The 56,341-nt window shown below is 63.5% G+C and carries 55 protein-coding genes (2 of these 55 only partly in view); 32 read left to right on the top strand and 23 right to left on the bottom strand.

All coding sequences use genetic code 11. From position 1 onward, the window contains the following. Window positions 1–519, top strand: partial view of an IclR family transcriptional regulator gene (locus NKH93_RS01870; RefSeq protein WP_352817945.1) — the 3' portion only. 228 nt of this gene lie to the left of the window's left edge; only the last 519 of its 747 coding nucleotides appear in the window; its start codon lies beyond the left edge, outside the window; the stop codon is at window positions 517–519. Window positions 520–812: 293 nt separating this feature from the next. Here NKH93_RS01870 and NKH93_RS01865 read toward each other — a convergent pair whose 3' ends face one another. Beyond that, the gene (locus tag NKH93_RS01865) at window positions 813–1,730 is read right to left on the bottom strand and encodes a LysR family transcriptional regulator (protein WP_352817948.1); all 918 of its coding nucleotides are present in this window, start codon (window positions 1,728–1,730) and stop codon (window positions 813–815) included. Between the two features lie 501 nt (window positions 1,731–2,231). On the opposite strand from NKH93_RS01865, the gene NKH93_RS01860 reads away from it, so the two are divergent. Together NKH93_RS01860 and NKH93_RS01855 are read left to right on the top strand one after the other, a co-directional pair. Continuing rightward, window positions 2,232–3,131 (top strand): MBL fold metallo-hydrolase, encoded by a 900-nt coding sequence (locus NKH93_RS01860; RefSeq protein WP_352539269.1) that lies wholly within the window; start codon window positions 2,232–2,234, stop codon window positions 3,129–3,131. Between the two features lie 457 nt (window positions 3,132–3,588). Continuing rightward, window positions 3,589–4,536 carry a helix-turn-helix domain-containing protein gene (locus NKH93_RS01855; protein ID WP_352767497.1) on the top strand — a complete coding sequence of 316 codons (948 nt, stop codon included), beginning with the start codon at window positions 3,589–3,591 and terminating at the stop codon, window positions 4,534–4,536. A gap of 148 nt (window positions 4,537–4,684) precedes the next feature. On the opposite strand, the gene NKH93_RS01850 is transcribed toward NKH93_RS01855, so the two are convergent. The 10 genes from NKH93_RS01850 to NKH93_RS01805 form a co-directional block, all read right to left on the bottom strand. After that, window positions 4,685–5,671 carry a branched-chain amino acid ABC transporter permease gene (locus NKH93_RS01850; protein WP_352469659.1) on the bottom strand — a complete coding sequence of 329 codons (987 nt, stop codon included), beginning with the start codon at window positions 5,669–5,671 and terminating at the stop codon, window positions 4,685–4,687. 5 nt (window positions 5,672–5,676) lie between these two features. Then, window positions 5,677–6,573 (bottom strand): branched-chain amino acid ABC transporter permease, encoded by an 897-nt coding sequence (locus NKH93_RS01845; RefSeq protein ID WP_352469658.1) that lies wholly within the window; start codon window positions 6,571–6,573, stop codon window positions 5,677–5,679. Further along, window positions 6,570–7,298 carry an ABC transporter ATP-binding protein gene (locus NKH93_RS01840; RefSeq protein WP_502893727.1) on the bottom strand — a complete coding sequence of 243 codons (729 nt, stop codon included), beginning with the start codon at window positions 7,296–7,298 and terminating at the stop codon, window positions 6,570–6,572. The genes NKH93_RS01845 and NKH93_RS01840 overlap by 4 nt, the downstream gene beginning before the upstream one ends. Beyond that, a complete protein-coding gene (locus NKH93_RS01835; protein WP_352968962.1) occupies window positions 7,279–8,016 on the bottom strand; it encodes an ABC transporter ATP-binding protein in 738 nt (245 codons plus the stop codon). The genes NKH93_RS01840 and NKH93_RS01835 overlap by 20 nt, the downstream gene beginning before the upstream one ends. A gap of 140 nt (window positions 8,017–8,156) precedes the next feature. After that, entirely contained in the window at window positions 8,157–9,365 is a 1,209-nt protein-coding gene (locus NKH93_RS01830; protein ID WP_352539272.1) for an amino acid ABC transporter substrate-binding protein, read from the bottom strand. A 55-nt stretch (window positions 9,366–9,420) separates the two neighbouring features. Continuing rightward, the gene (locus tag NKH93_RS01825; protein WP_352469655.1) at window positions 9,421–9,810 is read right to left on the bottom strand and encodes a nuclear transport factor 2 family protein; all 390 of its coding nucleotides are present in this window, start codon (window positions 9,808–9,810) and stop codon (window positions 9,421–9,423) included. A gap of 17 nt (window positions 9,811–9,827) precedes the next feature. Beyond that, complete coding sequence (locus NKH93_RS01820) at window positions 9,828–10,622, bottom strand: MoaF C-terminal domain-containing protein (protein WP_352469654.1); 795 nt, start codon at window positions 10,620–10,622, stop codon at window positions 9,828–9,830. A gap of 13 nt (window positions 10,623–10,635) precedes the next feature. Beyond that, window positions 10,636–11,424: an SDR family NAD(P)-dependent oxidoreductase gene (locus tag NKH93_RS01815; RefSeq protein ID WP_352469653.1), complete on the bottom strand. Its 789-nt coding sequence runs from the start codon at window positions 11,422–11,424 to the stop codon at window positions 10,636–10,638. A gap of 175 nt (window positions 11,425–11,599) precedes the next feature. Then, window positions 11,600–12,181 (bottom strand): YceI family protein, encoded by a 582-nt coding sequence (locus tag NKH93_RS01810; protein ID WP_352539477.1) that lies wholly within the window; start codon window positions 12,179–12,181, stop codon window positions 11,600–11,602. Between the two features lie 41 nt (window positions 12,182–12,222). Next, window positions 12,223–13,116 (bottom strand): hypothetical protein, encoded by an 894-nt coding sequence (locus tag NKH93_RS01805; protein ID WP_352469651.1) that lies wholly within the window; start codon window positions 13,114–13,116, stop codon window positions 12,223–12,225. 209 nt (window positions 13,117–13,325) lie between these two features. Between NKH93_RS01805 and NKH93_RS01800 the strand changes: the two genes are divergently transcribed. Both NKH93_RS01800 and NKH93_RS01795 read left to right on the top strand, forming a co-directional pair. After that, entirely contained in the window at window positions 13,326–14,828 is a 1,503-nt protein-coding gene (locus tag NKH93_RS01800; protein ID WP_352817953.1) for an aldehyde dehydrogenase family protein, read from the top strand. Window positions 14,829–14,832: 4 nt separating this feature from the next. After that, a complete protein-coding gene (locus NKH93_RS01795) occupies window positions 14,833–16,422 on the top strand; it encodes a GMC family oxidoreductase (protein WP_352767508.1) in 1,590 nt (529 codons plus the stop codon). A gap of 10 nt (window positions 16,423–16,432) precedes the next feature. Here NKH93_RS01795 and NKH93_RS01790 read toward each other — a convergent pair whose 3' ends face one another. The 3 genes from NKH93_RS01790 to NKH93_RS01780 are packed head-to-tail and all read right to left on the bottom strand — an operon-like array spanning window position 16,433 to window position 20,617. Next, complete coding sequence (locus NKH93_RS01790) at window positions 16,433–17,923, bottom strand: aldehyde dehydrogenase (RefSeq protein WP_352817956.1); 1,491 nt, start codon at window positions 17,921–17,923, stop codon at window positions 16,433–16,435. Beyond that, a complete protein-coding gene (locus NKH93_RS01785; RefSeq protein WP_352469647.1) occupies window positions 17,920–19,113 on the bottom strand; it encodes a cytochrome P450 in 1,194 nt (397 codons plus the stop codon). The genes NKH93_RS01790 and NKH93_RS01785 overlap by 4 nt, the downstream gene beginning before the upstream one ends. 58 nt (window positions 19,114–19,171) lie before the next feature. After that, the gene (locus tag NKH93_RS01780) at window positions 19,172–20,617 is read right to left on the bottom strand and encodes an APC family permease (RefSeq protein WP_352469646.1); all 1,446 of its coding nucleotides are present in this window, start codon (window positions 20,615–20,617) and stop codon (window positions 19,172–19,174) included. A 177-nt stretch (window positions 20,618–20,794) separates the two neighbouring features. On the opposite strand from NKH93_RS01780, the gene NKH93_RS01775 reads away from it, so the two are divergent. Genes NKH93_RS01775 through NKH93_RS01760 form a run of 4 tightly spaced genes read left to right on the top strand, consistent with a single transcriptional unit; the run spans window position 20,795 to window position 24,895 of the window. Further along, a complete protein-coding gene (locus NKH93_RS01775; protein ID WP_352817958.1) occupies window positions 20,795–21,565 on the top strand; it encodes an IclR family transcriptional regulator in 771 nt (256 codons plus the stop codon). After that, the gene (locus NKH93_RS01770) at window positions 21,562–22,857 is read left to right on the top strand and encodes a Tm-1-like ATP-binding domain-containing protein (RefSeq protein ID WP_352685375.1); all 1,296 of its coding nucleotides are present in this window, start codon (window positions 21,562–21,564) and stop codon (window positions 22,855–22,857) included. Before NKH93_RS01775 ends, NKH93_RS01770 begins: the two co-directional genes overlap by 4 nt. 8 nt (window positions 22,858–22,865) lie before the next feature. Beyond that, on the top strand, window positions 22,866–23,516 hold the full coding sequence (locus NKH93_RS01765; protein WP_352818419.1) for an HAD family hydrolase: 651 nt from the start codon (window positions 22,866–22,868) through the stop codon (window positions 23,514–23,516). Window positions 23,517–23,542: 26 nt separating this feature from the next. Then, window positions 23,543–24,895 carry an aminotransferase class III-fold pyridoxal phosphate-dependent enzyme gene (locus tag NKH93_RS01760; RefSeq protein ID WP_352817961.1) on the top strand — a complete coding sequence of 451 codons (1,353 nt, stop codon included), beginning with the start codon at window positions 23,543–23,545 and terminating at the stop codon, window positions 24,893–24,895. A 13-nt stretch (window positions 24,896–24,908) separates the two neighbouring features. Here NKH93_RS01760 and NKH93_RS01755 read toward each other — a convergent pair whose 3' ends face one another. After that, window positions 24,909–25,778 (bottom strand): helix-turn-helix domain-containing protein, encoded by an 870-nt coding sequence (locus NKH93_RS01755; RefSeq protein ID WP_352817963.1) that lies wholly within the window; start codon window positions 25,776–25,778, stop codon window positions 24,909–24,911. A 91-nt stretch (window positions 25,779–25,869) separates the two neighbouring features. Between NKH93_RS01755 and NKH93_RS01750 the strand changes: the two genes are divergently transcribed. Then, a complete protein-coding gene (locus tag NKH93_RS01750; RefSeq protein ID WP_352918366.1) occupies window positions 25,870–27,414 on the top strand; it encodes a 4-hydroxyphenylacetate 3-hydroxylase N-terminal domain-containing protein in 1,545 nt (514 codons plus the stop codon). Window positions 27,415–27,424: 10 nt separating this feature from the next. Next, entirely contained in the window at window positions 27,425–27,934 is a 510-nt protein-coding gene (locus NKH93_RS01745; RefSeq protein ID WP_352469640.1) for a flavin reductase, read from the top strand. A gap of 6 nt (window positions 27,935–27,940) precedes the next feature. On the opposite strand, the gene hpaR is transcribed toward NKH93_RS01745, so the two are convergent. Continuing rightward, window positions 27,941–28,351 (bottom strand): homoprotocatechuate degradation operon regulator HpaR, encoded by a 411-nt coding sequence (gene hpaR / locus NKH93_RS01740; RefSeq protein ID WP_352818422.1) that lies wholly within the window; start codon window positions 28,349–28,351, stop codon window positions 27,941–27,943. A gap of 224 nt (window positions 28,352–28,575) precedes the next feature. Here hpaR and NKH93_RS01735 point away from each other — a divergent pair, with 224 nt between their 5' ends. The 5 genes from NKH93_RS01735 to hpaH are packed head-to-tail and all read left to right on the top strand — an operon-like array spanning window position 28,576 to window position 33,194. After that, window positions 28,576–28,962, top strand: coding sequence for a 5-carboxymethyl-2-hydroxymuconate Delta-isomerase (locus tag NKH93_RS01735; protein WP_352817966.1), 387 nt, complete (start codon window positions 28,576–28,578; stop codon window positions 28,960–28,962). 14 nt (window positions 28,963–28,976) lie between these two features. After that, window positions 28,977–30,494 carry a 5-carboxymethyl-2-hydroxymuconate semialdehyde dehydrogenase gene (hpaE, locus tag NKH93_RS01730; protein ID WP_352767526.1) on the top strand — a complete coding sequence of 506 codons (1,518 nt, stop codon included), beginning with the start codon at window positions 28,977–28,979 and terminating at the stop codon, window positions 30,492–30,494. 15 nt (window positions 30,495–30,509) lie between these two features. Next, complete coding sequence (gene hpaD / locus NKH93_RS01725) at window positions 30,510–31,490, top strand: 3,4-dihydroxyphenylacetate 2,3-dioxygenase (RefSeq protein ID WP_352469637.1); 981 nt, start codon at window positions 30,510–30,512, stop codon at window positions 31,488–31,490. 25 nt (window positions 31,491–31,515) lie between these two features. Beyond that, entirely contained in the window at window positions 31,516–32,391 is an 876-nt protein-coding gene (locus NKH93_RS01720) for a fumarylacetoacetate hydrolase family protein (protein WP_352817968.1), read from the top strand. Next, a complete protein-coding gene (gene hpaH / locus NKH93_RS01715; RefSeq protein ID WP_352817970.1) occupies window positions 32,388–33,194 on the top strand; it encodes a 2-oxo-hept-4-ene-1,7-dioate hydratase in 807 nt (268 codons plus the stop codon). The genes NKH93_RS01720 and hpaH overlap by 4 nt, the downstream gene beginning before the upstream one ends. Window positions 33,195–33,551: 357 nt before the next feature. On the opposite strand, the gene NKH93_RS01710 is transcribed toward hpaH, so the two are convergent. Both NKH93_RS01710 and NKH93_RS01705 read right to left on the bottom strand, forming a co-directional pair. Further along, window positions 33,552–33,719, bottom strand: a complete 168-nt coding sequence (locus NKH93_RS01710) for an ABC transporter permease subunit (RefSeq protein ID WP_352817974.1) — start codon at window positions 33,717–33,719, stop codon at window positions 33,552–33,554. Continuing rightward, a complete protein-coding gene (locus NKH93_RS01705) occupies window positions 33,716–34,354 on the bottom strand; it encodes an ABC transporter permease (protein ID WP_352817977.1) in 639 nt (212 codons plus the stop codon). Before NKH93_RS01705 ends, NKH93_RS01710 begins: the two co-directional genes overlap by 4 nt. A gap of 688 nt (window positions 34,355–35,042) precedes the next feature. Between NKH93_RS01705 and NKH93_RS01700 the strand changes: the two genes are divergently transcribed. From NKH93_RS01700 to NKH93_RS01665, 8 genes are all read left to right on the top strand, one after another. After that, on the top strand, window positions 35,043–35,357 hold the full coding sequence (locus NKH93_RS01700) for a helix-turn-helix domain-containing protein (RefSeq protein WP_023675522.1): 315 nt from the start codon (window positions 35,043–35,045) through the stop codon (window positions 35,355–35,357). After that, window positions 35,357–37,375: a hydrogenase 4 subunit B gene (hyfB, locus tag NKH93_RS01695; RefSeq protein ID WP_352818427.1), complete on the top strand. Its 2,019-nt coding sequence runs from the start codon at window positions 35,357–35,359 to the stop codon at window positions 37,373–37,375. The genes NKH93_RS01700 and hyfB overlap by 1 nt, the downstream gene beginning before the upstream one ends. Continuing rightward, window positions 37,366–38,322 carry a respiratory chain complex I subunit 1 family protein gene (locus tag NKH93_RS01690; protein WP_023675520.1) on the top strand — a complete coding sequence of 319 codons (957 nt, stop codon included), beginning with the start codon at window positions 37,366–37,368 and terminating at the stop codon, window positions 38,320–38,322. Before hyfB ends, NKH93_RS01690 begins: the two co-directional genes overlap by 10 nt. Continuing rightward, window positions 38,322–38,984: a hydrogenase-4 component E gene (locus tag NKH93_RS01685; protein WP_023675519.1), complete on the top strand. Its 663-nt coding sequence runs from the start codon at window positions 38,322–38,324 to the stop codon at window positions 38,982–38,984. Before NKH93_RS01690 ends, NKH93_RS01685 begins: the two co-directional genes overlap by 1 nt. Then, window positions 38,981–40,432, top strand: coding sequence for a hydrogenase 4 subunit F (locus tag NKH93_RS01680; RefSeq protein ID WP_352918156.1), 1,452 nt, complete (start codon window positions 38,981–38,983; stop codon window positions 40,430–40,432). Before NKH93_RS01685 ends, NKH93_RS01680 begins: the two co-directional genes overlap by 4 nt. 19 nt (window positions 40,433–40,451) lie before the next feature. Then, window positions 40,452–41,969, top strand: a complete 1,518-nt coding sequence (locus tag NKH93_RS01675; RefSeq protein WP_352452926.1) for a hydrogenase large subunit — start codon at window positions 40,452–40,454, stop codon at window positions 41,967–41,969. Window positions 41,970–41,981: 12 nt separating this feature from the next. Next, the gene (locus tag NKH93_RS01670; protein ID WP_352767237.1) at window positions 41,982–42,521 is read left to right on the top strand and encodes an NADH-quinone oxidoreductase subunit B family protein; all 540 of its coding nucleotides are present in this window, start codon (window positions 41,982–41,984) and stop codon (window positions 42,519–42,521) included. Window positions 42,522–42,853: 332 nt separating this feature from the next. After that, window positions 42,854–43,111, top strand: coding sequence for a hypothetical protein (locus NKH93_RS01665; protein ID WP_352817985.1), 258 nt, complete (start codon window positions 42,854–42,856; stop codon window positions 43,109–43,111). A gap of 174 nt (window positions 43,112–43,285) precedes the next feature. Here NKH93_RS01665 and NKH93_RS01660 read toward each other — a convergent pair whose 3' ends face one another. Genes NKH93_RS01660 through NKH93_RS01645 form a run of 4 tightly spaced genes read right to left on the bottom strand, consistent with a single transcriptional unit; the run spans window position 43,286 to window position 48,207 of the window. Beyond that, window positions 43,286–44,590 (bottom strand): NAD(P)/FAD-dependent oxidoreductase, encoded by a 1,305-nt coding sequence (locus tag NKH93_RS01660; protein WP_352968957.1) that lies wholly within the window; start codon window positions 44,588–44,590, stop codon window positions 43,286–43,288. Beyond that, window positions 44,590–45,975 (bottom strand): glutamine synthetase family protein, encoded by a 1,386-nt coding sequence (locus NKH93_RS01655; protein WP_352817991.1) that lies wholly within the window; start codon window positions 45,973–45,975, stop codon window positions 44,590–44,592. The genes NKH93_RS01660 and NKH93_RS01655 overlap by 1 nt, the downstream gene beginning before the upstream one ends. Continuing rightward, window positions 45,968–47,263: a nucleotide disphospho-sugar-binding domain-containing protein gene (locus NKH93_RS01650; protein WP_352818431.1), complete on the bottom strand. Its 1,296-nt coding sequence runs from the start codon at window positions 47,261–47,263 to the stop codon at window positions 45,968–45,970. The genes NKH93_RS01655 and NKH93_RS01650 overlap by 8 nt, the downstream gene beginning before the upstream one ends. A gap of 5 nt (window positions 47,264–47,268) precedes the next feature. Next, on the bottom strand, window positions 47,269–48,207 hold the full coding sequence (locus tag NKH93_RS01645; RefSeq protein WP_352817994.1) for a GntR family transcriptional regulator: 939 nt from the start codon (window positions 48,205–48,207) through the stop codon (window positions 47,269–47,271). A 230-nt stretch (window positions 48,208–48,437) separates the two neighbouring features. Between NKH93_RS01645 and NKH93_RS01640 the strand changes: the two genes are divergently transcribed. The 8 genes from NKH93_RS01640 (at window position 48,438) to NKH93_RS01605 (ending at window position 55,982) form a co-directional block, all read left to right on the top strand. Beyond that, on the top strand, window positions 48,438–49,502 hold the full coding sequence (locus NKH93_RS01640; protein WP_352968955.1) for a polyamine ABC transporter substrate-binding protein: 1,065 nt from the start codon (window positions 48,438–48,440) through the stop codon (window positions 49,500–49,502). 106 nt (window positions 49,503–49,608) lie between these two features. Further along, a complete protein-coding gene (locus NKH93_RS01635; protein WP_352818434.1) occupies window positions 49,609–50,451 on the top strand; it encodes an ABC transporter permease in 843 nt (280 codons plus the stop codon). Then, window positions 50,444–51,238: an ABC transporter permease gene (locus NKH93_RS01630; RefSeq protein ID WP_352454154.1), complete on the top strand. Its 795-nt coding sequence runs from the start codon at window positions 50,444–50,446 to the stop codon at window positions 51,236–51,238. The genes NKH93_RS01635 and NKH93_RS01630 overlap by 8 nt, the downstream gene beginning before the upstream one ends. Beyond that, a complete protein-coding gene (locus NKH93_RS01625; protein WP_352918159.1) occupies window positions 51,235–52,308 on the top strand; it encodes an ABC transporter ATP-binding protein in 1,074 nt (357 codons plus the stop codon). Before NKH93_RS01630 ends, NKH93_RS01625 begins: the two co-directional genes overlap by 4 nt. A 17-nt stretch (window positions 52,309–52,325) precedes the next feature. Next, window positions 52,326–53,600, top strand: a complete 1,275-nt coding sequence (locus NKH93_RS01620; protein ID WP_352918161.1) for a glycosyltransferase — start codon at window positions 52,326–52,328, stop codon at window positions 53,598–53,600. Then, window positions 53,597–53,944 carry a cupin domain-containing protein gene (locus NKH93_RS01615; protein ID WP_352918163.1) on the top strand — a complete coding sequence of 116 codons (348 nt, stop codon included), beginning with the start codon at window positions 53,597–53,599 and terminating at the stop codon, window positions 53,942–53,944. Before NKH93_RS01620 ends, NKH93_RS01615 begins: the two co-directional genes overlap by 4 nt. Window positions 53,945–53,967: 23 nt before the next feature. Continuing rightward, complete coding sequence (locus tag NKH93_RS01610) at window positions 53,968–54,312, top strand: cupin domain-containing protein (RefSeq protein ID WP_352767554.1); 345 nt, start codon at window positions 53,968–53,970, stop codon at window positions 54,310–54,312. Window positions 54,313–54,473: 161 nt separating this feature from the next. Continuing rightward, a complete protein-coding gene (locus NKH93_RS01605) occupies window positions 54,474–55,982 on the top strand; it encodes an aldehyde dehydrogenase family protein (protein WP_352968952.1) in 1,509 nt (502 codons plus the stop codon). Between the two features lie 103 nt (window positions 55,983–56,085). On the opposite strand, the gene NKH93_RS01600 is transcribed toward NKH93_RS01605, so the two are convergent. Beyond that, a protein-coding gene (locus NKH93_RS01600) for a PQQ-dependent sugar dehydrogenase (RefSeq protein ID WP_352918167.1) crosses the window boundary here: on the bottom strand, window positions 56,086–56,341 show its end. The gene runs 1,076 nt beyond the window's last position; the window shows 256 of its 1,332 coding nt (coding positions 1,077–1,332); its start codon lies off the right edge, out of view; its stop codon occupies window positions 56,086–56,088.

The following is a 56,341-nucleotide window of genomic DNA, read 5'->3' as shown; positions in this document are numbered from 1 at the left end:
CCCTTCGTCCGCGTCGCGGCGCCTGTGGCGCGAGAGCTTTCGCTCGAAACCGGCGAGACCGTGCATCTGTCGGAATTCAGCGCCGGGGCGCTGCTGACCGTCCATGTTGAGCTTTCCACCAAGGCCAACCGCGTCAATGTCGATGTTGGCCAGGTGCTGCCGCTGCACGGCACAGCGTCCGGCGTCGCCTTCCTGGCCGCTTCAAGCCCGGATGTGGTCGGCGCCTATTTCAAAAAGCCGCTGCAGGTGTTCACCCGGCATACGGTGACGCGGCCGGACAAGGTTGTGGAGGCGATACGGCTTGCCGCCACGCGCGGTTACTCTCGCAGCGCACAGGGCTATGAGGAAGGCGTGCACAGCATCGCCGCGGCGATCCTCGGCGCTGACGGCCAGCCGATCGGCACCTTGGCGGTGGCTTCACCCGTCTCACGCGTCGACGACGCGACCGCAGCCACACAGGGCAGGGCAGCAATCAAGGCAGCACGGTTGATCACGGCGCGTCTCACCGGCGAACCTTAGCCTTGCATCTCCGCGACGGATGCATCGGGCATGCCCTTGCGCCATAATCTCGCAAAATCGGGCGGAACGAGCGGCTGCCCTCCGCCCGGATATCCGCAGAGCGAAGACGCTCGCGCAATGCCGCGAGCGGCTCATATAGCCGGCGGTCAGATTTCTGCTGCCCAAAGATCAGTTTCCGATCGGTTCGACCGGCTGGTCGGAACACGCTCAGGGCGTTGGACGGACTTTCTCGAAAGAGGAACTCGGGGCGACTTCGCTGTACACGGTGGCGAGACGACGCCCGCGAGCAGACATCAGCCGTTGCGGAAGAGGTTTCGAGGCCGCTGCCTGCCGTTCTGAGAAAGCATCTCGACGAACCGTGCAACCTTGGGCGGGCGGAACCGGCCGGCCGGATACACGGCGTGGATGCCGCCGGTAGGCAGCGTCCAGGCAGGCAGAATCGGCACCAGCCGGCCAGCCGCCACATGATCGCCGACAAGAAAATCGGGAAGGATCGACATACCGGCGCCCGCTAGGGTTGCCTCCAGCACGGCCGGGGTGCTGTTGATCGTCATGCCGGGCTTCATGCGGACTGTCCGCAGTTCATGATCCCCCCGGGTAAACCGCCACACCAGCGGCTCCTTCAGCGCGACATTCGCGACAAAGGGGAGGCCGGACAGTTCCTCGGGCTCGCTCGGGGACAAGTCTCCGGCTATGTCGGGCGCGGCGACCAGAAATTGCCGGAATGAGCTGATCCGGCGCGCCTGCAGGCTGGAGTCGGTAAGCCAACCTACGCGAATCGAAAGGTCGATCTGGTTGGCGACCAGATCCATCCTGGCGTCCGAGAGGATGAGATCGACCCGGCATGCCGGATAGATTCGACAGAACTCGGCTGCCAGTGGCGCGACGGTGATCGCGCCGTAATCGTTGGACGCGGTGATCCGCAGTACGCCCAACGGCTGAGCATTGGTCTGGGCAAGTTCGGCGAAGGCCTCTTCTGCCTCGCTCAGGATCATCACGCATCGCGCGTGAAGCTGCCGGCCTGCCTCGGTCGGCTCGACCCTGCGCGTCGTGCGCAGCAGCAGGCTTGTCTTCAATTCCGCTTCAAGCCGCGCAACCTGTTGGCTGACGACTGTCTTGTTGACGCCTAGCCGATCGGCCGCGCGAGTGAACGAGCCCATGTCCACCACGGCCGCGAAGTACGCCAGTCTGTTGAGGTTGATCGCTTCCATGCTCGCCTGCTCCGATTGTGCGCTTATACCTCACATTGAATCCAATTCATCGATATTTATCGTCCAATCGAAACGGTCCATCCTTCTGTGCGTCGGGCAACCGGGTCCGCGCAGGAGGAAAAGCAGAGTGACGATCGAGGCTTTTCCCGCAATGGGCCACGTCTACGAGGCTCGCTTCGGCGACCTCGCCTTCCATCTGCAGTTCGATGCCGAGGCACCTTCATGCGCTTGCCTCCGGAGGCGGCCAAGTTCGCCAAGGCGGAGGCCGTCCGCGACCGGGCGCTGGAAGTTCGGCCAAGGGTGTTCATGGTCTGGACCGAGGTTGCCGGGACGACCGTGGGTCCATGTCGGGGACTGCGAGAACGGTATCGTCCACACCACGATCACTCGGCCCTATCTGAGCTTCCTGAATTTATCCGGCGGCTGGACCCGGCCGACTCGATCTCAATATCGCGCGCACCCCGATTTCTTCAGCGCCATCCAATCCGAGAGGACACCCACATGCTTACGAGGAGACAAGTCATGAAAACCACATTTGCCATCAGCGCCGCTGCCGTCTTCGCCCCTGCCGATATCGGCCGTGCGGCTGGAACCGGACTTGCCTGGAAGCATTTCCCGGCCGGCCCAAACGGTTTTTTCCGCGCCCCCGTCCTGCTTTCCGGCGCCACCGAGGCGCTGCTGATCGACGGCGGCTTCACCTATCCGGACGGCCGCGCGCTGGCCGAAGAGATCAAGGCCAGCGGCAAGAAACTGACCACGATCTATGTCAGCCAGTCGGACCCGGACTACTATTTCGGCCTGAAGCCGGTGCGTGAGGCATTCCCCGAGGCCAAGGTCGTCGCCGCCTCGGACACGGTTGCCGCGATCAAGGCGTCGGTCAAGAAGAAGCTCGATGTATGGGGACCCCAACTGAAGGAGAACGGTCCGCAGACGCTGGCCGACATCGTCCTGCCCGATGCGTTTGACGGTCCGTCACTGACTGTGGATGGTGAGACGGTGGAGTTCGTCGCCGCCGAGGGCCTCGCTAATCGCCGCTATCTCTGGGCGCCCTCGCTGAACGCGGTGTTTGGCGGCGTCCTGGTCTTCGCCGGCGTTCATGTTTGGACCGCCGACACCCCGACCAGGGAATCACGCGCGGTCTGGATTGCCAATCTCGACAAGATCGCAGCGCGCAAACCGACCGTCGTCGTGCCGGGGCACATGACGCCTGAGTCGCCGGTCGACATCTCCGCTGTCGAATACACCAAGACCTATCTTCTGGCCTTCGAGCAGGAACTCGCCAAGGCCGCGGACGCCGCGGCGCTGAAGAGCGCGATGGAGGCCCGCTTCCCAGGCCTCGGCATGGGCGTCGCCCTCGACATCGGCTCGAAGGTCGCGAAGGGCGAGATGAAGTGGGGCTGAGATGAGCGCCAATTCGATCTGATCCGGAGGACCTATGAAGGGTCCTCTCCGAGGAGAACGGCGGCGATCTGCTCGCCGTGCTCGCGCGTCCGAAGTCGAATAGACCGAGGCGGAACGCCTTCCCTGTGCCGGCATGGACGCCCTGATGAATGTGTCTTCCAGTGCTTGGCCACCGAGCGGACCGGCTATCGCGCCGACGTCCACGGCTATCTCGCCGACGGCGACCGGGTACCGGCCTTTGAAACGGCTCGACCGCAAGATCGGGCCTTTCCGCACGGCAGCGGCATGGGGCCCTTCAGTAACGCGGACACCAGGATGCCGGCCGACTTCGTCCGGCGCGGCGTGAAGCACCTCCGCCGTTGCGGCAAAGATGCTTATCATGTTAAGGATGACGTGGCGCTGCCGCTGCGTCACAATCCCGCGACAAGACGGGAACAACGAGAATGTGGAGGAGACTATGATCGCCCACCACGTGAGCGTCGCCGACGGCGAGGCTTTCCTATCTGCGTCGCGGATGCTGTTCGGCCCGATCACCCAGCGTTTCTCACGCGGCGAGGCGCCGTCGCTGCCGAAGCTCGTTTCCGTGCATCTCGGCTCCTGCCGGCTTTCCGAGATCAAGGCCAAGTCGCATCTGGTCGTCAGCGACCGTACCTTCTGGCGCAGCTTCGATCCCGACGCGATCAAGATCCTGATGCAGCTCAGCGGTCACAGCCGCTTCGAGCAGCAGGAGGTCGCGGTCGATCTCGGCCCACGCGCTGCGATCATCTATGATCCAATGCGCAGCTATTCGCTGCAAAACCTGTCGGATGTTGACCAGCTCATCCTGCAGGTGCCGCGCTCGACCTTCGGCGACGGGACGCTGGCGCGGCTCTCGGCGCCGGTGCCGTTGCCCGGCAACGACGACAGCCTCACCCATATCGTTTCCGGTCTGATGCAGATGGCGATCGGCACCGCTCACAAGCTCGACGAGGCCGGCTGCCGCCGTGTCGGAGAAAGCTTGATACAACTCGTCAACGGACTGATCCAGGCAAAGCCGACGGCGCCGGACTTCCGCCGCTCGCCGCTGGAAGCGCTGCGCGAACGCATCGTCGCCTATATCGACGCCAACCTGGCGCGCTCAAACCTGTCGGCCGAGGACATAGCCCGCCACATGGGCTGCTCCCGCCGCTATCTGCACCGCGCCTTCGAAGGCGAAGGCACCACACTGGAGCGGTTCGTGTGGGATAGGCGGCTGGAGCGCAGCAAGGAGGAGCTGCTGTCGCCCGCCCGCGCCTCAGCCTCCATCTCGGAAATCGCGTTTGCCTGCGGGTTCAATTCGAGCGCACATTTTTCGCGGGCGTTCAGAAGCAAGTATGACGTGGCGCCGAGAGATTTGCGGGAGCGAGTGCGTATGGTGGTGCATTAGGAAGGTGCTGTTAGCCGTACCTTTATCGGATACAGCAAATTGTTTTGCGCCCGTATGAGGCACATTGTATCCTCACCTTCCATAATTTTTCGAGGGCTCTCACTCCCGACTTGCAGCGCTGACGCTTCAACAGGGCTCTACCCAGACCTCAAGCCGTCCGCGCCCTGCCCGCAAAACTCCGCATCAGCCCCTTCGGCAAGAACAGCATCGCCAAGATGATGGTCAGCCCCGAAATCACCGGGTGGTAATCCGGCACCACTATGCGCGCCAGGTCGAACACCGCGTACATGACGAAGGCGCCGAGGATCGGGCCGAGCAGGGTGCCGGTGCCGCCGACCACCGTCATCATCAGCGGCAAAAGCATCCAGTCGAGGTCGAAGACGGAGTCCGGGCCGACATGGAAGATGTAGTAGGTATAGAGGCTGCCGGCGACGCCGGCGATGAAGGCGCTGCCAGCAAAGGCGGCGACCTTGACCCTCAGCGTGTCGATACCGTTGGCCGAAGCCGCCATCTCGTCATCGCGCACGGCGATCAGCGCCAGGCCGTAGCGCGAGCGCATCAGCAAGCGGATGGCAAGCGCCGTGCCCACCATCAGGCCGAGCCCGACCAGATAGTGCGGCAAGAGCGTATCGAAGGTGCCGGCGGGCGCCACGACGCCGAATGCGCCGCCGGTGAAATCACCACCATTGATGAACATCACCTTGATGATCTCGCCGAAGCCGAGCGTGCCGAGCGCGAAATAGTCGCCGCGCAGCTTTGACAGCAGCGGCAGGCCGATGATGATGGCGGCGACGGCCGCGACCAGCCCGCCCAGCATCATCGTCACCGGGTCGAAATAGTAGATCCGCGGATAGGCGTCATAGAACGTGCCCCAGAGATAATTGCCGCTCCACAGAATGGCGGTGGTGTAGGCGCCGAGCCCGAAGAAGGCATGGTTGCCGAGGCTGATCTGGCCGCCGAAGCCGGCAACGAGGTTCCAGCCTTGCGCCATAGTGGCGTAGATGAAAACGAAGAACAGGAACGAGAAGGCATAAGAATCGATCGCGCCGGGCAGGAGCGGCACCAGCGCGAGGGCAGCGACCACGGCAATTGCGATCCCAATCCAGAATTGTTCCGGCAAGGCTTTCATCATCATGACGCTCAAGCCTTCTTGTAGGGCCGGCTGAACAGGCCTTCCGGCTTGAACATCAGCACCGCCAGGAACACGCCGTAGGCGATGGCGTTGGTCCAGCCGCCCGAGATGAAATACTGCACATAGGCTTCGATCAGGCCGAGGATGATGCCGCCGGCAAGTGCGCCCGCGACATTGCCGATCCCGCCCAGCGCCAGCGCCACCAGCGCCTTGAGGCTGAAGATGAAGCCGGCGAACGGGTTGAACGGGAAAGTCGTCGCCACCGCGACGCCGGCCGCTCCGGCGAGTCCGATGCCGATCGCGAAGGCGACGGCGTTGACGCGGTGCGGGCTGATGCCCATCAGCGTCGCCGCCTCCATGTCCTCGGAGGCCGCGCGCACCGCCTTACCAACCAATGTCTTGCGCAGGAATAGCACCACCAGGCCGGTACCGGCGAGCGCAATCACGAAGCCCATCGAGCGGGTGAAGGAGGTGCGCACGCCCAAAATCTCGATGCCGCTCGCCGTGTAGGAGGTGACGATGGCCGCGGTGTTGCCGCCCCAGATAACCGTCATCAGGTTCTGGATCAGGAACATCAGACCGACCGCGATCAAGAGTGAGATGTTGCGGTCCTCCGCTGCCGCCGCGCGGCGAAACAGGCCTTGGTAGACCAGCCAGCCGACGACGAGCCCGACGGGCACGACGATCAGCAGCGACGCGAAAGGGTCGATGCCGACGCCGTAGAACAGCGCCCGTACGAAATAGGCGGACAGGATGATCATCGCGCCCTGCGCCAGAAAGATCAGCCGCATGGTGCCGAAGATGAGGCTGAGGCCCACCGCCGCAACGCCGTACATGGCGCCGCCCAGCGCGCCGTTGAGCGACAGCTGCAGCAGGATTTCCGGAGGCGGAATGTTCTGCATCATTGCACCTCCAAGACGCCCATATAGGCCTTCTGGATTTCGGGATCGGCGATGAGCTCGGCACCAGTGCCTTGCATGGCAAGCTCGCCGGTTTTCAGCACGAAGGCATAGTCGGCGACCTTCAGTGCCTGATGGATGTTCTGCTCGACCAGGAGGATGGTGACGCCCTGCTTGTGCAAGGTCTCGATCAGCGCGAACATCTGCTGCACCACGATCGGGCTGAGCCCCAGCGACGGCTCATCGAGGATGAGCAGCGACGGGTCCGACATGGTGGCGCGCGCGATCGCCAGCATCTGCTGCTCGCCGCCGGAGAGCGAACCGGCCTTCTGCCCTGCCCGCTCCTTTAGCCGCGGAAACAGCGTGTAGGCTTTCTCCAGCGACTGCTTGAAGCGCTTCCGCACCTTGGGTTGGAAGGCGCCGAGCTCGAGGTTTTCCAGCACGGTCATCTGCCGGAACAGGCCGCGCCCTTCCGGTACATGCGCGATGCCCATCGCCGCGATCTCCTCCGGCGCCTTGCCGGCCAGCGGCGCGCCGGAGAGGAAGATCTCGCCGCGCTTCGGCTTCAGCAGACCGGAGATGGTCTTCAGCAGCGTCGTCTTGCCCGCGCCGTTGGCGCCGACAATGGCGACGATGCTGCCGGCGTCGACGTGGATCGACACGCCCCACAGCGCTCCGACGTCGCCATAGGCGACTTCCAGATTGGTGACGTCAAGCAGCCGGTTCGCCAAGATAGGCCTCTATCACTTTGCGGTTGGCGACGATCTCGCGCGGCGTGCCGTCGGCGATCTTCTCGCCATGGTCCAGCACGATCACCCGGCTGCATACCTTCATGATGGCATCGACCTTGTGCTCTACCCACAGGATCGAGACCCCCTTGTCTGTGCGCACGCGGCGGATGACATCGACCGTGCGCTGGATCTCGGTCGGGTTCAGCCCCGCCATCGGTTCGTCCAGCAACAGCAGCCCCGGGCTGGAGGCAACGGCTCGCGCGATCTCCAGCAGCCGCCGGTCGGACAACGTCATATGCGCGGTGCGGACATCGCGCTTGGCGGTCAACCCGACCAGTTCAAGTGCCTCCTCGGCGGCTGCCGTCGCATGCTTGACGCGGCCGCCCGAGCCATAGACGGCACCTACCATGATGTTCTCGAAGGCCGTCATGGTCAGGAACGTGCGCACCAGCTGGAAGGTGCGGGCAATGCCGAGCCGGCAGATGCGATGCGGGGCCGTGCCGGTGATGTCCTCGCCACGGAAGCGGATACGGCCCTGGGTTGGGGTGTAGAGCGCGGTAATTGCGTTGAACAGTGTCGACTTGCCGGCGCCGTTGGGACCGATCAGCCCGATCAGCTCATTGGCTCCGACGGCGATGTCGATGTTGTTGAGCACGACAAGCCCGCCGAACCGCTTCTGGATCGCCTCGAGGCGAAGCAAGGTTTCGTCAGGCTGCATCGTGTGTTTCCGTTTCTCGAGGGGAAGCTATCCGCGCAATCTATCGAGGTCAGCGCCGCCCTCATCGCCCTGCCGGCCTTCTCCCCGAGTAGGACGGGGAGAAGGGCAGGCGGCAACGTCGGAGCCCGTGCCCTCGCCGCTCAGCGCTTGTCCCAGGCCGGCGCCGGCTTGTAGGTCCAGTTGCCATTCGGGAAGATCAGCTGGTGCTTGCCTTGCCACCATTGCGTGGCAACGCTGGGGATCAGCGCAAAGCCGGTCTGGTCGAATTTGAGATCGCCGACGACGGTGTCCTTGAATTCCTGGTTGAAGACCGCGTCATGCAGCGCGGCGGCATCGGTGGTTCCCGCCTTTTCGATCGCCTGCGCCAGCACCTGCGCATTAGCGTAGAAGGCGCCGACTGTGACGGAGTCCTTCTTGAATTCGGCCTCGTAGCGATCGCCGAGTTCCTTGGCGCCGCGATAGGGATAGCTCGACGACCAGAAACCGTCGGTCATGATGTAGTCCGAATCCGCTCCGAGCGCTTCGTGGAACTCGCCCGTCCAGGTGCCCTTCCAGCCATGCAGATAAGGCACGGAGAAGCCGAGCTCCTTCATCTGGCGCAGCAGCGTCACCGTGTCGGCCGGCGAGCCGAACACCAGCATGGCGTCGACATTGGCGGCCTTGAGCTTGGTGATCAGCGCCGAATAGTCGGTGGCCCCGATCGCCCAGGGATCGTCGACCGCGAAAGTGTAGCCATATTTCTTGGCCGCCGCCTCGAAGGCGCCGCCAAAGCCCTTGCCGTCGGGCGAATCCTCGGTGACAAGTGCCGGGTTCTTCGGCTTCTCATTGGCCGGCAGCTTGTTCCAGATCTCGAATGGCACCTCGGCGCCCGGCCCCGGGTGGAAGAAGAAGAGGGCCGAGTATTTGAGCTTCAACGGCTGCCACTCGAACGGGAACGCCGTCGTGATCATGTAGAACTTCTTGTATTTCTCGGCGACGATGGCACCGGCGATGTTCATCGGCCCGGAATGGGTCGATAGCAGCGCGTCGACCTTCTGCACCTTGATGAGGTTTTCCAGCGCCGAGGCGACCTTGCCTTCCGAGCTTTCGTCGTCGGCGACGACGAGGCGCACCGGCAGCTTCTTGCCGGCCGACTTGAGCATGATGCCGCCGGCCTTGTTGATGTCGGCCACCGCTTGCTCATAGGCCCATTTCTGCTCCTTGCCGTCGCCGGCCAGCGGCCCGGTCAAGGAGATCGGAGCGCCGATGACGATCTCGTCGCCGGCGGCATTCGCGACTCCTGTGCCGCCGGCCGCAAGTGCGGTCGACAGCACCAGGCCCGCCAGCATTGCCTTCAGATTGTTTCCCATTGCATCCTCCCAGGTTGTTTCATCGGCCGGACGCATCGGCGCCCGCCCGCATGCCTCAGACCGTCGCTGCCGCGACCAGCCTGGTATCGGTGAACTGCTCGAAACTCACGGCTTTACCGTCGTCCATCTCCCAGACATGGACGACGCGCGCCGACATTTGCTTGCCGGTCTTCCTGTAGGTGCCCGAATAGGTGCCGATGCCGACGATGGTGGCGCCGCCGTCGACCAGTCTTTCGAGCTTCAGCGTGTAGCCGTCCCACTCCTCGCCGATGCGCTTGAAGACCCCCGCTATGATGGCGTCGGGGCCGACATAGGTGCCGGCATAGGGGAAGCCCGCCATTTCGGTCCAGGCGGTGCGGCTGGTGATTGGCGCCATCATCGCAGATAGGTCCTTGGCATCGGAACCGGCGTAATGGGCCTTGATCGCTTCGTAGTTCTTGTTCATCGCGTTCTCCCGCGCGGTCAGACCGGCGCCTTGCCTTCGTCGTAGACGGTTCTGGATTTCTTCTCGATGTGAGCGCCGGCCGGCTTGTTCTCGACCTTGCCCAGGCTGGTCACGCCGAGGAATTTCCCGGTCGAGCGCATGACGTCCCAATTGTAGAAGAACAGCGAGGCGACCGGGATGATGAACTCGCGGAAGCCGAACACATATTGGTTGTCGGCAAACTTCCAGGTGGTCGCCAGGTCGACGTCGCCATGGCCACGCTGGATGCCGACGAGGTTCTGCCAGGCATAGCGCTCGGAGCTTAGATAGATGTGCTCGTAGACGTGGTTGGGGCTGTATGTGTAGTGCGCGGTGAGCCCGATCAGGTCCCGGGTCGGCGCCGGCTTGATACCGGTCGGCGCGTTGCTGGGATCCCCGAGCACGCCGGCCGACCAGGTCTGCGCGACGCGCGGCTCGCCGGGCGCTTCGCCTGCTTCACGCACCCGTTCGCGCACCGACAGCACCCGGCGCGTGCTTGTGTTGACGATGTAGGCCTCATCCTCGGTCGGCCGGGCGGCGAAAGTCATGTTGATGAAGAACACGTTGGCGGCGACTTCGAGCGCCTCGTACCAGTCCGCGCCGGCCTCGCTGCCCTCGCTCCACGCCACCGTGTCGGGCGACGTGAAGGCAAGGTCGATTGTGCGCCCCGTGTCGAGCGTGATCTTGAAGGTCTGGCCGCGCAACGCTGATGTCGTCGCCAGCCGGTTGGTGGCGATGCCGGCGGCGAAATCGTCGAAATGCTTCCAGTCCGCCGGCCTGTTCTGGTCGTTCATCGCACTCCCCCAATCAATCGACAAAAGCTAATGTCGGCAGGTCGACGACGGTGGCGCCGCCATCGACGGTCAGGATCGAACCGTTCATCATGGCCGCCTCGCTCGAAGCGACGAAGCAGACGACGTTGGAAACCTCTTCCGGTGTCGCCGGCCGGCCGAGCGGGACGTCCCTGGTCACCAGCCGGTAGGCATCGTCGATCGAGCCAAGTCCGTGCTTCTCGACGATCACCGCCATCTGTTCGTCGGCCATGTCGGTCGAGACCCAACCCGGGCAGATGATGTTGGTGCGCACGCCCTTGCGGCCATAGTCGCGCGCCAGCGATTTGCCGAAGCCGATGCAGGCATGCTTCATGGTGACGTAGCCGGCGGCGTCCGGGCCGGCAAACAGGCCGGCGATCGAGGCAACGACGACGATGTTGCCCTTCCGCGCGATCAGGTCCGGCAGGCATTCGCGGGCGCAGACGAAAGCGGTGTCGAGATTGGTGCGCGTCGCCAGGCTCCAGGTTTCGTCGCTCATCGAAATCGTCGGGCCGACACCATGGCCGCCGGCATTGGCGACGAGGATGTCGACAGGTCCGATTTTTTCATGCACTTCGGCAAGCGCCGCACGCACCGCCTTCGGATCGGCGGCATCGCCCTGCACCACCAGACCGCCAATATCCTTGGTCACAGCTTCCAGCGGCTCGCGCCGCCGGCCCATCAGGACCACCTTGGCGCCGTCGGCCGCCATGCGCCTGGCCACCGCCGCGCCGATCCCGGTGCCGCCGCCGGTAATGAAAGCCGTCTTTCCCGAAAATCGCATTGTTCCATCCCGATTGGTAAGCGCGCCGGCTATGTGCCGATCTTCGCTGGGAATAATGCGGCACGGGCCAATCTGCGTCTTGTCCGAGCGAGAACTTTGTTTTGACTGAGTGCGCACTTTGCGCCCTGTCCGATGAAGTGCCGCGCGACCTTGCGCGCGGCACTCGCTCGCCGGATTACTTTTTCACCGCTTCCAAATCCATGACGATGTCGACATCCGGGCCAAGGCCGAAGCCGGCCGCGGCCTTGGCCATCGGGAAGTCGGCCGTACTGACCTTGCCTGTGGCGCTGAACGCCGCCTTGGTCAGCGTCGCATCCCACGGCGCCGGCGCCTCGTTGATCAGCGTCACGTCGAGGGTGATCTCTTTGGACACACCGCTGATGGTGAGATTGCCGGTGACCTTGCCGGTCTTGTCGCTGACCTTCTCTACCTTGGTGCTTTCGAAGGAGATCGCCGGGAATTCGGCGGCGTTGAAGAAGTCGGGGCCTTTCAAATCGCTGTCGCGCTGGTCATAGGCGGTGTGCACCGAGCCGACATCGATCTCGGCCTTGACGCTGCTTTTCGATGGATCGGCCTTGTCCATCACGATGGCGCCCTTCACCGCATCGAACTGGCCATGCGCGATGCCGTAGATGCCGTGTTTTATGGTGAAGGTGATCCAGGCGTGCTGGCCGTCGATCTCGTAAGTGTCGGCATGTGCTGCCGATGCGAATGCGCACACCGAGGCAAAGGCCAACGCGGCCGTCAGTTTTCTCATCGTCACGTAACTCTCCCCATTGTTGGTTGTCGTTCTTTGGCTCAGGAAAAGCCGAGGGCGGCTCCATGCGGCGCCCATAGGATCGCCGTCAGGATGGCCAATATCGCCGGTGTGGCGATCAGCAGACCGGCAATCGGCGGCCGCAACGGCCGGACGCCGGGAACAAGGCCCCGCAGCGGACCGGGCATCAGCATGGCCACGATCAGCGGCAAGGATGAAAGCACCAGCGCGACCGGATTAGCCTTCGGCGCCAGCAGCGCGACCTGGATCTGCACGGTGGCTGCGGCGTAGATAAGCAGCAGTTCAGTGCCCTTGCTCCAGGCAACGGCGGAGCCTCCGCGCAGCACTGTGATGTACTGGACAAGACACCAGCCGCCGGCGAGCGCGGCAAGCGATCCCAGCAATTGCCCGGTGACGATCGAGGCGCCAAGCACCGAGATGATGGCGCCGGCCAGGCAAAAAGCGAGCATCGCCGCCGGCACCAGGAACGGCGCTTCGGCGGACGACGATGGCGAGGACCGCGCCGACAGCAGCATCGCGGCGCCGACGATCGCCAACAGGCCGGCGATGAGGGCGGCGACCATCTGCAGGTCGAGTGAACCGCCGGCCAGGCGGCGCCAGCCAAGCCACAGCAAGGCTACCGCAAGCGCGGCGGCGACAAGCTTGCCCGCAACGGCAGCGCTCAACAGGCGTTCGGGCAACAGGCCCACGACGATGCCGCCAGAGGCGAGATAGATCAGCTTCTGGCTGGCGGCGACCGGCGGCACCACAGGCGGCCCGAGCGTGTCCCAATAGAAGAACAAAATCAAAGCGGCCCACAGCAGAGAAAGCACTGATCCCGGCAGTGCGACCCTTGCCAACAGCGCCATCACCGTGCCGAGCGCGAGTGGCAGCGCAGCAGTGGTGACCATCGGATTGCCCAGCAACGCACTCAATCGTCGACACCTCTTTGACAACCGGGAAGCCTGCGCAAAACACGCTGCTCGATGCGACTTTGGTCTAGGCCAGTCGACTGCGGGGCGTCTTGTCCAAGCGGGAACTTTGTTTTGACTGAGCGTGCACTGGCACCATCAGCCGCTTGAAGCCAGCCGACACGCTCCATAACCCTGATGCAACGTGTTCACCAGCAATCGAGGAGGATGGCGTGAACGAGAGAACCGTGCCGCCGATCAGCACTGCTGCCGCCGCTTTCCTGGCGCGTCCGCACCGGCCCTTCATCAATGGACGCTTTGTTGACGGCTTGGCGGGAAATGGCCTCGCTGTCGATGATTCCGCCTCCGGCGAGATCGTCGCGCATGTGCCCGAGAGCGGTCCCGAACTGGTCGACCAGGCGGTGCGTGCTGCGCGTGCAGCCCTTGAAGGCCCGTGGGCCTCAATGCGGCCGGTCGACCGCCAGAACCTGATGCTGAAGCTCGCCGACGCCATCGAGGCCGATGCCGATCTCTTGGCCGAGATCGAAAGCATCGAGAACGGCAAGTCGCTAGGTGTCGCCCGCATGCTTAGCGCCGGCGGCAGCGTCGACTGGCTGCGCTATTATGCCGGGTGGGCGACCAAGATCGAGGGCTCGACCTTCCAGGTGTCCATTCCGGTGCCGCCTGGCGCCAGGCATCAAGCGATGACCATAATGGAACCGGTCGGCGTCGTCGGCGCCATCGTGCCGTGGAATTTCCCGTTGCTGATCGGCATGTGGAAGATCGCGCCGGCGCTCGCCTGCGGCTGCACCGTGGTGTTGAAGCCGCCGCAGGAGACGCCGCTCGGCCTGCTCAGGCTCGCAGAACTGATCAAGGCGTCAGGCTTCCCGCCCGGCGTCATCAACATCGTGACCGGCAGCGGCAGCGTCACCGGCGAGGCGCTGATCCGTCATCCCGGCATCGACAAATTGACCTTCACCGGTTCGACGGAAGTGGGAAAGCGCGTCGGCCACGCGGCCGTCGACCGCGTCGCCCGCTTCACGCTGGAGCTCGGGTCGAAATCGCCGATGATCCTGCTTGCCGACATGGAAGAAGGTATTGAGCCCCTGGTCGCCGGGCTCGGCATGTTTTTCAACCAGGGCCAGGTCTGCACCTCGGCCTCGCGGCTGCTGATCGAAAAGTCTATCTATGACCGCACGCTGGCGCGGCTGGCCGAGATCGCCGATGGCATGACACTGGGCGCCGGCCGCGATGCCGAAGCCCAGATCAACCCACTGGTCTCGGCCAAGCATCGAAGGAGCGTCGAGGGCTTTGTCGAGCGCAGCCTGGCGGCCGGCGGCGAACGCGTCAGCGGCGCGCGGTCGGTACCGGCCAGGGGCCATTATGTCGCGCCGACCATCCTGCACAATATCAGGCCCGACATGGAGATCGCGCGTGAGGAGGTGTTCGGTCCGGTGGTAGCGGCGATGCCGGTCGCCGATCTCGACGAGGCGATCCATATCGCCAACGACACGCGCTATGGCCTGTCGGCCTCGATCTGGACCCGCGACATGGGCAAGGCGATGACCGCCGTCCACGGCCTCAAGGCCGGCACGGTGTGGGTCAATTCGCATAACACGCTGGACCCTGCGGCACCCTTCGGCGGCTTCAAGCAGTCCGGCATCGGCCGCGAACACGGCCGCGCGGCGATCGACGGCTATCTCGAGACCAAGACCGTCATCATGCGCTACGCCTGACGCCATGAACGCTGCGTACGACTACATCATCGCCGGCGCCGGCTCGGCCGGCTGCACGCTGGCCAACCGCTTGGTCAATACCGGCAAGCGCGTGTTGATCGTCGAAGCCGGGCCGGCCGACAATTCGCGCTTCATCGACATGCCCGCCACCTTCGCCAAGGTGATCGGCACGGCGCGCAGCTGGATCTACGAATCCGATCCCGAACCCAGCGTCGGCGGCCGCCGGCTACCGGTGCCGCAGGGCCGCACGCTGGGCGGCGGGTCGTCGATCAATGCCATGCTCTATGTCAGGGGCCAGCCGCAGGACTATGATGACTGGCGCGACCTTGGCTGTCCCGGCTGGGGCTGGGACGAGGTGCTGCCGGTGTTCAGGCGGCTGGAGCGCAACGAGCGGCTGGCCGGCGATCGCCACGGCACCACCGGACCGCTGCCCGTCTCCGATCCCCGCCATCGCCATCCGCTGTCTCTGGCCTATGTCAGGGCCGCGCAACAGGCCGGCTATCCCTTCAATGACGACTTCAACGGGGACAGGCAGGAAGGCGTCGGCTTTTACCAGACGACGACCGCGAATGGCGAAAGACAATCGGCGGCAAAGGTGTTCCTGAAGCCGTTGGCAGGCAATGCCAACCTCACCGTCGTCACCGATGCGCTTGTCACCGGCGTGACATTGGAAAACGGTGCGGCAAGCGGCCTCGCCTACACCACATCGGACGGACAGACCCATACAGCGACGGCGGAAGCCGAAGTGATCCTCACATCAGGCGCGCTGGCGACGCCGAAGCTGATGATGCTGTCGGGACTGGGGCCAGCCGAACATCTGACCGCGCTGGGCATTCCCGTCATCCGCGACATGCCCGCGGTCGGCCGCGACCTGCAGGATCACGTCGCGGCTCCCGTCTATGCGCTGACGCGCCAGCCGATCTCGCTGCTTGGTGAGGACCGTGGCCTGCGGGCGCTGCGCCACGGCCTGCAGTACCTCATGTTCCGCACCGGCCTGCTCACCTCGAATGTGGTCGAGAGCGGCGGCTTCTTCGACGCCGATGGCGATGGCCGTCCCGATATCCAGTTCCACGTCCTGCCGGTGATGATCGAGAGCGCCGAACACGGCTCGATCGAGCGGCACGGCATGGAGATCAATCCTTGTGTGCTCAGGCCGAAGTCGCGCGGCACGGTCAGGCTGCGCTCGCGCGATGCGGCCGATCCGATCCGCTTCACCACCGGCTTCCTGTCCGATCCGGACGATCTCGCCTTGCTGCTGGCCGGCATGAAGATCGCCCGCACCATCCTGCGCCAGCCGGCGCTGCAGGCCATGGTGGCGGAGGAGCTTTCGCCGGGCGCGGCCGCGGATCTTCCTGACCAGGCGATCGTCGGCCACATCCTCGAACACGCCAAGACGGTCTACCACCCATCGGGAACCTGCCGGATGGGCAATGACGACAGTGCCGTGGTCGATCCGCGGTTGCGCGTCCGCGGCGTGCCGCGCCTGCGGATCTGCGATGCCTCGGTCATGCCCAGGCTCATCAGTGGCAACACCAACGCGCCGGTGATCATGATCGCCGACCGCTGTGCCGATTTCATCCTCGGCAGCGCTTAGCGAGAAACGGTCAGCCGAGAGAAATCCAGGCCGTTTTGAGATCGGTGTATTTGTCCAGCGCATGCATCGACTTGTCGCGACCGAAGCCGGACTGCTTGACGCCGCCGAGCGGCACGGTGATGTCGGCGCCGCCATAGGTGTTGACGTGGACGACGCCGGCATTGATGTTGCGCACCATACGATGCGCCGTGGAGAGGTTGGCGGTCCACACCGCCGAGGCAAGGCCATAGACCGTCGAATTGGCAAGCCGCACCGCCTCTTCCTCGGTCTCGAAGCGCATCACGCCGAGCACCGGCCCAAACACCTCCTCGCGGGCGAGTTGCATCTCTTGCGTCACGTTCTCGAAGATCGTCGGCGCCATGTAGCTGCCGCCGGTTTCGGCCAGGATCCGTCCGCCGCCGGTGACCAGACGGGCGCCTTCAGCTGTCGCCCGTTCGACGAAGCCGAGATTCTTGTCCAGCTGCTCGGCGCTTGATACCGCACCGACGTCGCTCGTCAGATTGAGCGGATCGCCGACCTTCAGCCGCGTGGTCGCTGCGAGGAGCTCGTCCATGAAGCGGTCGTAGACCGACGCCTGGACGAGCAGGCGCGAGCCGGCAACGCAGACCTGGCCGGAATTGCGAAAAATGCCGTTGGCCGAGACGATTGCGGCCTGTTTCAGGTCCGGGGCGTCGGCAAAGACGATGTTGGGCGACTTGCCGCCGAGTTCGAGGAAGACGCGCTTCAGATTGGAACGCGCCGCATACTCAAGCAGATGCCGGCCGACCGGCCCCGAGCCGGTGAAGGCTATGGCGTTGACATCCATGTGCAGGCCGAGCGCCTCGCCGGCAACCGCGCCACGGCCGGTAACGACGTTAAACACACCGGCGGGAAGCCCGGCTTCGGCAGCGAGCTCAGCCAGCCGCAGAAGCGTCAGCGAAGCGACCTCGGGCGGCTTGACGACGATGGAATTGCCGGCAGCCAGCGCCGGCGCGATCTTCCAGGCGCCGATCATCAATGGGAAATTCCAGGGTACGATGACGCCGACAACGCCGAGCGGCTCCTTGTGGATCAGCCCGAGCACATTCTCGGCCGTCGGCGCGATCTCGCCATAGACCTTGTCGATAGCCTCCGCGTAGTAGCGGATGGTGCCCGCGGCCGATAACGGCTCGGCCTTGTAGGCCATGCCGATCTCGGTGCCGTTGTCGCGGACGCCAAGCACCGCCAGTTCATCGACATGCTTTTCGACCAGCTCGGCTAACTTCGTCAGAATCTTCTTGCGGAAGGCGGGGGCGGCGCGCGACCACGAGCCCTTCTCAAACGCCTTGCGCGCCGACGCCACGGCGCGATCGACATCGACGGCGTTGCCGTCGGCGATGCTGGCGAACGGGCGGCCATCGATCGGCGAGATCACGGGCAGCGTGGCGCCACTTGCACCTGCGGTCTGCGCACCATCGATGAAGAGGTTTCGCACACCGACCTCGGCCTTGCGCAGCATATCGATGGTGTTCTGGTTGATCATTGGGTACCGGCTCCGAAGGCGACATGCAGGGTGGTTGGCGCGCGAAATTCCCAGCCCCGGAACACCGGTTCCTTGCCTGGCACCAGCCGCAGATCCGGAAACCGTTCCAGCAGAAGCCTTACCGCGAGGCACATCTGCTCGCGCGCAAAAAACCGACCCGAACAGAAGTGATGGCCAAAGCCGAAGGCAGCGTGGTTGCCTTCATCACGAAGGATGTCGAAACGGTCGGGATCGGAGAACCGGATTTCGTCGCGGCTGGCCGAGGAGACGAGCGCGGCGACTGGCGCGCCCGCCGGGATGGTCACGCCGCCGAGCTCGACCGCGCGCGTCGTCTGGCGCGTCTGCGTGCCGATCGGCGCGACCCATCGCAAACCCTCGTCGACCGCCTTCGGCACCAAGGTTTCCAGATCGTCCAGCACCTGCCGCATCTGCTCGGGATGCGAAAGCAGGCCGGCAAGTATGGAGCCGGCGCCATGGCCGGGCTCCTGCATGCCACCGAGCAGGATGACCTTGATGCTCGGCATCACGAAGTCGATGGCGCGGGTCGCACCCTGCGGCATGCCGTCATGCAGTATGTGCGACAGGGCGGAGTCGTCAGGCGCGTGGACAAGCCTCTCCAGCGTCGGCAGGATGGCGGCGCCAACCTCGGCGCTGATCGCATCGGCGATTTCCTGGCGCTTCGGATCGTTCTCGAAATTGATGGCGCCCTGGGCAAGGCCATAGAACCAGCGCCGCAAGGTCGGCATGTCGATGTCGGCCAGCCCGAGCGAGCGCGCCAGGCTGAGCGTCGACACCGGCTCGAAATACTCGGCCATCAGTTCCGCCGCACCCTGCTCGGCGATCCGGTCGAGATAGGGTCCGGCGATCGAGCGCACGAGATCCCCGGCATAGGAAGCGACGGTGCGCGGCCGGTATTTCGGGTCGACGCCCTGGCGCAGATCCTTGTGGACGTCTCCGTCGGTGGTCAGGATGGTCGGCTTGCCGAAGGAGCGTTCGACCGGGGATGTCCCGACAACCGCGGAGAAGATGTCGGGCGACTTCGCGACCGTTTCGACATCCTTCCAGCGGGTGACGAACCAGAGGTTGACCGCCGGCACGAAAGCGACCGGCGCGTTGCGCCTCAGTTCAGCATAGATCGGATACGGATCGGCTTCCAGCGCCTCAACGGTGATGCTCTCGGCAAAGCTCAACGCCGCTACTCCCCTAGGGTGAAGAAGGGGGCGGCGTCATGCGCCGCCCCTCTTGATCTCAGTCCTTCAAAGGCTGTCCAAGCTCGGCGAAGGCCACCGGATCCCGGCTCTTCAACGCGCTCGCCAGCACAAGGCCAACCACGGCCGCGATCAGCACCAGCGCCGGCAGGAACACGCCGAGGAACCCGCCAGCACCGGACAGGCCGCCGAAATTGATGACGATCAGGTAGATGATGATGACGAAGGCGATGAAGGTCAGCCCCGGCAGGATTGTGGTCTTCACCGCGTTCTCCTGACTGGACGGGTTGGCACGGAAGAACATCACGACGGCGAGCGAGGCCACCGCCATCATCACGATGACGCCGAGAGTGGCAACGTTGGTCAGCCACGAAAACAGCGCCAGCACCGGGTCAAGGCCAAGCACGGCGAAGAGCCCGACGACGACAGCGGCAAGCACGCTCTGGATGACCGAGGCGACATGCGGGCTCTGGTGCGTCGAATGGGTCACGCCGATGGTCCGCGGCAGGAGCTTCTCGCGGCCGGAAACATAGATGTAGCGGGCGACCGCATTGTGGAACGCCAGTACGCCGGCAAACAGGCTCGACACGAACAGGATGCTCATGGCGTGCGAGAGCATCGTTCCGGCGTAGCGGTCGGACAGGCCGAACAGGAACGTGGTCGGATCCTGAAGCCCCTGCAGCGCCGGCAGCAGCTTGTCAACGCCGGCACCGACCGCCATCAGCCATGCGGTGACCATGTAGAAGACGCCGATCAGGATGACGGAGAAATATGTCGCCCGCGGAATGGTGACCTTGGGGTCGCGCGCCTCCTCGGCATAGATCGTCGTTGCCTCGAAGCCGATGAACGCGGCAAAGCAGAACAGGATGGCGATCGCCGGCGCGCCGCTGGTGATCTGGCTCCAACTGAACGGCGCCGCTGACAGTCCACTATCGCCTCCGGTCTTGACGATCGCCATGTCGAGGATCAGCACCACGACGTATTCGGCAAGCACCAGAACGGTCAGGATCTTGGCCGACAGGTCGACCTGCCTGTAGCCGAGCACGGCGACGATGGCGATGGCGACGAAACTCCACGCCCACCAGGGCAAGTTGATGCCCCAGCCGGCGAACAGCCCGGCGGTCGCGGCACCGAGAAGGCCCATGACGCCGATCTGCATGGCATTGTAGGACAGGATTGCGATCAGCGCCGTGGCGCCGCCGGCGAGACCGCCGAGCCCGCGCGCCGCATACGCATAGAAGGCGCCTGCATTGCCGACATGGCGCGACATGGCGACATAGCCGACCGCGAACAACAGCAGCAGCAGCGTCACGATCAGATAGGTGCCGGCAAAGCCCGCGCCATTGCCCATCAGCATGCCGAGCGGCGTGCCGCCAGCCACAGCCGTCAGAGGCGCCGCTGCCGAGATCACCATGAAGGTGATGGCGCCAACGCCAAGGCTGTTCTTCCTCAGCCGGTTCGCTTCGCCGGCTTCAATTGTCGTCATCTTTCCCTCCAATTCCGCGCTGCGGAAGCCAAGTGTCCCTGAAATGTCGAGGCCCTGTTTCGGGCCGCCTTGTCGTTTCATTATTTGCAACGACATTTCGAATATAGACTTGCAAAGGAACCGGCTTCCTGTCAAGTTAATTCGCACGTTAAGTATCAGATGGAGGATCAGATACGCATGGGTACGGTGAGCAAGGCCATCACGCTCCTGGAAATGCTCGGTCGCGGCGAGCCCGAGACGGCGTTGGCTGACCTCGCCCGGCGCGCCGGCCATGACAAGGCAACAACGCGCCGGCTGCTGGTCTCCCTGATAGCGCATGGGCTGGTCGAGCAGGATGAAGCCACGCGTCTTTACCGGCTGGGCGCCGGTGTCGCGCGGCTGGCGCTGATGCGCGAAGCCCAGTTCCCCTTCCTGCGCATGGCGGTGCCGGTGGTCGAGGCGCTGGCGGCGGAAACCGATGAGACGGTGCACCTGTCGGAATATTCGAAGCGCGGCCTGATCACAGTCCATGTCGTCGAATCGACCAGGGCCAATCGCGTCAGCGTGCAACTCGGCGAGGTGCTGCCGATGCATGCGACGGCTTCTGGCATTGCGTTCCTGGCGTTCACGGAAGAGCGTATCCGAGACGCTGTTCTGGCCGGACCGCTGCCGGCCTTCACGCCCCACACAATACGCGACGCGAAAACACTTGCCGAGCATGTCGCCGCCGCCCGCGCGCGCGGGCACTCGACCGGCTCGCAAGGCTTCGAGGAGGGCGTGCTCAGCGTCGCGGCGCCGATCCTCGGCGCCGACGGTTTTGCCATTGGCATCATCGCCGTCGCGGCGCCTAAGGTGCGGGTCCAGAAGGGCGAGATCGAGCGCTATGGCGCCAGTGTGGCGGCGGCTGCGCGCGTTATCAGCGAGCGGCTTTTCGGACGGCAGGGCCAGCCGGGCCTCAAGCGAGCATGACAACAAATACCCCTGCAAGGAGATTGACTGTGGAGGAGACACGCCGAATCCTGGTTATAGGCACCGGTGACACCAAGGCCGACGAATTGCTCTTCATGCGCGAGCGCATCGAGGCGGTCGGCGGTGTCGCCGTGATGATGGATGTGAGCGTGCTCGGCGATCCGCCCTACCAGCCGGCGCATGACAAGCATGCGGTGGCTCAAGCTGCCGACACGACCATCGAGGCGATCATCGCCAGCGGCGACGAGAATTCGGCGATGACGCTGATGGCGCTCGGCGCCTCGCGGCTTGCCCGCGCACTCTGCGACAAGGGCGAAATCCACGGTTTCATCGCGCTCGGTGGCTCGATGGGCACCGACCTTGCGCTTGACGTCGCGCTGGCGCTGCCGCTCGGCGTGCCGAAATTCGTCATCTCGACCATTGCCTATTCACATCTGCTGCCACCAGAACGGATCGCCACAGACCTGATGATGATCCTGTGGGCGGGCGGTCTCTATGGCCTCAACAGTGCCTGCAAGGCGGTGCTGTCGCAGGCCTGCGGAGCGGTGGTGGGTGCCGCGCGCGCCGTCGTTAAGCCGGACGCGACGCGGCCCAGGATAGGCATGAGTTCGCTGGGAAAAAGCTGCCTGCACTATATGGTGACGCTGAAGCCGGAGCTGGAGAAGCGCGGCTATGAAGTCATCGTCTTCCACACCACCGGCATGGGCGGCCGGGCGCTGGAGGCGATCGCCGCGCAGCGCGGCTTCGTCGCGGTGATGGATTTCAGCCTGCAGGAACTCGCCAACCAGCTGACCGGCTCGGTGGTGAATTCGGGCTCCGACCGGCTGGAAAATGCCGGTCGGCAAGGCATCCCTCAGATCGTGGCACCTGGCGCCGTCGACATGGTGGATTTTCCGACCTGGCAAGCAGTGCCTGCCCGTTTCTTCGAACGGCCGTACCATGCGCACAACCGCCTGCTCGCCTCGGTGACATCAGACGGCGAAACCCGCAAGGAGATCGCGCGCGCCATCGGCGAGAAGCTCGCCGCCGCAACCGGGCCGACCGCCTTCATCCTGCCGGCAGGCGGCATCCAGCAATGGGACCAGGAGGGCGAGCCGCTGCACGAACCGGAGGCGCTGTCGGCCTTTGTCGAGGAGATGCGCTCGAGCGTGCCCGGCAATGCCGAGTTGCACGAGATATCAGGGCACATCAACGACGCCGCCTTCAGCGCCAAGGCGCTGGAGATCTTCGACCGCTGGGTCGCCGAAGGCATTGTGCCGCTGGGCGCGCCGGAAGGAACACAAGCTGCATGAGCGGGCCATTGCCAAAGGCGCTGGTGCTTGACTTCGGCGGCGTCGTCACCCGCACGCTGTTCGAGACGCACGCGCTGACCGAACGCGCGTTGGACTTGACGCCCGGCACGCTCGGCTGGCGCGGGCCGTTCGATTCGGAATCCGACCCGCTGTGGCGTTCCATGCAAGCCGACGAGATCAGCGAGCGCGACTACTGGAAGACGCGCACGCGTGAAGTCGGCCGTCTCGTCGGCGAGGACTGGGACGACATGTCGACTTTCGTGCAGCGGGCGCGCGGCGCCGACCCGCAAGCGGTGGTGCGGCCAGAGGCGGAACGAGCGATCCGTGTGGCGCATGAAGCTGGCATCCGGCTCGCCATCCTCTCCAACGAGCTCGACTTGTTCTACGGCAACAGCTTTCGCGAGCGCCTGCCGCTGCTGTCGCTGTTCGAGACCATCATCGACGCCACCTACACGCATATCCTGAAGCCCGATCCGCGCGCTTATGCGATGGTGAGCGAAGCACTGCACTTGCCGCCCGCGGCTTGCGTCTTCGTCGACGACCAGAAGCGTAACGTCGACGGCGCGGTCGCCGCCGGCATGCTGGCCGTGCATTTCGACGTCGCCCAACCGGGGCAAGGCTATGCAGAGGCGCTCGGCCATTTCGGCGTTGCGGCCTAAGAATTCAAGAAACGGAGTTCCCACCGATGCGCGACATCAACTTCCTCACCGAGAACAACGCCAAGCCGATCTGGCATCCGATGGCGCATCCGGCCGAGATGCGCGCGACGCCGCCAAAGATCATCATGAAGGGCGAAGGCGTCTCGGTCACCGATGCCGAAGGCCGCACCGTCCTCGATGCAGTCGGGGGCCTGTGGAACGTCAACCTCGGCTACAGCTGCGATCCGATCAAGAAGGCGATCGCAGCACAACTCGACGCCCTGCCCTATTATTCCGGCTTTCGCGGCACCTCGACCGGACCGTCGATCGAGCTTGCCTATGAGCTGTGCGACTGGTTCGCTCCCGAGGGCATGGTACGGACCTTCTTCACCTCCGGCGGCTCGGACTCGGTCGAGACGGCACTGCGGCTGTCGCGGCAATACTGGAAGATCAGGGGCCAGGGCGACCGGACGAAGTTCCTGGCGCTGAAGAAGGGCTATCACGGCACGCATTTCGGCGGCGCCTCGGTCAACGGCAACGCCAATTTCCGCCGCAACTACGAGCCGCTGATGCCCGGCGTTTTCCACACGCCAGCGCCTTGGACCTACCGCAACCCATTCGACGAGACCGGCCCGGCGAAGCTGGCGAAACTCTGCGCGCGGGCGATCGAAGACGAGATCGCCTTCCAGGGCGCCGACACCATCGCGGCCTTCATCATGGAGCCGGTGCTCGGCGCCGGCGGTGTGATCGTTCCGCATGAGAGCTTCATGCCGATGGTGCGGGCGATCTGCGACCGTCACGACATCCTGCTCATCGCCGACGAGGTGGTGACCGGCTTCGGTCGCACCGGCGCCTGGTCGGGCTCGCGGCTCTCCGGAGTGAAGCCGGATTTCATGAGCATCGCCAAGGCGATCACCTCAGGCTACTTCCCGCTCGGCGCCACGCTGATCAGCGCCAAGGTTGCCGACGTCTTCGAGGCCGACAAGACCAGCTTCGGCTCGATCGGGCACGGCTACACCTATTCCGGCCATCCGGTCGGCTGCGCGGCGGGGCTGGCCACACTCGCCGAGACCAAGCGGCTTGCCGTCAACGAGAATGCGGCGGCGCGCGGTGTCGAACTCGGCAATGCGCTGGAAGCGCTGAAGACGAAGCACGCTCTGGTCGGCGATGTGCGCTACCAAGGGCTGATGGCGGCGCTCGAACTGGTTTCCGACCGTGCCGCCAAGAAGCCGACCGACAAGAAGACGATGAATGCCGCCGCAGAGGCCGCCTACAAGGCCGGCGTCATGCTGCGCGTCTCCGGCAACACCATCATCCTGTCGCCGCCGCTGGTGATCTCGTCCGCCGATGTGGCAAAGATCGCCGAGGCTCTCGACGCCGGACTGACGGCAGCCGCCTGAGCGACGGTGACGCTCAGTCCTGACCGAGCCGCAGGCGTCGCCACGCCGCCGGCGAGAGGCCGACGGCGGCGCGGAAGAAGCGCGAGAAATAAGCCGGGTCGTTGAACCCGGTCTCATAGGCGATGTCCTCGACCGGGCGCACGGTGAACAGCAGCAGGCGCTTGGCCTCGACCAGCCGCCGCTCACCAACCGCCTGGCGTACGCCCGCGCCGAGCACCTGCCGCGCTGCCTTGTCGAGCAGATGGCGCGTGGTGCCGAGCGCGGCGACATAGCGCTCGACCGGCCAGTCGTCGCGAAAATGCCGGTCGATCAGACGCCGCAGCCGGCCGCCCAGCGCCACCGTCGCCGGCACCGCGACAGCATGCGACTGCGCATCGAGGCGGGCGATGCCCGACAATGCCACGGCGATCAGCGGCGGCAGGATTTTCTCCATACCGGGCAACCTGTCGGCATATTCCGCCTGGATCATCGTAACCGTATCACCCAACCTTTCCCAGAGGGCCGTTTCACCGCGTCCGGTGACGAAGACCGGCTGGTCGAGCGGCAGCGCGGACTGCTCAGCGATCGCCGCAAGGGCAGCATCGGCGACCGAGACAACGACGGCGTCGGCGCCCGTCTCGATGCTGAATCCGTGTACCACGCCGCTCGGCATGAAGCTCACCGTCGGCGCCGAAAAACTCCAGGTCTCGTCTTCGATCCGATAAATGCCGCTGCCGCCGGTCCAGAAGGTGATCTGCGCCATTTGCGGGTGCTTGTGCGCGAGAACCTGGCCGCGATGCACGGACGCACGTGCAAGAACAGTCTCGACATGCAGGAATCCGACGTCGAGCGCACGCGCCGGTTCGCCGTAGACGAAGAATTCGGGAATGGCAGTCTGGCTCATCACGGCGAAAAAATCCAAGTGGTTCTATACTTTCGTCCATAAACCTTTGTCACGACGATCGCTACAGTTGACGCGTTAAAGGAGGATCATGATGCGATCGGAAGATTTCCGGGCCGACACGAAACGGCCGTTTACCGGTGCCGAATATTTGCAGAGCCTGCGCGACGGGCGCGAGGTCTATATCAATGGCGAGCGGATTGCCGACGTCACCACCCATCCGGCGATGCGCAACTCGGCGCGCTCGCTGGCCCGCCTCTACGATGCCTTGCACGGTCCGGCGCGGCAGGCGGTGCTGACCTCGCCGACCGACACCGGTTCTGGCGGCTACACGCACAAATATTTCCGCGTCGCCCATTCCGCCGCGGATCTCGCCGCACAGCAGACCGCCATCGCCGACTGGTCGCGCATGTCCTACGGCTGGATGGGGCGCACGCCCGATTACAAGGCAGCACTTATGAACACGCTCGGCGCCAATGCCGAGTGGTACGGCCCGTTCAGGGACAATGCACTCGCCTGGCACAAACGCGCCCAGGAAGCGGCCCTGTTCATGAACCATGCCATCGTCAACCCGCCGATCGACCGCCACAAGCCGGCCGAGCAGGTGAAGGACGTGTTCGTGCACATCACGAAGGAGAACGACGCCGGCATCTGGGTGTCCGGCGCCAAGGTGGTGGCGACGTCGTCAGCGCTCACCCATTACAATTTCCTGGCGCAGAGCTCGGCGACGGTCACCGAGGACCCGTCATTGTCGGTGATGTTCATCGTGCCTATGAACGCGCCGGGGATAAAGATGTTCTGCCGCGTCTCTTACGAGCAGACGGCCAACACGGTCGGCCATCCCTTCGACTATCCGCTGTCGTCTCGTTTCGACGAGAACGATGCGATCCTGGTGCTGGACAATGTCTTCATCCCCTGGGAGGACGTGCTGGTGCTGCGCGATGCGCAGAAGATCCTCTCCTTCCACCCAGCGTCGGGCTTCATGCACGGCTATTGTTTTCAGGGCTGCACGCGCTTCGCTGTCAAGCTCGACTTCCTCGCAGGCCTGCTGGCGAAGGCGCTGCGCGCGACGGGCGGGGATGCCTTCCGCGGCAACCAGGCGGCCCTCGGCGAAGTAATTGCGCTGCGCCACATGTTCTGGAGCTTTTCCAACGCCATGGCGCACAACCCGATCCCATGGGCGAACGGCGCCGTGCTGCCCAATCTCGAAGCGGCGCTCGCCTATCGCACTTTCATGTCGGAGGCCTATCCGCGCGTTATCGATACGGTGCGCCGAGTCATCGCTTCGGGGCTGATCTACCTGCCGTCCTCGGCAAAGGATTTCGACAATCCGGAGATCGACAAGTACCTTGCCCAGTACGTGCGCGGCTCCAATGACATGGGCCATGTCGAACGCATCAAGATCATGAAGCTGCTGTGGGATGCGACCGGCACCGAGTTCGGCGGCCGCCACGCGCTCTATGAGCTCAACTATGCCGGTGCGCCGGAAGAGGTGCGGCTGCAGGTGCTGAAGGGCGCTGAGCGCGGCGGGCGCCTGAGGGCGATGGAGGAACTGGTCGACACCTGCATGGCCGACTACGACGAAAAGGGCTGGACCGGCGACACCTGGCTGCCGCCGCTGCCGGCTGGCGCAAGCTGAGGTCCCGGCCATGGAGCCACAAGTTGCAAGGCTGGAGTTCCGTGAGGCGATGGCGCGGGTCTGTGCGCCGGTCAACATCGTCACGACTGATGGTCCGGCCGGCCGCGGCGGCTTCACTGCGACCGCCATGTGCAGCGTTTCCGACGATCCGCCGACGCTGCTTGTGTGCATGAACGAGCGCTCGGCGCAGACCGGCCTGTTCCTCGCCAACCAGCGTTTCTGCGTCAACGTGCTGACGCAGTTACACACCCATCTGGCGGCAAAGTTCGCCGGCACGATCCGCGACATGAGCGAGCGCTACAATGCGGCAAGATGGCAGACCATGCCGTCCGGCATGCCGGCGCTGCTCGACGCCATCGTCAGCTTCGATTGCGAGATCGGCGACGTGAACAAGGTTGGCACGCACAATGTGATGTTCGGCCGCGTCGTCGACATCCGCCACGGCAGCGACGAGGCGGCGCTGCTCTATGTCGGCCGCAACTACATGCAGCCGAGCGCACTCGGCAGTTTTGGCGGGTAGAGGCTGTCAGGTCTGGTTTTCGGATGATTCCGACTGAATCAGGCTTTCGAGCAGGTCGAGCAGGTGCTCATGCTGTTCGGCGCCGTAGCGCTGCTCGATCGCATCGTAGATGGCGATGCGCTCGGGCGACAAATCCTCGATCAGCACCAGCCCGGCCGGGCTGATTGCGAGCAGCGCCCGGCGACCGTCATCCTTGACCTTGTTGCGGGTGATGAACTGCCGTTCCTCCATCGCCTTGATGATACGGGTCAGGCTGGGCGGAAGGATCGAGGCGCGATGGGCAAGTTCGGTTGCCTCGAGCGGCCCGGCTTCGGCAAGCACACGCAGCACACGCCATTGCTGCTCTGTGATGTCGTGGCGGGCAAGCATCGGCCGGAAATGCGCCATGATCACTTCGCGGGCGCGAAGCAGAGCCATGGGCAGGGAGCGGCGGGTGCTGGGCGGTAGCAAGGTCAGGTCTCCAAAAAATTCCAATTCCGGTACGACTCGCACCACACAATGAGGCTCGGATCGCAGCTATATCCGCGATTTTGCCGGGGGCGGCAATCCCACCATCGGGAGCTGTACCTGCATAGAGAACGACACTTGACATTCCGCCGTCAAGATGTAATTCACATGTTAATTACAAGGTGGAGGAAACCTTGCCACATATGGCGATCGAATATTCGGCGAATCTCGACGCCAAGGTCGACATCAGCGCGCTTTGCACGCTGGTCGCTCGCACCATCCTCGAAACCGGCCTGTTCGAACATGGCGCGGTGAGGGTACGCGCTTTCTGCGCCGAGGCATACGCGATCGCCGATCGCCTCCCGGAGAACGGGTTCATCGACATGAACTTCCGCATCGGCAAGGGCCGCAGCGCCGAGGAAAAGAAACGCACCGGCGAGGCGATCTTCACTACTGTTTCGGATCATCTCGCATCTCTGTTCACGACGCCGCATTTCGCGCTGTCGCTGGAGATCCGCGAGATCGATGCCGAACTAAGCTGGAAGAAGAATGCCATCCACCCGCGCCTGGGCGGCAAGTGACAGGAACCCATATCATGGCGGCATTGGACGACAATCTGAGAAAGGCCGAGGCCTATCTCGAGCGCTTCAGAAGCGCTGGCGTGCTCAACCAGATCGGCGGCGAAGCCGTGCCGGCCGCCGACGGCTCGACATACGAGACGCTGTCGCCAATCGACCTGAAGCCGATCGCCAAGGTGGCACGCGGCAAGGCCGCCGACATCGACCGCGCCGCCAAAGCGGCGAAGGCTGCCTTCCGCGACTGGGCGGCGATATCAGGCGACGCCCGCAAGAAGCAGTTGCACAAAATAGCCGACGCCATCGTCGCGCGGGCCGAGGAAATCGCTTTCGTCGAATGCATGGACACCGGCCAGTCATTGAAGTTCATGGCCAAGGCAGCGCTGCGCGGCGCGGAGAACTTCCGCTTCTACGCCGACCGCGCGCCGGAGGCCCGCGACGGCCACGCGATCCGCGCACCGAACCAGGTCAACATGACGACGCGCGTGCCGGTCGGCCCGGTCGGCGTGATCACGCCGTGGAACACACCTTTCATGCTGTCGACCTGGAAGATCGCGCCGGCGCTCGCCGCCGGCTGTACGATCGTCCACAAGCCAGCCGAGTTCTCGCCGCTGACGGCACGGCTATTGGTCGAGATCGCCGAGGAGGCCGGCCTGCCGAAGGGCGTGTGGAACCTCGTCAACGGCTTTGGCGAGGACGCCGGCAGAGCGCTGACCGAACACCCCGACATCAAGGCGATCGGCTTCGTCGGCGAAAGCCGCACCGGCTCGATGATCATGAAGCAGGGTGCCGACACGCTGAAGCGCGTGCATTTCGAGCTCGGCGGCAAGAACCCGGTCATCGTCTTTGCCGATGCCGACCTGGAGCGGGCCGCCGACGCTGCCGTCTTCATGATCTATTCGCTGAACGGCGAGCGCTGCACCTCGTCCTCACGCCTGCTGGTCGAGGAAAGCATCTACGACAAGTTCACCGCGCTGGTGGCGGAGAAGGCCAAGCGCATCAGGATAGGCCATCCGCTCGACCCCGAAACCGTGGTTGGCCCACTGATCCATCCGGCGCATGAGGAAAAGGTGCTGTCCTATATCGAGATCGGCAAGTCGGAAGGCGCTGTCGTCGCCGCCGGCGGCGGCAAGTTCGCCGGTCCGGGCGGCGGCTGCTATGTCAGCCCGACGCTGTTCGTCGGCGCCACCAACAAGATGCGCATCGCCCAGGAAGAGATATTCGGACCCGTGCTGACCGCCATCTCGTTCAAGGACGAGGCCGAGGCGCTGGCGCTGGCCAACGACACGCAATACGGCCTGACCGGCTATCTCTGGACCTCGGACGTCACCCGCGCCTTCCGCTTCACCGACGCGCTCGACGCCGGCATGATCTGGGTCAATTCGGAGAATGTGCGCCACCTGCCGACGCCGTTCGGCGGCGCCAAGAACTCAGGCATCGGCCGCGACGGCGGCGACTGGTCGTTCGATTTCTACATGGAAACCAAGAACATCGCGTTCGCCACGGCGCCGCATTCCATCCAGAAGCTCGGCGGCTGACCGGAGACCCCAACGATGCCCTTGCCCACACCCAATCTCTACCCGGCATTCAACATCGTGCGGCTCAGCCACGTCGAGCTGGCTGTTACGGACCTCGGTAAGTCGCGCGCGTTCTATGTCGACACGCTCGGCCTGCAGGTGACCGACGAGACCAAGGACGCCATCTATCTGCGCGCCATGGAAGAGCGCGGCCACCATTGCATCGTGCTCAGGAAAGGTGCCGCGCCGGAAGCCCGCGACCTCGGCTTCAAGCTGTTTTCCGACGACGATCTCGACAAGGCCGAGCACTTCTTCAAAGCCAGGGGCCTGCCTGTGAAATGGGTCGAGCGGCCCTACCAGTCGCGTACCTTCCGCACCCGCGACCCGCACGGCATTCCGCTCGAATTCTATTCCAGAATGGAGCGGCTGCCGCCGATCCATCAGAAGTATGCGCTGTATAAGGGCGTCAAGCCGCTGCGCATCGACCACTTCAACTGCTTCTCGCCCAATGTCGATGAATCGGTGGCGTTCTACAACGAGCTCGGCTTCCGCGTGACCGAGTACACGGAGGATGCCGCGACCGGAAGACTTTGGGCGGCATGGACGCACCGCAAGGGCGGTGTCCACGACATCGCCTTCACCAACGGCATTGGCCCACGCCTGCACCACGTCGCCTTCTGGGTGCCGACGCCGCTCAACATCATCGATCTGCTCGACCTGATGGCCACCACCGGCTGGCTGCCGAACATCGAGCGCGGCCCCGGCCGGCACGGCATCTCCAACGCCTTCTTCCTCTATATCCGTGATCCCGACAATCACCGCATCGAGATCTATTGCTCGGACTACCAGACGGTAGATCCCGACCTAGAGCCGATCAAATGGGACCTCAAGGACCCGCAGCGCCAGACGCTGTGGGGCGCACCGGCGCCGAAGAGCTGGTTCGAGGAAGGCAGCACCTTTGCCGGCGTCGAGCCGCGCAAGTCCGATCTGGCGGCCTCGCCGATCGTCGCGCCGTGACGTCGGCTAACTGCAGGGGAAACAAATGAGCGCGGCACGTCTCGCCACCTTCACCGTTGGCGGCAAAACGCGCTACGGCGCAATCACCGACAAGGGCGTCGTCGACCTGTCGGCGCGACACGCACAGTGGCCGAGTTTGCGCGAGGTGATAGAGGCCGGCGCACTGCGACGGCTGACGGAAGAGGCGGACGCTTTCGCCGCCGATTTCCCGCTCGACGCCATCGCCTACGAGATACCCGTCCCCTCGCCCGAAAAGATCATCTGCGTCGGCGTCAACTATCCGGACCGCAACGAGGAGTACAAGGACGGACAGGCCGCACCCTCGAACCCGTCGCTGTTCATCCGCTTCCCGCGCTCCTTCGTCGGCCATGGCACGCCCCTCGTGCGGCCGTGGGAATCGCCGCAGCTCGATTATGAGGGCGAGATCGTCATCGTCATCGGCAAGGGCGGCCGCAGGATCGCCGAGGCGGATGCGCTGGGCCATATCGCAGCACTTTCGCTCTGCAACGAAGGGACCATCCGCGACTGGGTGCGCCACGCCAAGTTCAATGTCACCCAGGGCAAGAACTTCGACCGGACCGGCTCTATCGGCCCCTGGCTTGTGCCGTTCACCGACGAGGCACAGATCGCTGACATCGCGCTGACCACGCGCGTCAATGGCGAGGTTCGCCAGCAGGACCGCACCGGCCGCATGATCTTTTCCTTCCGCAAGATCATCAACTACATCTCGACCTTCACCACGCTGGCGCCGGGCGACATCATCGTCACCGGCACGCCGACCGGCGCCGGCGCCCGGTTCGACCCGCCAATCTGGCTGAAGCCGGGCGATGTGATCGAGGTCGAGGCCGACGGTATTGGCTTGCTCAGCAACGGCGTCGTCGACGAAGGGACCGGCCGATGATGACGCCAGAACAGGTCGAAGACGCGGCCGCGAGGCTGTTCGAGGCCGAGCGCGACCGCCGCCAGATCAGGCTGCTCAGCCTTGATTTCCCCGGGGCGACGATGGATGACGCCTATCTCGTCCAGGCGGCGCTGGTGAAACGAAAAGTGGCCTCGGGCCTGACGATCAAAGGCTGGAAGATCGGCCTGACCTCCAAGGCGATGCAGTCGGCGCTCGCCATCGACATTCCGGATTCCGGTGTGCTGTTCGACGACATGTTCTTCGATGACGGCGGCACCGTTCCAGCCGGCCGCTTCATCCAGCCGCGCATCGAGGCCGAGATCGCCTTCGTAATGAAGGCGTCGCTGGCCGGTCCGGACGTGTCGATCGACGACGTGCTCGACGCCACCGACTACATCACGCCGGCGCTGGAGATCCTCGACACCCGTATCGAGCGCGTCAACAAGGAGAGCGGCAGGATACGGACCTTCTTCGACACCATCTCCGACAATGCCGCCAATGCCGGCGTCGTCGTCGGCGGCCGTCGTGCCGCACCGCGCGAGGCCGACCTGCGCTGGATCGGCGCCATCCTGTCGCGCAATGGCGAGGTCGAAGAGACCGGGCTCGGCGCCGGGGTGCTCGATCATCCGGCGAAGGGCATCGCCTGGCTGGCCAACCGGCTGCATCAGTACGGCATGCAGATATCCGCCGGACAGGCCGTGCTGTCGGGCTCGTTCATCCGGCCCGTGGAGTGTCGCCACAGTGACACTATCGCTGCCGATTTCGGACCCTATGGAGCGATCCGCATCACCTTTGCCCGCTAGCGGCAATTCCTCCATAGCCCGCTGACCCGACTTGCCGGCGGCGTGCTGAAACAGAACCCGGAAGAGCCCGAAAGGGTGTCGGCACTCCTTGCCAGCCTTCAAAGTATCGGCGCCGAAATCCGGGTGCCGCGCGAACAACCGTTCGATGCCATCGCTTTGCTGGACGATCAGGATTAACTCGACTTCCATCGCTGGCCGCGTTCCTGAAAGGCTTTATTACGCGATAGACCACGATCCGCTGACGCGCTTTTGCGCTCCTGTTTCAATCCGAGCCGCTGTCCCGAGCCGCTGTGCAGTTTTGGGCAACATGCGTTTGATCGACAAACCCGTGGCCAGAAGCCGTCGGGACGGCCGGCGCTATCGATTCGAGCGGCCGAGCGCTGTGGACGCAATCAGCAAAACGATCGAGGCGGCGATCAGCACTGTGGCAGCAGCCGCGATGGTCGGCGTCAGCGTGTCGCGCGCGATGGTGAACATCTCGCGCGGCAAGGTGCGTTGTCCGGGACCGGCGAGGAACATCGTCACCACGACTTCGTCGAGCGAGGTGGCGAAGGCAACAGCGCGCCCGACGCGATGCCCGGCAGAATGACCGGAAGCGTGACTTTGCGGAAGGTGAGGAAGGGTGGCGCCCCCATGCTGGCGGCCGCCCAGAGCAGCCGCCTGTCGAGACCGGTGAGAACGGCCGAGACGGTCACCACGACGAAGGGAACGGCGAGCGAGGTATGGCCGAGGATGAGGCCGGGAAGGGTCGCGGTCAGGCCGACCATCGAGAAGACGAAATACATGCCGACGCCGACGATGACCACCGGCGCGATCATCGGCACCAGCAGCAAGGCGGAGATCGTGCGCCGACCTGGCAGATTAGGCGCCGCGAGGCCGAGCGCGGCCATGGTGCCTAGCGGCGTCGCCAAAAGTGTCGTCGAGACAGCCAGAACCAGGCTGTTGCGCAGGGCATCCATCCAGGTCTGCATCGAGAAGAACTCGCTGTACCATTTCAGCGACCAGCCGGTGATGGGAAAGGTGAAATCGCCGCTGCTCTTGAACGAGAACAGCACGATGATGATCAGCGGCGCCATGAGGAAAGCCAGCACCATCATGGCCGTCAGCCCGAGGCCGAAGCGGCCAAGCCGGCTGGTGGTGGTTGATCGCGGGGAGGACATCCGGGCCTCCTAGCGCAGACCGGCGCCGCTGCGGCTGAGCAGGGCGTTCTGGATGGCATAAAGCGAGAGCGTGACGACCAGCATTGTTCTTTGCTGGCGGCGTCGTCGGCGCTGTGGGTTTCAAGCATGTCGGCTTCGCGGCGACGTTGTTTCTCGCGGCCATTCTCCTCGTGCTGGCCTCCATGCCAGTCCTGGAGGACGTCTCCGTTCGCATGAGGCGGCTTTGGCAGTAGCGCTGCAGAGCTTTGCCGCATGCCAGATTTGGTAGCACATTCGCGAAGGCGCTGTTCCTGGATTTCGGCAGCTATCTGTTTTGGCCGATCCTGAAGCACGAACACGATGAGACCGGCCCAACGGCAAAAGCAAGCGAACTCAGCCATACCCACTCTTAACGTAGAGTGAGGTCGAAGAGATAGCCGACGCGCCCGCGGCGGCTCCAATCGAGTGGCCGGCCGAGATAAGGGCCCATTGCCAGCCCCATCACGCGCAAATCCAAGATGGCTGGCGACAAGACTGGCCGTGACGGGAATGGCCGCATGGCTTTGGTTCGAGGCAGGGCGTATCGCCCGGTTTTCTACAGCCTCAAGACAGATGCGTCACGCATCACTAATTGAATGCGCCGCATTTTAATATATGCTGCAAGACGTAGAGATAATATCTCAAAGCTGATCAAAAGGGGGATGCGACCGTGATAACTGCTCCACAGTTGCGTGCCGCGAGGGCGCTCCTTGGCATCGACCAGCGCAGGCTTGCCGAATTGTCCGGTCTTTCCGTGCCGACAATTCAACGCATGGAAGCCAGCGAGTCGATTATTAGGGGTAACGTCGATTCTCTCATGAAGCTGATCGGGGCACTTGACCTCGCCGGTGTGGAATTGATCGCTGAAGGCGCCTCCAGCCAAATCGGCGGGCGCGGCGTGCGACTGAAAGCGGATTTTGACCCCGCCAAAATCCTTGGCGGAGTCGATACGGATGCCAAACTCCCCGTGAGGAGCGTGGCGTGATTTCGGGGGCCGCGGTCCTCCTGTGGGGCGTCGCTGCGCTCCTGGGGACTGCGGTGCTTGCGATTGCGGAAAGCCGCAGATCCGACTCGGGAACACGCCTGATCTACGGCTTGACGCTAGGTATATCGGCGGCCGTGCTCATGGTTCTCGCGAGCCGCGTCGCCGACAATCCCGTCACCCCGTCGACTGTGGTGTTGCCTCTTGGATTGCCATGGATTGGCGCTCATTTCCGTTTGGACGCGCTGTCGACTTTCTTCCTCATCGTCGTCAACTTCGGCGGCTCCATGGCCAGTCTTTATGGCCTCGGCTACGGCAGGCATGAGTCTGCGCCGCATCGGGTGCTGCCGTTCTTCCCGGCTTTCCTAGCCGGAATGAACCTTGTCGTGGTGGCCGACGACGCCTTCACTTTCCTGCTTTCCTGGGAATTCATGTCGCTCGCCTCCTGGGCGCTCGTCATGGCGCACCATCGCAAGCAGGACAATGCGCGGGCGGGCTACATCTATCTCGTGATGGCGAGCTTCGGCACACTCGCGCTGCTGCTTGCGTTCGGCCTGCTCGCCGGATCCGATGGAACCTACACATTCGACGCGATGCGAGCCGGCGATCCCACCCCGTTCGCCGCTGCTTTCGTCCTGGTTCTCATGCTGCTGGGCGCCGGCTCCAAGGCCGGACTCGTCCCGCTGCACGTCTGGCTGCCACTCGCCCATCCGGCCGCGCCAAGCCACGTCTCGGCTCTCATGAGCGGCGTGATGACCAAGGTCGCAGTCTATGGCTTCATACGCGTTATTTTCGATCTGCTCGGTGAGCCGGCATGGTGGTCGGGCGTTGCCGTGCTTTTCCTTGGCGGCCTGACGGCGGTTCTCGGCATCCTCTACGCGCTGATGGAAAAGGACCTGAAGCGACTGCTTGCCTATAGCACCATTGAAAACATCGGCGTCATCTTCGTAAGCCTTGGTCTCGCGCTCGCTTTCAAGGCGAACGCCATGCCATCGGCTGCAGCGCTGGCGCTCACCGCCGCGCTGTTCCACGTCCTCAACCATTCCTTTTTCAAGAGCCTGCTGTTTTTCGGCGCGGGCGCCGTGCTGACGGCAACCGGAGAGCGGGATATGGAGAAGCTGGGCGGTCTCATCCACCGCATGCCCTTTACAAGTTTTGCCTTTCTCGTCGGTTGCGTCGCGATCTCGGCACTTCCACCCTTCAACGGCTTCGTCTCCGAATGGCTGGCCTTTCAGGCCATATTGCAGAGCCCCGATCTGTCACAATGGGGACTGAAGGTCATGGTGCCCGCCGTTGGCGGTCTGCTGGCGCTGTCAGCGGCACTGGCCGCGGCCTGCTTTGTGAAGGCGTTCGGGATTACATTCCTCGGCCGGCCACGCTCGGCCGCGGTGGAACTGGCGCATGAGGTCGACCGCTACTCGCTGGCGGCAATGTTCATTCTCGCTGCCCTTTGTCTCTTGGCCGGCATTCTGCCCGGTCTTGTGATAGACGGCCTCTCATCGGTGACACTGCCACTGATCGGCAGTCGGATGCCTGTGCAGATGGCCCAGCCCTGGCTGTCTATCGTGCCGATTGCAGCGAGCCGCAGTTCCTACAACGGCCTGTTGGTGTTCCTGTTCATCGCCTTTTCCGCATCCGCTGCGGCATATGTGATCCATCGCTTTGCATCACATGCACTCCGTCGGGGTCCCGCCTGGGGTTGTGGCTTCCCGGATGTGGTCCCGAGCTCGCAGTACACGGCCGTCAGCTTCGCGCAGCCTATCCGCCGCGTCTTCGGCACGTTCGTATTCCGTGCAAGGGAAACCGTCGAAATGCCGGCACCTGGCGAGACCGGTCCGGCTCGTCTGAATGTCGAAATGCATGATGTGATCTGGGAGACGCTGTACCTGCCTATCGGCCGGGCCCTCGACTTTGCGACCGACCACCTCAACCATCTGCAGTTCCTGACGATCAGGCGCTACCTGACCCTCGTCTTTCTCTTTCTCATTGTCCTGCTCCTGGTGCTCGCACTATGGCCGTGATTCTCGAGTTGGCCGTTCAAGGCGCGCAGATGGCGCTGGTGCTTTTGCTGGCGCCGCTCCTGACCGGATTCGTGCGCAAGGTGAAGGCACGGCTCTTGCGCCGCCAGGGTCCTTCCCTGATCCAACCTTACCGCGATCTCTTGCGGCTGATGCGCAAGGAAGTCGTTCTGGCGGACAACGCATCCTGGCTGTTTCGCGTGACGCCCTATCTGATCTTTGCCACCACCTGGGTCGGCGCGGCGCTCATCCCGACATTCGCCGCCGGCCTCACATTCAGTTGGACCGCCGATCTCATAGCCATTGTCGCACTGCTGGGAAGCGCCCGGTTCTTCCTGGCGCTGGCAGGCATGGACGTCGGCACGAGCTTCGGCGGCATCGGCTCGAGCCGCGAGGTGATGATCGCTTCGCTGGCCGAACCCGCCATGCTGCTCATCGTGTTCAGCCTGGCGCTCGTCGCGGGTGCTACGCAACTCTCAACGGTCGCCGCCTTCATGGGGTCACCGGAGGTTGGCTTGCGGGTGTCGCTCGGGATGTCGCTCATCGCCCTCGTGATGGTGGCGATCGCCGAAAACGCCCGCATACCCGTGGACAACCCATCGACCCATCTGGAACTCACCATGGTTCATGAGGCGATGGTGCTGGAATATTCCGGTCGCCATCTGGCGATGATCGAGTTTGCCGCCTTCCTCAAGCTTCTGCTCTATGTGTCGCTGATTTCCTGCGTCTTCCTACCTTGGGGCCTGGCGAGCGCCGGGGCAGGACTGGAATCCCTTGCTCCGGGTGTCGTCGCCTATGTCGGCAAGCTTGCCGTCTGTGGCGTTCTCCTCGCCGTGTTTGAGACTGCCATCGCCAAGATGCGCGTCTTCCGCGTCCCGGATTTCCTCGGGGCAGCGCTGATGCTGGCCCTGCTCGGCACGCTCCTGCTGTTCGTCTCACGGAGCCTCTGATGAACGGCCTCACCTTCGACATCGCTCACCTGCTCGCCGGCGGCCTGGTGCTGGTCAGTTTCATGATGCTGTATCAGGATCGCCTCTTTGCTCTGATCAACGTTTTTGCGCTTCATGCAATCGTGCTGGCCCTGTCCGTAGCTTGGCAGGCATACATTCAGGACGCGCATCATCTCTACGTCACGGCGGCGATCGCCCTCGTCTTCAAGGCGATCGTCATTCCTGTCGGGCTTCATCGCATCATTCAGCGGCTCGGCATCCATCGTGACGTCGAGACCGCCGTCGGCATCGGTACGACGATGCTTGCGGGGATAGGCCTGGTGACCCTGTCCATGGTCCTGATGCTGCGCGTCACTCCCGAGGCTGATCCCCTCGCCCGCGAGGACCTGGCTTTCGCGCTGTCCATCATTTTGCTGGGGCTGCTGGTGATGGTCACCCGCCGCAACGCCGTCAGCCAAGTTGTCGGATTCATGTCGCTCGAGAACGGTCTGGTCCTCGCCGCCACGGGGGCCAAGGGCATGCCTCTGGTCGTCGAGATCAGTGTCGCCTTCTCGATCCTTATCGCCTTCATCGTCATCGGAGTCTTCCTGTTCCGCATCCGCGAGAGGTTCGACTCGGTGGATGTCGGCGCGCTCGACGACTACAGGGGAGAACACCGTTGACCGCGTTTTCCCTCGATGCGGTGGCCGCCATTTTGCTGATACCGGTCTTCTCGGCCGCACTTCTGGCGGCGCTGCCGAAATACCGGATATCGGCGGGCGTCAATGTCGCTGCGAGCTTGCTGACCGTGCTCGCCGCACTGTCGCTTCTTGTCACCGACCGCCCGCAGCCTGGGCAGTATCTGCTCGTCGACGATCTCAATATCGTCTTCATCGTGCTCAACACATTCGTCGGCTTCACCACCAGCGTCTTCAGCGCTTCCTACATTGCCCACGAACTGGAGAGCGGGCGGCTGACAGTCCCGAACTTGCGGTTCTATCACGCAATGTACCAGGTCATGATGTTCGGCATGAACCTGGCGTTCGTGTCGAACAATATTGGCTTGATGTGGGTGGCGGTGGAGCTTGCCACGCTGACCACCGTGCTCATGGTCGGCATCTACCGCACGCACGAAGCGCTGGAGGCCGCCTGGAAATATTTCATTCTGGGCAGCGTCGGCATCGCGCTCGCACTGTTCGGCACCATCCTCGTCTACATGGCTGCACAGCCGGTTGTTGGCGAGGGGACGAATGCGATGGTCTGGACGGTGCTCATCGCTCACGCCGCGCGCTTCGATCCGGCTCTGCTCAATGTCGCCTTCATCTTTCTGCTGCTCGGCTACGGGACGAAGGTCGGCCTTGCGCCCTTACATGCCTGGCTGCCAGACGCGCATGCTGAGGGTCCAACGCCGATTTCGGCAGTGCTGTCGGGCTTGCTGTTAAACGTCGCACTCTATGCCGTGCTGCGCTTCAAGCTGTTGCTCGCGGCAAGCCCGGAAGCGATCGCACCTGGGTCATTGATGATCACGATGGGACTGACGTCGCTTGTCTTCGCGGCCTTCATGCTCTACCGCCGCCGCGACATCAAACGCCTGTTCGCGTACTCCTCGATCGAGCACATGGGCATCATCGTGTTCGCCTTCGGCATAGGAGGCCCGCTCGCCAATTTTGCCGGGCTGCTGCACATGGTCATGCACAGCCTGACCAAGTCGGCGATCTTTTTCACGGTCGGCCACATTGCCCAGGTCAAGGGGACACAGAACATCGCCGAAATCCGGGGACTGACGGAAACACATCCTGCCCTTGGCTGGGCGCTCGTCATCGGCGTCGTTGCCATTGCCGGCCTCCCTCCGCTCGGTATCTTCATGAGCGAATTCCTGGTCGTGAGTTCGACATTTGCAAGACACCCTCTTTTGGCGATGCCGTTGGTTTTCGGGATTCTGCTCGCTTTCGGCGCCCTGCTGCTTCGACTGACCGGCGTCGCTTTCGGCGAACCGCGCGGCAGCACTGCACCCGCCGAGGCGTCCTACATTCCGATGTATTCCCACTTGGCGTTGGTGTTTGCCGCCGGCATCTATCTGCCGCCACCGCTGGTCACATGGTTCCAGCACGTCGCAAGTATCCTGGGGTGAGCAGAGGAGAGAAAAGAGCATGCCTGCGCTGATCGACCTCATCCTTGCTGGCCAACGTGTCGAAAATCATTTCCCGTGGTCGCGCGCCGTGGTGACTCCGAAAAAATGGGGCTTTGCCGTCGAGCAACTGGCCGAGGGCCACTGGAGCTTGCTCGGCCTATGGGGTGAGCCAGGCGCCGTCCACATGGCACTTCTCGATGAAAGCGCCGGGGACATCGGCGTTGTCAGCCTGGAATGCCCCAGTGGCCGCTACCCATCGGTCGGCCGGCTGCATCCGCCCGCATTGCGGCTCGAACGTGCGGCTGCTGACCTGTTCGGGCTCCTGCCACAAGGCGCGCCTGATACGAGACGGTGGCTTGATCATGGCCATTGGGGTGTCAGCTATCCGTTGAGTACCCGCGTCCGGACGTCTGCTGCGACTGCCTTCCCGTACAGTTTCCTGCCTGCCGAGGGGGAGAGCCTGCATCAGATCCCGGTCGGGCCCGTGCATGCCGGCATCATCGAGCCGGGCCATTTCCGGTTCACGGCAAGCGGTGAAACGGTCGTCCGGCTGGAGCAGCGCCTCGGATACGCGCACAAGGGTATAGAAGGCCTGATGGCGGGGTCCGATATCGACCGTGCAGCCAAATTGGCGGGCAGAACCTCTGGCGACAGTACCGTGGCATACTCCCTCGCTTTTGCCCGCGCGGTCGAGGCGGCGCTGGGTGTCCAGGTTCCCCCACGCGCGGTCTGGCTGCGAGCGCTCATGGCCGAGTTGGAGCGCCTGGCCAATCATCTGGGCGACATAGGCGCTATCTGCAATGATGCCGCCTTCGCGCTTATGCATGCCCACTGTGGGGTGCTGCGTGAGCGCGTATTGCGGGCAAGCGATGCTGCCTTCGGTCATCGTTTGATGCGCGACTGCATCGTGCCCGGAGGCGTGGCAAGCTTCCTGAGCGATGAGGGCACGACAGCGCTCAGGTCCCTGATCGCAGAGATCAGGCAGCGGTTTCCCGCGCTGGTCGAGCTCTACGACAACACGGCATCGCTGCAGGATCGGACTGTCGCAACTGGCCGGCTGAAGGTGGAACTCGCTCGTCAATATCGCGCCGGAGGCTACGTTGGCCGGGCCTCCGGTCGGGACTTCGATGCCCGACGCAATCTCGCTTATCCACCCTATGGCGAACTCGCCTTCGATGTACCTCTCCTCCAGGAAGGCGATGTGAACGCCCGTGTATGGATTCGTATCCACGAGGTCGAACAGAGCCTGTCTCTGATCGAACAAGTCCTGCGACAACTGCCAGACGGACCGATCCGTGTCGATTTCGCGCAGACAAACCGATCGCATGAAGGCATGGCGCTCGTCGAAGGTTTCCGCGGCGACATTCTGGCCTGGCTGCGCATTGGCAAGGGCGGCTTGGTCGAGCGCTGTCACCTCCGTGATCCGTCATGGTTTCAATGGCCGCTCCTTGAAGCGGCGATCGAAGGAAACATCGTTGCCGACTTTCCGCTGTGCAACAAATCGTTCAACTGCTCTTATTCGGGCCATGATCTCTGAAGGCACGCTGTCATGCGCAAGCTTCTTTTTGAAAGCCTGATACGCCCCCCTCTCACCGAGCGTCCGCCGTTGGCAAGCAGCACGGCAGTCGACGAACTCGCACGCGCGCTCGATGGGGCTGCTCACAAACGATTGGGGCGAAGCCTGTCGATCCGGGCGGTCGATGCCGGTTCCTGCAATGGCTGCGAACTTGAGATGCACGCGCTGAACAACGCCTTCTATGACATCGAGCGTTTTGGGATCCGGTTCGTCGCATCGCCGCGCCATGCTGATGTACTGCTCGTCACCGGGCCGGTCACAAAAAACATGCGCGAGGCATTGAAGCTGACCTATGACGCAACCCCCAACCCAAAATGGGTGGTCGCACTGGGAGATTGCGCAGGCAATGGCGGCTGTTTCTCCGGCAGCTATGCGGTGGTGCGCGGAGTGTCCGAGGCCTTGCCTGTCGATCTGCACATTCCAGGTTGTCCGCCGCCGCCAATCGAAATTCTGAAAGGCCTGCTCGCCTTGCTTGACGGCGTGAATTCCAAGACTGGTGCTGCCCGAAGGTGACTATGTAGAGGCTTTGCCAAGGTTGGCCTTGTCGCTGCATAGATCCAACCGATGCGTAGCCGTGAGTTTAAGGGCATCAGCCAACCTCTGTCCCAAAATTGGAAGGCGCTCGGCGGCGAGAACGGCTAGAACGCCTGCTTTTTCGCCGGCAGCCCAGCGCTTTCGATCGAAGGGGACCGTTCCCTAGTCCGAAATGGTTACTTGCGCTGCAGCTAATGTAGTTACAATCTTGTGCAGTCGGAAGCTGCATGGGCCGGCCAGGCGCGAATACCGCCTTCGCCGGCGTCTCAAGGCAGTCGACCACATTTTTGCGGTGCTCTAAGGGGGAAACAATGAGATTGACGATTGTTTGCGCGGCAATTGTGATTGCCGTATCCACCGCCGCCGTTGCGCACGAGAAAAAGAGGGTGGTCAGTACACCAGTAACGTCGTGCTGTGCCGACCTGTCGGGCAGCACGATCAAGAAAAACAGGGAAACAAAATTGGATTGCAGTTCAACCGGAACTGTCTCCAGCCCGATTTCGAAAGACAAATCGGAGCCGCGCCTGGGCTATGAAACGGTTAATCCTGCAATCATATCGATCTATTAGCTGAGGAAATAACAGGCAGGTCTATCGGCGCTCAGGCTTCGGGAGCAGGGCACGAACCGACTCGCGGCCATGGCCTGCGGACCATATTCAAGCATCGATCAAGTCGGACGCCGCCGCGAAATCAGCCGTTAATCGCTTGGTGGCGGCGCTCGGCCTCATTGCGCATGCCTGCGCTCAATGTTTGATGCGGTCACGCATTGCGTACCAAAGCATGCCGAGCACATAGAGCGGGCCGCGCAGCGCCGTGCCGCCGGGGAACGGCAGCGGGCTTAGGGTCGAAAACAGATCGAGCCGCGAAGCATCACCGGTGATCGCCTCAGCGAGCAGCTTGCCCGACAGCGTCGACAGGATCACCCCCTTGCCCGAATAGCCATGCGCAAAATAGACGTCGCGATAGCGACCGACATGCGGCAGGCGCGATGTCGTCACCGAGACCAGCCCGCCCCAGGCGTGATCGATGCGGCGGCCGCGCAATTGCGCAAAGGTCTTTTCCATGTGCGGCCGCACGAAGCCGGCAATGTCGGCGGGCGGCGACGGCGTATAGCGCTCGCCGCCGCCGAACAGCAGGCGTCCATCCGCCGACAGCCGGTAGTAATTGACGACGAAGCGCGTGTCGGAGACGGCCACATTGCTTGGGATGACGTCGCTCGCGTCGCCCAGCGGCTCGGTGGCGATGATGTAGTTGCCGACCGGCATAATGCGACTGTTGACGCGCGGCTCAAGCCCGTGGAGCAGCGCATCGCCGGCCAGTACGACATGCCTGGCCCGGACCGAGCCTTTGGCCGTCGAAACCCGGGGGGAAGCTTCCCGCTCCAGCCGCAGCGCCACCGAATTCTCGTGGATGGTGACGCCCGCCGCAGCCGCGGCGCGAGCAAGACCGAGCGTGTAGTTCAGCGGATGCATATGGCCACCGAGCTTCTCGTACATCGCGCCGTGATAAGGTGTGTTCACCATTCCGCGCGCCTGCGCTGCCGACAGCATCTCGACATCATGAAAGTTCATCACCGTAGAAAGGCACTCGGCTTCTTCTTCGAGGTCGCGCAGGTCGGAACCGTTGACCGCACCGGCCAGATGGCCGGTGAGCCTGAGGTCGCAATCGATGGCATGGCGCTCGATCAGACCGAGCACGAGGGCCCGCGCCTCGAAGGCGAGATCGAACAGTGCCCTCCCCCGTTCCGGCCCATATAGCTTGACCAGCCCCTTGGCACCCTTGCGCAGGCCGGGGATCATCTGGCCGCCATTGCGCCCCGACGCCCCCCAGCCGATCTTGCCGCCTTCGAGCAGCACTACCTTCAGGCCGCGTTCGGCTGCATGAAAGGCTGCGGAGAGGCCGGTACAACCGCCGCCGACCACCACCAGATCGGCGTCGACGTCGCCCTGCAGCGCCGGATGGTCCGGAGCCGGATTGGCCGTCGCGACATAGTAGGATTTGCCGATATCCAGGCCGGAGTTGAAGCCCCCAGAATTGAAGCCCATCATCACACCTTGAGCAGCAGATGGTCGCGTTCCCAAGAGGTGACGACGCTCTGGAACAGGTCGAGCTCAACGCTCTTGACGCGCAAATAGGTCTGGAAGAAATCCTCGCCGAGCACCGCCCGAACCGGATCGCACGCAGCGAAGCGGTCGAGCGCCTCTTCCATGGTTTTGGGCAGCGTGCTCCTGCTGCGATAGGCATTGCCCGACGCTTCCGTCGAACGAGCGATCTTCTCCTCGACGCCGAGATAACCGCAAAGCAGCGAGCCGGCTATCGCCAGATAGGGATTGGCATCGGCGCCGGGCAGCCGATTTTCCACGCGCCGCGCGGTGGGCCCGCCTGCCGGCACACGCAGGCCGCAGGAGCGGTTGTCGTGCGACCACTCGATGTTGGCGGGTGCACTGTGGTTCGGCCGGATGCGGCGGAACGAATTCACGTTCGGCGCAAACAGCGGCATCACCTCGGGAATGTATTTCTGCAGGCCGCCGATGAAATGCCCGAACATCTCGGTGTCGGCGCCGTCGCGCCCGGCAAACAGCGTGTTGCCGGCCTCGTCGACGACAGACATGTGGAGATGCATTGAGCTGCCGGCTTGTGCGGCTATCGGTTTGGCCATGAAGGTCGCCTGCATGCCACCTTCCTGCGCGGCCTGGCGCGTCATTCGCTTGAACAGCAACACCTTGTCTGCCAGCGGCAGCGCGTCGCCATGCAGGAAATTGATCTCCAGTTGGGCCGTGCCCGATTCATGGATGAGCGTGTCGAGCGGCAGTCCGGCTGCCGCAGCATAGTCATAGAGGCGCCGGATCACCGGCTCGAATTGCTCCAGTGCCGCCATGTCGTAGGGATGCTGCACGCTTTCGGAGCGGCCATTGCGCCCGACCGGCGCCGTCACCGGCCTATCGGGATCGGGATTGGGCGCGGTGAGATAAAATTCAAGCTCCGGCGCCACCACCGCCCGCCAGCGGCGCTGGCGATATAGATCGAGCACGGCCCGCAACACGTGCCGCGGCGAAGCCATCCACGGCCGGTCGTCCATGTGGAACGCATCGGCGAAGACATAGGCCTTGCCTGGCCCGCCACCGGGCGCCAGACAGAGTGTTGCGACATCCGGCACCATCCGCATGTCGGGGTCCTGGTAGGCGAACCCCTCGTCGACGGAACCGGAATAGCGGCCGTCGATGCTGACCAGGAACGCGCTGCTCGGCAGATAGAGTGCTCGGTCCTCGATCGCCTTGAGGAACTTGGCCGCTGGCAGGGCCTTGCCGCGCAGCACGCTGTTCATGTCGGGCACCAGGCACTCGACCTCGCTGACAGCGTGAGCGGCCAACCAGTCTTTCGGGTCGTTGGTGCCGTTCATGGTCGAGGCATCCGTTGTTGTGGTGTCAAGCATCAGGTCGGGTCCTTGCGAGAGCGAGAATGGCTTCGGCAGCCACGTCCGTTCCGGGTGTCAGCGCCATATGCACTGCATTCTCCCGGAGGCGTGCGCGCATTGCAGCATCGGCCATCAGGCCGAGAATGCTTCGCGCCAATTCGTCTTCCGTCCAGCCATCGCGGCTGATGTGGCGCCCGACGCCGGTTTCCTCGGCACGTTGCGCATTGTCATGCCCGTCCCAGCAATAGGGCATGACCAGCGACGGCACACCGAAACGCAGTGCTTCGCAAAAGCTGTTGTTGCCGCCATGATGAATGAAGAGGTCGCATTTCGCCACGACCGAAGGCTGTGGAAACCAGGCATCGAGATAGACATTGTCCGGAACGGCGCGATAGCTGTCGCGCAGACCTCCGGCATTGACAATGAAGCGGGCCGGCAGCCTGTCGAAAACGGCGAGCATCCGCTGGATCAGGCCGACATCCATGGCGCCAAGACTACCGAAACTGACATAAACCAGCGGTCCGCCATCGCGCGGAAAAACCGGCACGTCGAACGGCCCTTCCGAGCGAACGCAGCCTTCGAGATAGACGAAGCTGGCAGGGTCGAGCGGCTCGGCGCGCTGCCTTCGCACAATCGTTGGGGTCAGCAGCAGATTGAGGGCGGGCGAAGGTTCCAGAAAAAGACCCGTCGGCAAGGGCGCAAGACCGGCGTCGGTCCGAAGCCGATTGAAGCGGTCATGGGCCGGAGCGACCGCTGCCAGGTAGCGCGCCTCGAACGCCGCGCGGCTCGGGTCGTCGGCGGCGAGACCGGACAGATAGGGTGGCACATTGGCATCGGGAAGCTCGGTTTCGGCGCAGGAGACGACGCGCACCCACGGGCAGCCGGCTGTCGCCAATGCCGGGAACATGACGACGTTGTCGAGCACCACGGCGTCCGGCTTCAGCCGCGCCAGCAATTGGCGCAGCGGCGCCTCGGCGTTGACCGCAGTGTCTACGATTGCTTGCCAGGTCGGGGCAACGTAGGTTTCGAGCTGATCGATGGGGCTCAGCCTGAAATGCGGCAGATGACGGCGCACGAAGGCCTGCCAGTAGCTCTGGCGTTCGCTGTCGGTCAACGGATCGTCAGTCGGCAACTGGTATTCCTGAAACCCATAGTCGGCGAACACGCCAGAAAAGCCGGCATGGCAGATGAACACCGGACGGGCGCCACGAGCGCGCAGGGCCTGCGCTATGCCAACGCAATTCAGCGCAGCGCCGAAGCTCGCTTCCGGAAACAGTGCGATGGTCGGGCTGCCTTTGCGCATGATCCTCGTTATTCCGGCCGGCTGATCATGCCGAACAGCGCGGGCGCCCCGCGACTAGCCGCCTGCGGTCGCTGGCTGCGTGAAAGCCGCAGATGGACCCGAAGCAGATCGGCTGCAACCTCGTACTGCTGGCTCTCCAGATGGTCGAGTATGGTCAGATGCTCGCGCAATGATTGCTTCAGCCGGAAGACATTGACGCCGGCATACGTTCCCGGCAGCCGGCGCAGCCTGAGATGATCGGCCAACGCCTCGGCGACGAAGCGGTTGGCGGAGCCACCGGCGATCATCCCGTGAAAATCGATGTCCAGCCGTTGGAACTCTCTGGAATCGAATGCCGCGTCGGGCAGAGCCAGCAGCATTTCCATGCCCTGTCGCAAGGCTGCCGCGCGCGTCCCATCCAGCCGGAATCCAGGCGCCAGAAGGGCGGCGGGTTCCAGCAACAGCCGGAATTCATAGCTCTCCCCTTGTGCGCCAAGATCGTCCGGCGCTCTCCTGAAAAGCCAGGACTGCCCCGGCGCGCGGTCCAGAAGATTTTCCTCGGCCAGTTTCTTCAGCGATTTTAGTACCGTCCTGCGCTCGGCATTATACCGTCGCATCAGCGCGCCGACGGTGACCGTCTGGTCCAGCCGGCGCGCCGAGCGGTCTCGCAGGATCATGTCGGCAAGTTCATCCTCCTCGGCGCTCGGCAGGTCGGCGGCGACGGTCGCCTGGCTCGTGAGGTCTACCGCCAAGCGATAGCCGGACTCAGCCTCCCATCGAACCACGCCTTTTTCAGTGAGCAGACGCAGCGCGGCCCGCACCGGAGTTCGGGATACGTTGCAGAGCGAAGCGATCTGCTGCTCCGGGAGATGAGCGCCGGGTTCAAAGCCGCGTTTCCGGGCCACATCGAGAATGCGCTGTGCAAGGTCGAGATGGTTGGTACGGGGACGTCGAGCTGCAACTTGCATGGCAATTCTCGTGAAGGATTTGGCGGCTGAGATTTGGCCGATTGCCCTTGCGGATGCGATCGGCCGGGATTCACCGTAGTTTGACAAATTATGGATTGACGTACTTTTTTCTGCAATAGTACTGTGAGATCAATCGGCAATAAAAGACCGGGGAACAGGATCAAAGCGGCTACGGCTGCAGGCGCTGGTCCGACGACTAGTTCGATGATCAACCAGAATGGGAGTCTGTCATGACCACCACCCACCTGCGGCACCGTCCGTTAAGGAAGTCCTTGATCGCACTTGGCCTTGGCCTGGCGCTGTCAGCGCCGGCGGCTGCCTCCGACCTCGTTATCTCCAACTGGGACGGCTACATGGCGCCGGATGCCATGAAAGCTTTCAAGGCGGCGACCGGTGTCTCCGGTGAAGTCGTGGTTCACGCCACTAACGAGGAGATCATGGGCAAGCTCGTCGCGTCCGGCGGCAAGGGCTATGACGTGGTCTTCGTCTCCTCGCCCTTCGCCGAAGTGCTGAACAAGCTCGGCCTGATCGAGGCGATCGACCATGCCAAGATCCCTAACCTCGCTAATCTCTATCCCGAGGCGGCGAAGCTGCCGCACGACGCCGGCAACAATTTTTCCGTGCCCTACACTTGGGGCACCACCGGCCTTTGCTACCGTTCGGATCTGGTGAAGGCGGAGCCGGTCAGCTGGAACGACCTTCTCGCCCCGTCCGATGCGCTCAAGGGCAAGACGACGATGCTGGCGACCGACCGCTGGCTGCTTGCCGCCGGCCAACTCGCCAAGGGCTATTCGGTGAACGAGACCGATCCGGCAAAGCTCGGCGAAGTCAAGGACTTGCTGATCTCGGCCAAGAAGACCTTGCTGGCCTATGACGACACGACCTTTTATTCAAAGCTGGTCTCGGGCGAGGCGCTGATGGTTCAGGCCTGGGATGGCTGGTGCAATTACGGGATCGCCGAGAATCCACAAATTAAATACACCATACCGAAAGAAGGCTCGGATCTCTGGGTCGATACGATGGTCGTGATGAAGGCATCGGCCAACAAGGACGCCGCCTTCCAGTTCATGAACTTCATGCTGGACGCCAAGAACCACGCCTGGGCGGCCCAGAACATCGACTACAAGGTACCGAACAAGCCGGCCATGGAAAGCCTGCCGGCGGATTTTCTCGCCAAATTTCCCAATATGAGCATGCCGGTGGCAGCGTTGGTCAAGTTCGAGCAGTTGCGCGATGTCGGCGATGCCCAACGCGACTACTCGAAGATCGTCAGCGAAATCAAGGCCGCGCAATAACCGACATCAAAATCAGAAATCCCGGTCGACGGCGGGGTTTTCGCCGCCGACCGTTGAATGCGGTACCGCAATCTTGTCCCAAACAAGACTTCGCTCATTCTTGCTGATGACGCCGGCGCTGGCCTGGCTCACCGCCTTGATGGTCGTGCCATGCGCGCTGGTGCTGGCGCTCGCCTTCTTTCGGCGCGGCATCTATGGCGGCATCGATTACACTTTCACGCTGGAGAATTTCGGGCTGGTGTTCGACCCGCTCTATGCCGGCATCTTCCTCAATTCGGCGCGCATTGCCGGCACGGCAACCCTGGTCGCGGTGGTGATCGGTTATGCGGCCGCCTATGCGATCGCGGCAGCACCCCGGCAACGGCAGCCGGTGTTTCTGTTCTTTGCCGTCTTGCCCTTCTGGTCCAACTACCTGATCCGTACCTATGCCTGGATCGTGCTGCTCAACCGCGAAGGGCTGATCACACAACTGCTGCGCTGGTTCGGCTACACCGGCGAGCCGCCGTCGATGCTTTATACCGAAGGCGCCGTCATCGCCGGTCTGGTCTACAACTATCTGCCCTTCGTCATCCTGGCCTGCTACGCGCCGCTGTCGCGGCTCAATCCGGAGCTCGCAGAGGCCTCGCGCGACCTCGGCGCGTCGGCCGTGACCACATTTCGCCGGGTCATCCTGCCAGTGACCGTGCCGGGTATCGCCGCCGGTGCTGTTTTCGTCTTCGTGCTGTCGATCGGCAATTTCGTGACCCCTGCTCTGCTCGGCGGTGGGCGCTTCCAGATGATCGGCAATGTCGTCTACGAGCAGTTCCTGACCGCCAATGACTGGCCCTTCGGTGCGGCACTGGCAATGGTGCTGATCGCCATCATGCTGCTGGTGCTGACGGCGCAGGCCCTGGCTGCTGATCGCGCCTCGGGCCGTACCGCCGAAGCGAGAGGAGGCGCCGATGGCTGAGCGCTCCCTCGCCACGAGGCGCGCGCTCTGGCTCGTGCTTTCACTGGTCCTGGCCTTCCTCTACATCCCGATCGCCGTGCTGGTGGCGCTGTCGTTCAACCAAGGCGGGCTGCCGACCGTCTGGTCGGGCTTTTCGCTGAAATGGTATGTCTCGCTAATCGGAAACGCCGCAATCCTTTCTGCCGCGCTCAACACATTGATCGTGGCGCTTGTCTCGACCGCCATCGCCACGCTGCTCGGCACGCTGCTGGCGATCGGCGTCGAAATACGCCGGCAATACGGCAAAGGTCTCGAGGCGCTGATCTTTGCGCCGATGATCATTCCCGACATCGTGCTGGCGATCGCGCTGCTCAGCTTCTTCTCGATGCTTGATCTCACCTTGGGCCTGCACACCATCATCCTGGCCCATGTCGTCTTCAATCTCGCCTTCGTCTGCTCCGTGGTGCGCGCGCGGCTGAAAAGCTTCGACTGGTCGATCGTCGAGGCCTCTGCCGATCTCGGTGCTTCCGCGCTCACGACATTTCGGCGGGTGACGTTGCCGGTGATCCTGCCTGCCGTCGTCGCCGGCGCGCTGCTCGCCTTCACCCTTTCGGTCGACGAATTCATCATCGCCTTCTTCACCGCCGGCGCCGGCCGCGCCTCGACCACGCTGCCGATGCAGATCTATTCGATGATTCGCTTCGGCATCACGCCGGAGATCAATGCCTTGGCGACTATCGTCATGGCGGTCTCAATCACCGCGCTGACCCTGTCGCAGCGGCTCAACCGTGGGGTGATCGGCCAATGAACGAGCCCCGCACGCTGCTGGCGATCGACAACGTGTCGAAGAAGTTCGGCCGGGTGACGGCGGTCGACGGCATTTCGCTGGATATCCGCGAGAACGAATTCTTCGCCTTGCTTGGACCTTCGGGCTGCGGCAAGACAACGCTGCTGCGCATGCTGGCCGGCTTTGAGACGCCCAATGACGGGCGCATCCTGCTCGACGGCCGCGACATCGCCAGGACCCCGCCCAATAAGCGGCCGGTCAATCTGATGTTCCAGTCCTATGCGCTGTTTCCGCATATGAGCGTCAGGGCCAATGTTTCCTACGGCCTCGAAATGGAACGCTTGCCTGCAAAGGAAATCCGCTCCCGTGTCGACGCCATTTTGGCGACGACCGAACTCGTTGCCTTCGCCGACCGCAAGCCGGAGCAATTGTCCGGCGGGCAGAAACAGCGCGTCGCGCTTGCCCGAGCGCTGGTCAAGCGACCACGGCTGCTTCTGCTCGACGAACCGCTTGGCGCGCTCGACAAGAAGCTGCGCGGGGCCATGCAACTGGAGCTGAAGCGGCTGCAGCACGAGGTCGGCATCACCTTCGTCATCGTCACCCATGATCAGGAGGAATCGCTCGTCATGGCCGACCGCATGGCAGTGCTCAGGGACGGCAAGTTGCTGCAATGCGATACACCCCATGCGGTCTACGAGCATCCGGGGGACCGTTTCGTCGCCGACTTCATCGGCGTCATGAATTTCGTACCGGGCAAAGCCGCCGGCGATGGCGTGCTGGCAAGCAACGGCATGCGGATCGCCGGCGATGTTCCCGCAACAATTTCGCCCGGCGCTGCGGCGGTAGCTTCAGTGCGGCCCGAACGCATCCGGCTGTTCCCGTCGGCAGAAACGGCCAACCGTATCTTCGGCGCGGTCGAGGCGCTGGCCTATCAGGGACTCGATCTGCAGCTGCACGTCCGCACCGCCCTGTCGCCAAAGCCGTTCCTGGTGCGCGTCACCGCCGACGCCGCCGACCGCCGCCCGGTCTCGTCGGGCGATACAGTCGAGCTCGGCTGGGATGCGGCTGACGTCAGAATTTTCGCAGATTGATCGAAGGAGAACCTCTCATGGCGCAGAAGACGATCGCGTTCTTTCCGGAGGCCGCCTATGGCCCCGCGCTCAATTCCGTCGGCATAGCCCAGGCGATCGAGGCGCGCGGCCACAGAGCGGTGTTCCTGTCGGACCCCGGTTTCGTCGACGTCTACAAGGGCTACGGCTTCGAGGCTCATCCGGTGAACCTGTCCGAGCCGATGCCGCCGGAACAGATGGCCAAGTTCTGGGAAGACTTCATCAACGGCCACATCCCGAACTTCCGCAAATCGCCCTACGACCAGGTCGACAATTACGTGAAGGATTGCTGGACGGCGATCGTCGACAGCGCCAAATGGGCTGAGAAGGATCTGCCTGGCGTGCTTGCGACGATCAAGCCTGATGTCATCTGCGTCGACAATGTCATCCTGTTCCCGGCAATCAAGCAGTATGGCAAGCCCTGGGTGCGCGTCATCTCCTGCTCGGAAAACGAGATCGAGGACGAGGACATCCCGCCACATCTGTCCGGCTGCGGCGAGAACGACGACGCCTGCCATCGGCGTTACCGCGACCATTTCAACGCCGTCATCAAGCCGATCCATGACGACTTCAATGCGTTTTTGAAAGCGAACAACGAAGCGCCGTATCCGATCGGCCAGTTCTTCGAGGCCTCGCCGTACCTCAATCTGCTGCTCTATCCCGAGGCGGCGAAGTTCAAGCGCCGCTATCCGCTCGACCCGGCAAAATTCCAATATCTGGAAGGCTGCGTGCGGCAGGAGAAGCCCTACACCGTGCCGGTTTTTGCGAAGAATAATGACGGGCCGCTGCTCTATGTTTCCTTCGGCAGCCTTGGCGCCGGCGATGTCGATCTGCTGAAGCGCATCGTCGCAACGTTGGGCAAGACGCGCTACCGGGCGCTGGTCAATGTCGGCGGCTACAAGGAGCAGTACGCGCAAGTGCCCGAAAACGTCATCGTCGAGAGCTGGTTCCCGCAGCCCTCGGTCATCCCGCAGGTCGATGCGGTGATCCATCATGGCGGCAACAACTCGTTCACCGAGTGCCTGTATTTCGGCAAGCCGGCGATCATCATGCCCTACGTCTGGGACGGCCACGACAATGCGACGCGGGTCGAGGAAACCGGCCACGGCTTCGGCATGCCGCGCTACGACTGGAGCGACGCCGAGCTCATCGCCAGGATCGAAACCTGCCTGACCGACCCGGCAATCAGGGCCAAGCTGGCCAAGACGTCGGCCCAGATGCAGTCGCAGAACGGCCCGGAGAAAGCGGCTGCTTTGCTGGAGAAATTGCTGTGATCTCTGCCCCACACCTCCACCAAGCCTCGACCCGCACCGACCTCGTCGACTGGGGCACCCAGCCCGACGCGCTGGAAGACGCTTCGCACTCCACCGGCAGGCTGGTGCACAAAGGGCCGAACAACCAGCCGGAATCCGGCATCTGGGTCTGCACGCCCGGTCGCTGGCGGCTGGCGATTCCGCGCGACGAATTGTGCCATTTCGTTGCCGGCCGTGCGACCTACAGATCGGACGACGGCGAGGTGATCGAGGTATCCGCCGCCACGGTTGTCATGTTCCCGGCCGGTTGGACCGGCGAATGCACCGTCCACGAGACCATCCGCAACGTTTACATGCTGGCCTAAAGCCGGCCACTGGAGCTCCCGACATGCCGACACCGATCATGAAATCGCCGCTCGCCCTCACCGACCTGGTCGACTGGGGCGTCATCCCCACCCTGATCGACGGCGAATCCCGCAGTTCCGGCAAGCTGCTGCACAAGGGGCCGGAGGGCCGCTCCGAATGCGGACTGTGGGTCTGCACGCCGGGCAAATGGCACTGCCACGTCACCCGCGATGAGTTCTGCCATTTCCTCGAGGGACGCTGCACCTATGTCCACGAATCCGGCGAGGTGATCGAGATCGAACCGGACACCGCAGCGTTCTTTCCGCAGGACTGGAAAGGCGTCTGCACCGTCCACGAGACCATCAAGAAAGTCTACATGATCCGCTGAACCTTCTCGATAATTCTACCCTACCGGACACCTGACGCCGTTTTCTCCGCTTCCGATGCTCATGGACTTTAATCTCCGCTCCGCTTCGGTTCTCGAAAACCACGCCGCCTGTCTCGGCAGGGTGAATTCTCAAAAAGGTTCCGTGCACACGGGAGGACAGAATGGACTTTTCACCTGACCGGCCGACCTTCTTCGTCAATCCGGATTATCGGCCAATGACCGGTGCGGCAAAACCGGTGATCGATCCGGCGACGCTCGAAACCGTCGGCGCGATCACCGCAGCCAGCGACGGCGAGATCGACGCCGTGCTCACCGCAGCGACCAAGGCGCAAACGGCCTGGAAAAAGCTCGACGCCAAGAGCCGTGCCCGGCATCTGCACGCCGTCGCCAACGCCATCGAGGCGGCCGACTTCACGCACTGCGCCGAGCTGATGGTGCGCGAGATGGGCAAACCCTATCCGGAGGCGATCGGCGAGATCGCCAATTGCGCGCCGATCTTCCGCTATTACGCCGAAATGGCGCGTGACGACGCCGGCAAGATCGCCGGCACGACGCAGGCCGGTTCGTTCCAGTATGCCCGCTACGAGCCCTACGGCACGTCGGTGCACATCATGCCTTACAATTTTCCGATCCTGTTGATGTGCTGGACCGTCGCCGCCTCGCTTGCCGCCGGCAATGCCTGCGTGATCAAGCCCGCCGAAGCGACAACATTGTCGACGCTGGATTACATGACCGTGTTCCGCTCCCTGCCGAAGGGCCTGGTTTCCTGCATGCCAGGCGGAGCAGCAACGGCGCAGGCGCTGATCGCCTCGGACCGCACGCATGCGGTTGCTTTCACCGGTTCGGTCGCCGCCGGCAAGGCTGTCGCCGTCGCATGTGCAGAGCGCATGAAGCCTTGCGTTATCGAGGCCGGCGGCAGCGATCCCCTGATCATCAGCCAACACGCCCCACTGGACGTGGCGGCTGCCGGCAGCGTCACGGCTGCCTTCCATCTCACTGGCCAGGTCTGCACTTCGGCCGAACGGTTCTTCGTGGTTGATGCCGTTCACGACCGCTTCGTCGATCTGTTTGCCGAGAAAACGCGCGCGCTGCGTATCGGCAACGGCCTCGACAAAACCGAGATCGGACCGCTGGTCAGCGAGGCCGCGCGTGCGAAGGTCATCCGGCTGGTCGACGATGCGATCCGCAGCGGTGCCAAAGCGGTCACCGGCGGACGCATTCCGCCGGCACATAATGTAGGCTGGTTCTACGAGCCGACCATCCTGACCGGCATCACCGCCGATATGGCAATCGTGCGCGAAGAGTGTTTCGGGCCGGTCGCCGCAATCTGCCGGGTCAAGGATTTCAACCAGGCGATAGAGCTTGCCAACGACAGCCCCTTCGGTCTCGGCGCCTCGGTCTTCACCACCGATCTAGCCGAAGCGCATGAGGCCGCGGAGCGGCTCGAGGCCGGCATGGTCTGGGTCAACAATCCGCTGATAGACAATGACGCGTTGCCGTTCGGGGGCTGGAAGGCTTCGGGCCTCGGCCGCGAGCTCGGCCGCCAGGGTCTGGATGCATTCCGCCGCTCGAAGATGGTCATCATCGACCACAGACCGGAGATTCAGGGCTGGTGGTATCCCTATCCCGACAGCTGGTTCCGCGAGGCAGGCGGGCGCAAGCATGTTTGACACGACTATCTTCGGGCGTGCTGCTAGCTAAGTGTTTAGGATATCCGCCTCCGGGAATGTAGCCGAAGGCTGGTGAGATCGGAATCAGAAAGGCCACCTGCGCTCAACGGCCATTCGCCCGGCGGACCCGCCAGATGACATTACCGACGTCGTCGGCGACGAGCAGTGCGCCAGTCTGATCGATAGCGACGCCGACCGGCCTGCCCATCGCCTCGTCATTACGCCCGATGAAGCCAGTGAGCACATCTTCCGGAGGACCGCTCGGTTTGCCACCATGGAACGGCACGAAGATGACCTTGTAACCGCTGCGCACACTCCTGTTCCACGAGCCGTGCTGGCCGACGAAGGCGCCGTTGCCG

This window comes from Mesorhizobium sp. M0954 (assembly GCF_040319155.1).
GTDB lineage: Bacteria > Pseudomonadota > Alphaproteobacteria > Rhizobiales > Rhizobiaceae > Mesorhizobium.
The sequence above is the reverse complement of the archived record's forward strand: the minus strand, read 5'-3'. Positions and strand labels throughout refer to the sequence as shown.

What these genes read in the sequence shown, in the direction of transcription:
- NKH93_RS01865 (WP_352817948.1), bottom strand. Translation starts at nt 1,730, where the DNA reads ATGGAAGCGATCAACCTCAACAGACTGGCGTACTTCGCGGCCGTGGTG.
- NKH93_RS01860 (WP_352539269.1), top strand. Translation starts at nt 2,232, where the DNA reads ATGCTTACGAGGAGACAAGTCATGAAAACCACATTTGCCATCAGCGCC.
- NKH93_RS01855 (WP_352767497.1), top strand. Translation starts at nt 3,589, where the DNA reads ATGATCGCCCACCACGTGAGCGTCGCCGACGGCGAGGCTTTCCTATCT.
- NKH93_RS01850 (WP_352469659.1), bottom strand. Translation starts at nt 5,671, where the DNA reads ATGATGATGAAAGCCTTGCCGGAACAATTCTGGATTGGGATCGCAATT.
- NKH93_RS01845 (WP_352469658.1), bottom strand. Translation starts at nt 6,573, where the DNA reads ATGATGCAGAACATTCCGCCTCCGGAAATCCTGCTGCAGCTGTCGCTC.
- NKH93_RS01835 (WP_352968962.1), bottom strand. Translation starts at nt 8,016, where the DNA reads ATGCAGCCTGACGAAACCTTGCTTCGCCTCGAGGCGATCCAGAAGCGG.
- NKH93_RS01830 (WP_352539272.1), bottom strand. Translation starts at nt 9,365, where the DNA reads ATGGGAAACAATCTGAAGGCAATGCTGGCGGGCCTGGTGCTGTCGACC.
- NKH93_RS01825 (WP_352469655.1), bottom strand. Translation starts at nt 9,810, where the DNA reads ATGAACAAGAACTACGAAGCGATCAAGGCCCATTACGCCGGTTCCGAT.
- NKH93_RS01820 (WP_352469654.1), bottom strand. Translation starts at nt 10,622, where the DNA reads ATGAACGACCAGAACAGGCCGGCGGACTGGAAGCATTTCGACGATTTC.
- NKH93_RS01815 (WP_352469653.1), bottom strand. Translation starts at nt 11,424, where the DNA reads ATGCGATTTTCGGGAAAGACGGCTTTCATTACCGGCGGCGGCACCGGG.
- NKH93_RS01810 (WP_352539477.1), bottom strand. Translation starts at nt 12,181, where the DNA reads ATGAGAAAACTGACGGCCGCGTTGGCCTTTGCCTCGGTGTGCGCATTC.
- NKH93_RS01795 (WP_352767508.1), top strand. Translation starts at nt 14,833, where the DNA reads ATGAACGCTGCGTACGACTACATCATCGCCGGCGCCGGCTCGGCCGGC.
- NKH93_RS01790 (WP_352817956.1), bottom strand. Translation starts at nt 17,923, where the DNA reads ATGATCAACCAGAACACCATCGATATGCTGCGCAAGGCCGAGGTCGGT.
- NKH93_RS01780 (WP_352469646.1), bottom strand. Translation starts at nt 20,617, where the DNA reads ATGACGACAATTGAAGCCGGCGAAGCGAACCGGCTGAGGAAGAACAGC.
- NKH93_RS01775 (WP_352817958.1), top strand. Translation starts at nt 20,795, where the DNA reads ATGGGTACGGTGAGCAAGGCCATCACGCTCCTGGAAATGCTCGGTCGC.
- NKH93_RS01770 (WP_352685375.1), top strand. Translation starts at nt 21,562, where the DNA reads ATGACAACAAATACCCCTGCAAGGAGATTGACTGTGGAGGAGACACGC.
- NKH93_RS01760 (WP_352817961.1), top strand. Translation starts at nt 23,543, where the DNA reads ATGCGCGACATCAACTTCCTCACCGAGAACAACGCCAAGCCGATCTGG.
- NKH93_RS01755 (WP_352817963.1), bottom strand. Translation starts at nt 25,778, where the DNA reads ATGAGCCAGACTGCCATTCCCGAATTCTTCGTCTACGGCGAACCGGCG.
- NKH93_RS01750 (WP_352918366.1), top strand. Translation starts at nt 25,870, where the DNA reads ATGCGATCGGAAGATTTCCGGGCCGACACGAAACGGCCGTTTACCGGT.
- NKH93_RS01745 (WP_352469640.1), top strand. Translation starts at nt 27,425, where the DNA reads ATGGAGCCACAAGTTGCAAGGCTGGAGTTCCGTGAGGCGATGGCGCGG.
- hpaR (WP_352818422.1), bottom strand. Translation starts at nt 28,351, where the DNA reads ATGGCTCTGCTTCGCGCCCGCGAAGTGATCATGGCGCATTTCCGGCCG.
- hpaE (WP_352767526.1), top strand. Translation starts at nt 28,977, where the DNA reads ATGGCGGCATTGGACGACAATCTGAGAAAGGCCGAGGCCTATCTCGAG.
- hpaD (WP_352469637.1), top strand. Translation starts at nt 30,510, where the DNA reads ATGCCCTTGCCCACACCCAATCTCTACCCGGCATTCAACATCGTGCGG.
- NKH93_RS01720 (WP_352817968.1), top strand. Translation starts at nt 31,516, where the DNA reads ATGAGCGCGGCACGTCTCGCCACCTTCACCGTTGGCGGCAAAACGCGC.
- hpaH (WP_352817970.1), top strand. Translation starts at nt 32,388, where the DNA reads ATGATGACGCCAGAACAGGTCGAAGACGCGGCCGCGAGGCTGTTCGAG.
- NKH93_RS01705 (WP_352817977.1), bottom strand. Translation starts at nt 34,354, where the DNA reads ATGTCCTCCCCGCGATCAACCACCACCAGCCGGCTTGGCCGCTTCGGC.
- NKH93_RS01690 (WP_023675520.1), top strand. Translation starts at nt 37,366, where the DNA reads ATGGCCGTGATTCTCGAGTTGGCCGTTCAAGGCGCGCAGATGGCGCTG.
- NKH93_RS01685 (WP_023675519.1), top strand. Translation starts at nt 38,322, where the DNA reads ATGAACGGCCTCACCTTCGACATCGCTCACCTGCTCGCCGGCGGCCTG.
- NKH93_RS01675 (WP_352452926.1), top strand. Translation starts at nt 40,452, where the DNA reads ATGCCTGCGCTGATCGACCTCATCCTTGCTGGCCAACGTGTCGAAAAT.
- NKH93_RS01670 (WP_352767237.1), top strand. Translation starts at nt 41,982, where the DNA reads ATGCGCAAGCTTCTTTTTGAAAGCCTGATACGCCCCCCTCTCACCGAG.
- NKH93_RS01665 (WP_352817985.1), top strand. Translation starts at nt 42,854, where the DNA reads ATGAGATTGACGATTGTTTGCGCGGCAATTGTGATTGCCGTATCCACC.
- NKH93_RS01660 (WP_352968957.1), bottom strand. Translation starts at nt 44,590, where the DNA reads ATGATGGGCTTCAATTCTGGGGGCTTCAACTCCGGCCTGGATATCGGC.
- NKH93_RS01655 (WP_352817991.1), bottom strand. Translation starts at nt 45,975, where the DNA reads ATGCTTGACACCACAACAACGGATGCCTCGACCATGAACGGCACCAAC.
- NKH93_RS01645 (WP_352817994.1), bottom strand. Translation starts at nt 48,207, where the DNA reads ATGCAAGTTGCAGCTCGACGTCCCCGTACCAACCATCTCGACCTTGCA.
- NKH93_RS01640 (WP_352968955.1), top strand. Translation starts at nt 48,438, where the DNA reads ATGACCACCACCCACCTGCGGCACCGTCCGTTAAGGAAGTCCTTGATC.
- NKH93_RS01635 (WP_352818434.1), top strand. Translation starts at nt 49,609, where the DNA reads ATGACGCCGGCGCTGGCCTGGCTCACCGCCTTGATGGTCGTGCCATGC.
- NKH93_RS01630 (WP_352454154.1), top strand. Translation starts at nt 50,444, where the DNA reads ATGGCTGAGCGCTCCCTCGCCACGAGGCGCGCGCTCTGGCTCGTGCTT.
- NKH93_RS01625 (WP_352918159.1), top strand. Translation starts at nt 51,235, where the DNA reads ATGAACGAGCCCCGCACGCTGCTGGCGATCGACAACGTGTCGAAGAAG.
- NKH93_RS01620 (WP_352918161.1), top strand. Translation starts at nt 52,326, where the DNA reads ATGGCGCAGAAGACGATCGCGTTCTTTCCGGAGGCCGCCTATGGCCCC.
- NKH93_RS01610 (WP_352767554.1), top strand. Translation starts at nt 53,968, where the DNA reads ATGCCGACACCGATCATGAAATCGCCGCTCGCCCTCACCGACCTGGTC.
- NKH93_RS01605 (WP_352968952.1), top strand. Translation starts at nt 54,474, where the DNA reads ATGGACTTTTCACCTGACCGGCCGACCTTCTTCGTCAATCCGGATTAT.